The sequence below is a fragment of the Actinosynnema sp. NPDC059797 genome (assembly GCF_042732085.1).
GTDB lineage: Bacteria > Actinomycetota > Actinomycetes > Mycobacteriales > Pseudonocardiaceae > Actinosynnema.
In genome coordinates this window covers 1-56,517 of record NZ_JBHWIE010000004.1, presented here as the reverse complement: position 1 = coordinate 56,517, position 56,517 = coordinate 1, and the positions used below count along the sequence as shown (strand labels likewise).

At 72.3% G+C, this 56,517-nt stretch carries 47 protein-coding genes (1 of these 47 only partly in view); 18 read left to right on the top strand and 29 right to left on the bottom strand.

What is annotated here, in order from left to right:
• The 3 genes in view from ACFV4N_RS02590 to ACFV4N_RS02580 are tightly spaced (each overlapping or abutting the next) and all read left to right on the top strand, a layout consistent with a single transcriptional unit that may run on beyond the window.
• Positions 1-3,716 carry the 3' portion of a protein kinase domain-containing protein gene (locus ACFV4N_RS02590; protein ID WP_499670736.1) on the top strand. 79 nt of this gene lie to the left of the window's left edge, so the window shows 3,716 of its 3,795 coding nt (coding positions 80-3,795); its start codon lies beyond the left edge, outside the window; its stop codon occupies positions 3,714-3,716.
• Positions 3,713-5,344, top strand: coding sequence for a methylation-associated defense system protein MAD7 (mads7, locus tag ACFV4N_RS02585; RefSeq protein ID WP_499670735.1), 1,632 nt, complete (start codon positions 3,713-3,715; stop codon positions 5,342-5,344). The genes ACFV4N_RS02590 and mads7 overlap by 4 nt, the downstream gene beginning before the upstream one ends.
• Positions 5,344-10,398: a helicase HerA domain-containing protein gene (locus ACFV4N_RS02580; RefSeq protein WP_499670734.1), complete on the top strand. Its 5,055-nt coding sequence runs from the start codon at positions 5,344-5,346 to the stop codon at positions 10,396-10,398. The genes mads7 and ACFV4N_RS02580 overlap by 1 nt, the downstream gene beginning before the upstream one ends.
• 104 nt (positions 10,399-10,502) lie before the next feature.
• On the opposite strand, the gene ACFV4N_RS02575 is transcribed toward ACFV4N_RS02580, so the two are convergent.
• Positions 10,503-11,297: a hypothetical protein gene (locus ACFV4N_RS02575; protein ID WP_499670733.1), complete on the bottom strand. Its 795-nt coding sequence runs from the start codon at positions 11,295-11,297 to the stop codon at positions 10,503-10,505.
• 273 nt (positions 11,298-11,570) lie between these two features.
• Here ACFV4N_RS02575 and ACFV4N_RS02570 point away from each other — a divergent pair, with 273 nt between their 5' ends.
• Positions 11,571-11,765 (top strand): hypothetical protein, encoded by a 195-nt coding sequence (locus ACFV4N_RS02570; RefSeq protein WP_499670732.1) that lies wholly within the window; start codon positions 11,571-11,573, stop codon positions 11,763-11,765.
• 634 nt (positions 11,766-12,399) lie between these two features.
• On the opposite strand, the gene ACFV4N_RS02565 is transcribed toward ACFV4N_RS02570, so the two are convergent.
• Positions 12,400-14,142, bottom strand: coding sequence for a hypothetical protein (locus ACFV4N_RS02565; RefSeq protein WP_499670731.1), 1,743 nt, complete (start codon positions 14,140-14,142; stop codon positions 12,400-12,402).
• A gap of 338 nt (positions 14,143-14,480) precedes the next feature.
• Between ACFV4N_RS02565 and ACFV4N_RS02560 the strand changes: the two genes are divergently transcribed.
• Positions 14,481-15,806: a helicase-associated domain-containing protein gene (locus ACFV4N_RS02560; RefSeq protein WP_499670730.1), complete on the top strand. Its 1,326-nt coding sequence runs from the start codon at positions 14,481-14,483 to the stop codon at positions 15,804-15,806.
• Between the two features lie 186 nt (positions 15,807-15,992).
• Here the strand turns inward: ACFV4N_RS02560 and ACFV4N_RS02555 are convergent, their stop codons facing one another.
• The 5 genes from ACFV4N_RS02555 to ACFV4N_RS02535 all read right to left on the bottom strand — a co-directional run bounded on the left by ACFV4N_RS02555 (position 15,993) and on the right by ACFV4N_RS02535 (position 21,117).
• Positions 15,993-18,413 (bottom strand): ATP-binding protein, encoded by a 2,421-nt coding sequence (locus ACFV4N_RS02555; protein ID WP_499670729.1) that lies wholly within the window; start codon positions 18,411-18,413, stop codon positions 15,993-15,995.
• 8 nt (positions 18,414-18,421) lie between these two features.
• Positions 18,422-19,033 carry a DUF6879 family protein gene (locus tag ACFV4N_RS02550; RefSeq protein ID WP_499670728.1) on the bottom strand — a complete coding sequence of 204 codons (612 nt, stop codon included), beginning with the start codon at positions 19,031-19,033 and terminating at the stop codon, positions 18,422-18,424.
• On the bottom strand, positions 19,026-19,295 hold the full coding sequence (locus tag ACFV4N_RS02545) for a hypothetical protein (RefSeq protein WP_499670727.1): 270 nt from the start codon (positions 19,293-19,295) through the stop codon (positions 19,026-19,028). Before ACFV4N_RS02545 ends, ACFV4N_RS02550 begins: the two co-directional genes overlap by 8 nt.
• A gap of 316 nt (positions 19,296-19,611) precedes the next feature.
• Complete coding sequence (locus ACFV4N_RS02540; protein ID WP_499670726.1) at positions 19,612-20,301, bottom strand: helix-hairpin-helix domain-containing protein; 690 nt, start codon at positions 20,299-20,301, stop codon at positions 19,612-19,614.
• A gap of 210 nt (positions 20,302-20,511) precedes the next feature.
• Positions 20,512-21,117: a hypothetical protein gene (locus tag ACFV4N_RS02535; RefSeq protein ID WP_499670725.1), complete on the bottom strand. Its 606-nt coding sequence runs from the start codon at positions 21,115-21,117 to the stop codon at positions 20,512-20,514.
• Positions 21,118-21,256: 139 nt separating this feature from the next.
• On the opposite strand from ACFV4N_RS02535, the gene ACFV4N_RS02530 reads away from it, so the two are divergent.
• From ACFV4N_RS02530 to vanX, 3 genes are read left to right on the top strand one after another with little or no spacing between them, the layout of a single operon-like run.
• Complete coding sequence (locus ACFV4N_RS02530; RefSeq protein WP_499670724.1) at positions 21,257-22,252, top strand: D-isomer specific 2-hydroxyacid dehydrogenase family protein; 996 nt, start codon at positions 21,257-21,259, stop codon at positions 22,250-22,252.
• Positions 22,239-23,276, top strand: a complete 1,038-nt coding sequence (gene vanA / locus ACFV4N_RS02525; RefSeq protein WP_499670723.1) for a D-alanine--(R)-lactate ligase — start codon at positions 22,239-22,241, stop codon at positions 23,274-23,276. The genes ACFV4N_RS02530 and vanA overlap by 14 nt, the downstream gene beginning before the upstream one ends.
• Positions 23,273-23,899 carry a D-Ala-D-Ala dipeptidase VanX gene (gene vanX, locus ACFV4N_RS02520; RefSeq protein ID WP_499670722.1) on the top strand — a complete coding sequence of 209 codons (627 nt, stop codon included), beginning with the start codon at positions 23,273-23,275 and terminating at the stop codon, positions 23,897-23,899. Before vanA ends, vanX begins: the two co-directional genes overlap by 4 nt.
• Here the strand turns inward: vanX and ACFV4N_RS02515 are convergent.
• Positions 23,874-24,974: a sensor histidine kinase gene (locus ACFV4N_RS02515; protein ID WP_499670721.1), complete on the bottom strand. Its 1,101-nt coding sequence runs from the start codon at positions 24,972-24,974 to the stop codon at positions 23,874-23,876. The two genes, vanX and ACFV4N_RS02515, sit on opposite strands and share 26 nt — an antisense overlap.
• Complete coding sequence (locus ACFV4N_RS02510) at positions 24,967-25,647, bottom strand: response regulator transcription factor (RefSeq protein WP_499670720.1); 681 nt, start codon at positions 25,645-25,647, stop codon at positions 24,967-24,969. Before ACFV4N_RS02510 ends, ACFV4N_RS02515 begins: the two co-directional genes overlap by 8 nt.
• A gap of 86 nt (positions 25,648-25,733) precedes the next feature.
• On the opposite strand from ACFV4N_RS02510, the gene ACFV4N_RS02505 reads away from it, so the two are divergent.
• Together ACFV4N_RS02505 and ACFV4N_RS02500 are read left to right on the top strand one after the other, a co-directional pair.
• Positions 25,734-26,219, top strand: a complete 486-nt coding sequence (locus ACFV4N_RS02505) for a M15 family metallopeptidase (protein WP_499670719.1) — start codon at positions 25,734-25,736, stop codon at positions 26,217-26,219.
• Between the two features lie 110 nt (positions 26,220-26,329).
• A complete protein-coding gene (locus ACFV4N_RS02500) occupies positions 26,330-26,584 on the top strand; it encodes a WGxxGxxG family protein (RefSeq protein WP_499670718.1) in 255 nt (84 codons plus the stop codon).
• Positions 26,585-26,739: 155 nt separating this feature from the next.
• On the opposite strand, the gene ACFV4N_RS02495 is transcribed toward ACFV4N_RS02500, so the two are convergent.
• From ACFV4N_RS02495 to ACFV4N_RS02465, 7 genes are read right to left on the bottom strand one after another with little or no spacing between them, the layout of a single operon-like run.
• Positions 26,740-28,137: a toll/interleukin-1 receptor domain-containing protein gene (locus ACFV4N_RS02495; protein ID WP_499670717.1), complete on the bottom strand. Its 1,398-nt coding sequence runs from the start codon at positions 28,135-28,137 to the stop codon at positions 26,740-26,742.
• 15 nt (positions 28,138-28,152) lie between these two features.
• Positions 28,153-28,308 (bottom strand): hypothetical protein, encoded by a 156-nt coding sequence (locus tag ACFV4N_RS02490; RefSeq protein WP_499670716.1) that lies wholly within the window; start codon positions 28,306-28,308, stop codon positions 28,153-28,155.
• 13 nt (positions 28,309-28,321) lie between these two features.
• Complete coding sequence (locus ACFV4N_RS02485) at positions 28,322-28,612, bottom strand: hypothetical protein (protein WP_499670715.1); 291 nt, start codon at positions 28,610-28,612, stop codon at positions 28,322-28,324.
• 1 nt (position 28,613) lies between these two features.
• Entirely contained in the window at positions 28,614-30,866 is a 2,253-nt protein-coding gene (locus ACFV4N_RS02480; RefSeq protein ID WP_499670714.1) for a GTPase-associated protein 1-related protein, read from the bottom strand.
• Positions 30,866-32,341: a TIR domain-containing protein gene (locus ACFV4N_RS02475; protein ID WP_499670713.1), complete on the bottom strand. Its 1,476-nt coding sequence runs from the start codon at positions 32,339-32,341 to the stop codon at positions 30,866-30,868. The genes ACFV4N_RS02480 and ACFV4N_RS02475 overlap by 1 nt, the downstream gene beginning before the upstream one ends.
• Before the next feature lie 54 nt (positions 32,342-32,395).
• The gene (locus ACFV4N_RS02470; RefSeq protein ID WP_499670712.1) at positions 32,396-33,022 is read right to left on the bottom strand and encodes a response regulator transcription factor; all 627 of its coding nucleotides are present in this window, start codon (positions 33,020-33,022) and stop codon (positions 32,396-32,398) included.
• Positions 33,019-34,338: a sensor histidine kinase gene (locus ACFV4N_RS02465; protein ID WP_499670711.1), complete on the bottom strand. Its 1,320-nt coding sequence runs from the start codon at positions 34,336-34,338 to the stop codon at positions 33,019-33,021. Before ACFV4N_RS02465 ends, ACFV4N_RS02470 begins: the two co-directional genes overlap by 4 nt.
• Before the next feature lie 152 nt (positions 34,339-34,490).
• Here ACFV4N_RS02465 and ACFV4N_RS02460 point away from each other — a divergent pair, with 152 nt between their 5' ends.
• A complete protein-coding gene (locus tag ACFV4N_RS02460; protein ID WP_499670710.1) occupies positions 34,491-35,054 on the top strand; it encodes a VanZ family protein in 564 nt (187 codons plus the stop codon).
• A gap of 31 nt (positions 35,055-35,085) precedes the next feature.
• Here the strand turns inward: ACFV4N_RS02460 and ACFV4N_RS02455 are convergent, their stop codons facing one another.
• The 3 genes from ACFV4N_RS02455 to ACFV4N_RS02445 all read right to left on the bottom strand — a co-directional run bounded on the left by ACFV4N_RS02455 (position 35,086) and on the right by ACFV4N_RS02445 (position 37,498).
• Positions 35,086-36,270, bottom strand: coding sequence for an HAAS signaling domain-containing protein (locus ACFV4N_RS02455; protein WP_499670709.1), 1,185 nt, complete (start codon positions 36,268-36,270; stop codon positions 35,086-35,088).
• Positions 36,267-36,590 carry a PadR family transcriptional regulator gene (locus ACFV4N_RS02450; protein WP_499670708.1) on the bottom strand — a complete coding sequence of 108 codons (324 nt, stop codon included), beginning with the start codon at positions 36,588-36,590 and terminating at the stop codon, positions 36,267-36,269. Before ACFV4N_RS02450 ends, ACFV4N_RS02455 begins: the two co-directional genes overlap by 4 nt.
• A gap of 284 nt (positions 36,591-36,874) precedes the next feature.
• Positions 36,875-37,498: a GTP cyclohydrolase II gene (locus ACFV4N_RS02445; RefSeq protein ID WP_499670707.1), complete on the bottom strand. Its 624-nt coding sequence runs from the start codon at positions 37,496-37,498 to the stop codon at positions 36,875-36,877.
• Between the two features lie 90 nt (positions 37,499-37,588).
• On the opposite strand from ACFV4N_RS02445, the gene ACFV4N_RS02440 reads away from it, so the two are divergent.
• The 4 genes from ACFV4N_RS02440 to ACFV4N_RS02425 all read left to right on the top strand — a co-directional run bounded on the left by ACFV4N_RS02440 (position 37,589) and on the right by ACFV4N_RS02425 (position 40,865).
• A complete protein-coding gene (locus tag ACFV4N_RS02440) occupies positions 37,589-37,987 on the top strand; it encodes a 6-pyruvoyl trahydropterin synthase family protein (RefSeq protein ID WP_499670792.1) in 399 nt (132 codons plus the stop codon).
• A gap of 20 nt (positions 37,988-38,007) precedes the next feature.
• A complete protein-coding gene (locus tag ACFV4N_RS02435; protein ID WP_499670706.1) occupies positions 38,008-38,991 on the top strand; it encodes a glycosyltransferase family 4 protein in 984 nt (327 codons plus the stop codon).
• Positions 38,988-39,749, top strand: coding sequence for a class I SAM-dependent methyltransferase (locus ACFV4N_RS02430; RefSeq protein WP_499670705.1), 762 nt, complete (start codon positions 38,988-38,990; stop codon positions 39,747-39,749). The genes ACFV4N_RS02435 and ACFV4N_RS02430 overlap by 4 nt, the downstream gene beginning before the upstream one ends.
• A 180-nt stretch (positions 39,750-39,929) precedes the next feature.
• Positions 39,930-40,865, top strand: a complete 936-nt coding sequence (locus tag ACFV4N_RS02425) for a lysylphosphatidylglycerol synthase domain-containing protein (protein ID WP_499670704.1) — start codon at positions 39,930-39,932, stop codon at positions 40,863-40,865.
• Here the strand turns inward: ACFV4N_RS02425 and ACFV4N_RS02420 are convergent.
• Together ACFV4N_RS02420 and ACFV4N_RS02415 are read right to left on the bottom strand one after the other, a co-directional pair.
• Positions 40,794-41,477, bottom strand: coding sequence for a creatininase family protein (locus ACFV4N_RS02420; protein WP_499670703.1), 684 nt, complete (start codon positions 41,475-41,477; stop codon positions 40,794-40,796). The two genes, ACFV4N_RS02425 and ACFV4N_RS02420, sit on opposite strands and share 72 nt — an antisense overlap.
• Positions 41,464-42,441 carry a zinc-dependent alcohol dehydrogenase gene (locus tag ACFV4N_RS02415; protein WP_499670702.1) on the bottom strand — a complete coding sequence of 326 codons (978 nt, stop codon included), beginning with the start codon at positions 42,439-42,441 and terminating at the stop codon, positions 41,464-41,466. The genes ACFV4N_RS02420 and ACFV4N_RS02415 overlap by 14 nt, the downstream gene beginning before the upstream one ends.
• A gap of 37 nt (positions 42,442-42,478) precedes the next feature.
• On the opposite strand from ACFV4N_RS02415, the gene ACFV4N_RS02410 reads away from it, so the two are divergent.
• Positions 42,479-43,195: a CDP-alcohol phosphatidyltransferase family protein gene (locus tag ACFV4N_RS02410; protein ID WP_499670701.1), complete on the top strand. Its 717-nt coding sequence runs from the start codon at positions 42,479-42,481 to the stop codon at positions 43,193-43,195.
• Here the strand turns inward: ACFV4N_RS02410 and ACFV4N_RS02405 are convergent.
• A complete protein-coding gene (locus ACFV4N_RS02405; RefSeq protein WP_499670700.1) occupies positions 43,177-43,878 on the bottom strand; it encodes a RibD family protein in 702 nt (233 codons plus the stop codon). The genes ACFV4N_RS02410 and ACFV4N_RS02405 overlap by 19 nt on opposite strands.
• A gap of 42 nt (positions 43,879-43,920) precedes the next feature.
• On the opposite strand from ACFV4N_RS02405, the gene ACFV4N_RS02400 reads away from it, so the two are divergent.
• Positions 43,921-45,468, top strand: a complete 1,548-nt coding sequence (locus ACFV4N_RS02400) for a sulfatase-like hydrolase/transferase (RefSeq protein WP_499670699.1) — start codon at positions 43,921-43,923, stop codon at positions 45,466-45,468.
• A 90-nt stretch (positions 45,469-45,558) separates the two neighbouring features.
• Positions 45,559-46,962 carry a serine hydrolase gene (locus ACFV4N_RS02395; protein WP_499670698.1) on the top strand — a complete coding sequence of 468 codons (1,404 nt, stop codon included), beginning with the start codon at positions 45,559-45,561 and terminating at the stop codon, positions 46,960-46,962.
• A 112-nt stretch (positions 46,963-47,074) separates the two neighbouring features.
• Here the strand turns inward: ACFV4N_RS02395 and ACFV4N_RS02390 are convergent, their stop codons facing one another.
• The 7 genes from ACFV4N_RS02390 to ACFV4N_RS02360 all read right to left on the bottom strand — a co-directional run bounded on the left by ACFV4N_RS02390 (position 47,075) and on the right by ACFV4N_RS02360 (position 56,447).
• A complete protein-coding gene (locus ACFV4N_RS02390) occupies positions 47,075-47,623 on the bottom strand; it encodes a nuclear transport factor 2 family protein (RefSeq protein ID WP_499670697.1) in 549 nt (182 codons plus the stop codon).
• A gap of 104 nt (positions 47,624-47,727) precedes the next feature.
• On the bottom strand, positions 47,728-49,860 hold the full coding sequence (glgB, locus tag ACFV4N_RS02385) for a 1,4-alpha-glucan branching protein GlgB (protein WP_499670696.1): 2,133 nt from the start codon (positions 49,858-49,860) through the stop codon (positions 47,728-47,730).
• On the bottom strand, positions 49,850-51,241 hold the full coding sequence (locus tag ACFV4N_RS02380) for a maltokinase N-terminal cap-like domain-containing protein (protein ID WP_499670695.1): 1,392 nt from the start codon (positions 51,239-51,241) through the stop codon (positions 49,850-49,852). The genes glgB and ACFV4N_RS02380 overlap by 11 nt, the downstream gene beginning before the upstream one ends.
• Positions 51,238-52,914 (bottom strand): maltose alpha-D-glucosyltransferase, encoded by a 1,677-nt coding sequence (gene treS / locus ACFV4N_RS02375; RefSeq protein ID WP_499670694.1) that lies wholly within the window; start codon positions 52,912-52,914, stop codon positions 51,238-51,240. The genes ACFV4N_RS02380 and treS overlap by 4 nt, the downstream gene beginning before the upstream one ends.
• A complete protein-coding gene (locus ACFV4N_RS02370) occupies positions 52,911-54,866 on the bottom strand; it encodes a maltotransferase domain-containing protein (RefSeq protein WP_499670693.1) in 1,956 nt (651 codons plus the stop codon). The genes treS and ACFV4N_RS02370 overlap by 4 nt, the downstream gene beginning before the upstream one ends.
• A 50-nt stretch (positions 54,867-54,916) precedes the next feature.
• Entirely contained in the window at positions 54,917-55,792 is an 876-nt protein-coding gene (locus tag ACFV4N_RS02365; protein ID WP_499670692.1) for an ankyrin repeat domain-containing protein, read from the bottom strand.
• Positions 55,793-55,967: 175 nt separating this feature from the next.
• A complete protein-coding gene (locus ACFV4N_RS02360) occupies positions 55,968-56,447 on the bottom strand; it encodes a nuclear transport factor 2 family protein (protein ID WP_499670691.1) in 480 nt (159 codons plus the stop codon).
• Positions 56,448-56,517 lie beyond the last annotated feature (70 nt).

Here is a 56,517-nt window from a genome sequence, read left to right as displayed (position 1 = left end):
CCACCGGTTGGGATGTCGTCGCTGGGCGGCAGGTCCCCGCCACGAACGGCGCCGTCGATCTCGACCTCGTTGTGGTCGGGCCGCACGGCGTGTACGTGTGCGAGGAGAAGGCTTGGGGCCCGTACGTTGTCGCCGGCGAGGTCGCATGGTTCGTCAACGGGCAGCAGCGTCCCAACCCTGCCAATCAGTCCTCACACGCCGCCAGGGTGCTGGCCGGACGGCTCAAGACCAAGGTCGACGGATGGGCACAGGCGCAAAAGCAGTTGCCTCGCGGGTTACGGCCAGTGTCACCACACGTTGTCCTGTCGCACGACACGCTGACTGTCGAGGGTGCCGGTGAGCTCGGTGCGAACGTCGTGTTGCGCCTCGCCGATACGGCAGGCGTGCTTGTCGGCCTCGACTCGGCGCTCGGCCCGGCGATGGCCCCACTTCGGCAACGTCTGATGAGCTACCTGCTCGGGCTGGGTCCGCGCCCGTCCGCCGAGCACCCGCGGCAGATCTTCCAGTACCGGGTGCTCGACAAGCCGCACCGCGAGGGCCACACCCTGGTGTTCCCGGCGGTGAATTCCGCCGGGCAGCTCTTTGGCCTCTTCGCGGTGCCCGTCGATTCGGCGCCTAACCCCGACCAAGCTCGCATTCTCGCTACCCGGGAACACGACGCGCTTGCGACTCTGGCCGTGAAGGATCGCACGTGGCGCGTGCAGGACTGGTTCGACTGGGAGGGCTATCGCGTCACGCCGATCGCCGTTGCGATGGACGGCACCAGCCTCGGCAAACTCGCGGCGATGAGCCGGCCCGCCCACGACAGCCTTGGCCGGGTGCCGTCCGAAATCGGTGTGGCGGTGGTACACGACGCGTTCGAGGCGCTCGCCGCCGTGCACGCGGAGGGGATCATGCACCGGGCGCTGCAGTTGCGCAGCGTCGAGGTAACACCTGAGAACCGCGTGCGGTTCCGCGACTTCAGCCGGGCGCGGTTGCCCGAAGCGGTGACAATCGCCCCCGCGCTCGATGACGAACACCGGTCAGTGGCATTCCGCCCATCCGGTTGCACACTGGAGTTCTTCCAGCCCCGCGACGATGTCTACAGCCTAGCCCTATGTCTCGTGCAATGGCTGTACGGTGACGCGACCGACCAGCCCGACCACGATCTTGCGAGGCAGCGCGCCGTCGCCTACCCAGACGTGGGGCCGACACTCGCACGGTGTCTCGAGCCCGTGTACACCCGGCGGCTGGACGCGATCGACGCCGCCACCGCGACCGTCCGTCGCCCCGAGGCGCTCGAGCCAGCCGTGGCCATCGCCCCCGGAGCGCTGATCGGCGGCCAGTACCGGGTCCACCGCCAGCTCGGTGAGGGGTCATGGGCGGTCACCTGGCTCGCTCTCGACGAGCAAATGGACAAGTACCGAACGCTGAAGCACCTTCGGCCGGGCCGTGTGACCTACGAGCAGGCAAAGAACGAGTTCCACCACGCCGATGCGCTGCGCAGTCATCACTGCGCCCGCGTGTACCTCCTGCTTCCTCAACCCGAGCCGGGAGTGTTGGTGCAGCAGTACGTCCCCGGACAGACCTTGCACGAACTTGCGGCAGACCTGCACCGGACCGATCGGCGCCTCGAACCCGACCAGGTCAGACGGATCGCCGTCGACGTCCTGCGCGGGCTGGCGGACGCGCATCAGCAGGGCATCTACCACCGCGACGTCAGCCCGAAGAACATCGTCGTCGGGGAGGACGGACGAGCCGTACTGATCGACTTCGGGCTGGCCGTTCATAGCGACGCGGCACAGTCCGCCGTCGGCTCGCCTCCGTTCACGGCACCGGAGGTGTGGACCAAGCGGCTGTGGTCGCCGTCGGCCGACATCTACAGTGCGTCGGCGTCGGTGCTCACCGCGGTGCTGGGACGATACCCGTACGCGGGACCTGGTGTGGAGGAACGCGGGACGTTAGTGGGGCCCACCGCGGACGACGAGGCCCGCTACGGTCGCGCGCTGCTCGCGGCGCTTTACGAGGCCGTCGCATACGAACCCGGTGATCGACCTGGCGACGCGGCGGCATTCGCCGACCGAGTGCAGCGCGCCCGGGACACCGAGCAGGCACCAGGCGGCCGGGAAATCAACCCGACGGTGGCGGCTTTGCGCGGCCTCTACCGGCACAGCATCGTGGGCAACGCCGGCAATCGCGGCCTTGACGACGCGTTCGCGCAGCAGACCTATGCTCCGACACTGCTGGACACCGACCTGCTGCCGGCGATTCTGAGAGGTGAGCTGGACGTCGTCGTGCTCAGCGGCAACCCGGGTGACGGGAAGACCTCGTTCCTCGTGCAGGTCGGGGATGCGCTGGATAAGGCCGGTGCTACCGGCTCGGTGGACGCTGCAGGGTGGCGCAAGACGCTCGACGGCCACACGTTCGTCGCCGTGTACGACGCGTCGGAGTCCCACGGCGAGCTCTCCTCGGATGCACTGCTGTGTAGGGCCCTCGATCCCGGCGCGGGAGAGGACCCGGTGCGACGTACCGTTCTGCTCGCCGCCAACGACGGGCGTATCGAGCAGTTCTTCACCGATCACGAGGACCGCTACCCCGAGGTCGCGGAGCAGGTTCGGCGACAGCGTGACACGCTCGCGCCGTCTGGAGCCCGCATCGTGCTCGTCGACCTCAAGCGCCGTGCGCTCGCGCTGCCGGAAGGCTCGGGTCGCGGATTGGGCCGCACCATCCTCGCGATGCTGACGGACCCGGACAAGTGGTCGGTGTGCGAACGCTGCGTCGCCCAGGCCGTCTGCCCAATGCGGGGCAACGCCGAACTTCTGCGCACCGAGGGTGCCGGTAAAGCGGTCTCCGAGCTGCTGCTCACCAGTCACCTGCGCCGCCGGCGGCGAGCAACGGTCCGCGACGTCCGGTCCGCCTTCGGTTGGCTGATCACCGGAGACCGCTCGTGCGACGACGTACACCGCGAACACGAGCAGGGGCAGGACCCTGGGGCCGGCTCCGACCGACGTGCTCCCGATCTGGCGTTCGCCGCCGGCAGTGGGGACTACCTGGTGCAAGAGTGGTCCGAACTGGACCCGGCGGGCCTGACGGCGCCGGGGGTCGCGCGGGCGGCCCGCGCGATTCCGCGTCTGGTGCCTGATCTCACGTCCGTCGATCACGCGATGATGGCCGACCTCAAACGCCGGTTGTTCTTCGGCGAGTGGACCGCCGCCAACGCGAAGCACGAGGTGCGCAGCTACCGGTACTTGCTGGAGTACATCGAGGCGCTGAGCGATCCGGGTCAGGCGCTCCCGCACCTGCTGCGGGGCATTTCGAGGGTGTTGGCCTATGTCGGCTACGAGGATCCGCATCTCGCCCTGCGCGAGCGCACATTCGACGATCCGGCGGTGCGGGCAATCGTCGTGGTGAAGGAGTTGCGCGCCGGGGAATTCGAGCTGCGAACCGAGACCGTTCCGTCGGCCTACGTCGAGTCGTTTCCCGACCAACTCGTGCTGCGGCACGTGCCGTCCGCCGCTCGGCTGCGGGTCACACTCGACACTGCGGAGCTGCTCCTGCGTGCGAACGCGGGGGAGATCCTGGGCGACACCGCTTCAGCCTCGCTGCGCCGCGAGGTGCAGGGCTTCGGCGACCGGCTGCGACTCCAACCGGCCACCAGCGTCCGGATCGTGGACGGTTCCGGTCGTGCTGTCCGGGCGTCGGTCCAGGACGACCGGATCGTCCGGGAGGCGCGATGACCATTAACCTGCCCAAGCCGTTGAAGACCTACCAGTACCGCGATCTCACAGTGTTCTCCCTGCTCGATGTCGACACCGACCGAGTGTTGCCCCATCTGTTCGAGCTGTGCGTCAAGGGAGGCCGGTCCAGCCCGTCACTGACCAAGGCCGACGACTTCGCAGGATACCGCGACCGGCTGCTGTCCAGCGGCTTCGTCGTCGGCTTCGACGACGCGGACGACCAGGCGCTGCTCGACGGCTGGCTGCGGTCGTGTGTAGTCGAAATGGGCGTGGTCGGACGCAGCCACAGAGGGGAGCAGATGGTCGCCGTTGCCCCTCTCACCCTGGCCGCATACCGAGCGGGCCTGCCGATCCAGCGGGTCCGGCAGCGCGGTGTGGCCGACTTCGTGTACTTCCTGCTCCTCGCGGAAATGAGAAACCGGGGATCTGCTGCGGAGCGGGCCGATCTCCGTACGCTCGTCGCCACCATGGTCGGCCGTGGCCTTGCGATCGGCCCGGCACCGGAGTGGGAGCCGCAACTTGCCGACGCCGCGCAACTCGATATCAGCGCGCTTCTTGAATTCCGATTCGTCCAAGGTTTCGAAACAAAGGGAGCGCGATCGGTGGACGAGGTGTCCGCAGACAGCCCGCTCCCCGGTGTGTCAGCCGGAATCGGTGCCACTCTCCTCTCGCACATCCGGGCCTACGGCGACCGGTTGCCCACCCAGGCACTGATGTCGAGCTTCGCCGCGCTAATGGCGTTGAGCGCCTTCAGCTTCACGCTGCGGGCCGACGCGGCGGCCCGGGAGCTGTTGCGGACTGGAGTTCTGCCGCCCGACATGCGTGACGACGCACCACCCAGCGCCCTGGAGTTGTACTGCGACTTCACCGGGGACATCGGAAGCGAATCGGACAAGCTCACCCGCCGCTGCGTCGAACGCGATCTCGACCGCGTACGACTGGCATTCCGCGATCGCATGACGTTCGTCGTGGTGGAGAACGCGCTGACGCGGATGACCGCGGAGCGGGAACGCCGCACGACCCTGCGCCGACCCGAGCAGCTTGAGCAGCTCGCGTCGTTGCGCGAGCACCGCAGCGTGGAGAACTACGCCGGAGGGCGGGTTGATGACATTGTCGCCGAGCCTGGGCCCGACGCCACCGAACTCGAACGGGAGTTCCTCGGCCGGACTCAGGGCGGCAGCGACACTGAACTGGATAAGCTCCTGAACATCCTCGAATACGTCAACCTGAACAAAGCGACGACGAACGCCGTGATGTGGTTCCGCTCGGTCGGCGGGTTGGCGAAGCCCTATGGCCTGCTCGACGGCACGCTCCGCAGCCGCAGGTCGTGGCGCTACGCCCCGAGCGACGAGCTGCTCACCGCGCTGCTGCTCGCGGTGTTCGTCCGGGCAGACGGGGCAAACTACCGGCCCACGATGTCGCTGCGCGAGCTTCTCGACGCCTTGCGTGACAGGTTCGGCATCCTCATCGACCGGCCGCCCGCATTCCTCGACGGCGCGGAAGCCCGCGCCGCCGCCACGGCCAACCTCGAGGCCTTCAAGCGGCGCCTGCAGCTGCTCGGCTGCTTCGACAGCCTGTCCGACGACTTTTCCGTGCAGCGCGTCCGTCACCCTCTCGGAGACTCCTGATGCCCGACGCCTCAGCCACCGGCCTGCCCGCACAGGTCATCCACACGGTCGCCGCCCAACTCGCGAGCCGGCTCGTCGATCGACGGCCCGGCCATTGCGTGCGCATCGACAGCATCCGTCCTCAGGACGGTCACGCCCTGGTCATCGCCCTGCGCACGAAGTTGCCGGCAGAGACGGCGAACGTGTACGTGCTTGTCGATCTACCGGAGGACGCGGACGGAGCAACCTCCATTCCAGCCGAGCGCGCCGTCGAGATGCGCAACCGCAAGGAACGCCTGCTCGTGCTGCTGGTGCCGGTCGGCAACGGGTCGGCCGCGAGTTCGCTGGACAACAGCTTCGAGCGCCTCGACATCGCGGCACTGCTGCGCGACGCAGGGGAGGCCCTCGTCCGCGAAGTCGAGGACCATGAATTGCGTTCCGCCGTGACGCGGGTCGGCCGCGAGCTCGGCCGCTCCCGCCCGGTCGAGGCATGGGCCCGCTACGTCGCCGCGGTGATGGCTGACCCGAGCTGGGACACAGTCGGCATGAAGCTTTGGATGATCGGGCTCGTGCCCGATCTCGGCGGCGCCGCCTTGCTAGACCGGCTCGGCCGCAACGTTCGATGCGTCAGGGCGATCTCCCGTCCGGTGCGCGCGGTCGCCCCAGTGACCGACAGGCTTACCTCGGCCGGGCTTGAGGAAGGCGACGAGCGGGACCGGATCACCCGCTATCTCTCCAGGCCGGGAGTAGACCTATCCGACACACCTGCATGGGCATCGGCGCTCATCGGATCGCCGGAGGTCCCCACCTTCGAGCGGTGGCCGCTGGCCGTGCGGCGTACCGTCGACGTCGACCAACTGCGGGTGGACACGTTCCTCAAGGAGGACGGAACGCTGCGCCCCGGCACACAGCTGCGGCAAGGGGTTGCGGGAAGTCCGCCATATGCCGAGACCGGTCCGGACCGCCCGGCAACGGTAAAGCTGACGTGGAAGACCGAACCTCGACAGACCGATGGCATCGACCGCTGGTTGCTTGAAGTCCTCCCACCTGTAGACCTCCGCGATCTCGACACCGAGCCGTTCGCGAAGCAGTCGGTCAAGGGCGACAAGCGACAGGCCACCGTACGCTTCGAGCTTGCCGAGGAGGACCTGGCCCAGGGCGCGCTGCTGACCGTCCGCCTGACCGCTCTGGACTCCGCCGGGCAGACCGTCCTCCTTACCGACAGCAGTGAGGCCATGGACGAGAGCCAGGAATTCACGGTGCACTGGGAAGCCGAGCCGATCACGGCCGCCGGCCGCCGGGCATCCACACCATCGCTGGTCCAAGCCCGGCTCGATGCGGCACTGGACGCTCAGGACGACCTGCGATGCGACACACCGAGCTGGGACGCGAGTGGCTCGACCTTCTCGGTGCGTCTGGGCGGACGGCGCACAGCACTACTCACGCTCAGCCCCGCGCTGGTCGGGCTACAGCGGCTGCTATTCGAGGATCCAGGTCGAGCGGTCGCCTGGAAGGCGACCGGCCGGCTGGGGGAAGTCATCCACACGCGTGAAATCACGCCGATTCCCGGTGCGCTCCCGCCCGCACTCGCCGAGCGCAGGCGCCGCCTGCTCACCGGCCTCGCAAACCGCTCGCCGCGCGACATCGTCGAGACCCTCGACTGGGACCGCGAGCTGCGGGAGGACGTCGCCAGCTACTGCCAGAGCTTCCGCAGGGCGCTCGATGCGGCGGTCGACGAGCAGACCCGCATGGCGTTGTTGACCCTCGACACAGTGATGTTGAGCATTGACACGGCCGGGCACGATCCCATCGCGGCAGTGCTCACCCTGCCCCTGCACCCGATGCGCTTGTCCTGGTTCGCTGGCTACGACGAGACGTTGGGGCAATGGGCTGTGGAGCTCTCCGGAGCCGGCCGCACGAAGGCCGAGCGTCGTCGATCGGTCGACGGCACGCTCGTGCGCCGCGTGACGCCCGCCAACCTGCCATTCGTCGTCCCCGGTATCGACGACCGACTGCCGTATGTCTATACCCGAGAGGCTACGCTCGGCACCGGCATCTACCTCAACCCTCGCGAAGCCGAACCCGGCGCGGCTGTGCAGGCGGTGTTCGACGTTCTCGGCCTCGGACGCGGTGATGTCCCGTCCGACGTGCCACCGTCGGTCGTCGCCGAGCGCGTTGACGCCTACCAGCGGGTGCACCCCGGCCAGACGTCCCTCCGGGTCCTCGCGTTCAACCCGGGGTCGGGCGAGTTGCTCGCCGACGCGCTGACATCCTCGGTGCTGGGTCGGCTTGATGATGAAGACGGCGACGTCGCGCCGGCACCGCCGCGCATCGAGGTAGTCGGATACTGCCGTCGACGCTCACTGACCGACCCTCTACCCGCACTCACCGATCTACAGGGTGAGGTGGCAGCCCGGCAGGTGCAAGGCGCTCGGTCCTACTTGACGCCGCCGCTGGGCATCAGTGTGCGATCACACGACGAACTCGCGACGGAATCCTCCGCTGCGCACCTCGCCGTCGTCGCCGACCTCGCGTTGGTCGATGTCGGAGGCCAGACGGACAACCCGGACGTAGCCACATCGTTTCGTAACCTGCTCACTCCCGCGTCCAACCGGCGCGTCGCGGCCGACGGACTAGTTGCCTGGCAAACCTCACCAGCGCTCCGGCCACAAGGTCGTGTGGGCGCCGCCGACGCCGTCGACGCGCACCGTGCGTACGGAACCGCACTAGCGGCCGCGCTCGGGTTAGGTGAGGGGAGCATCGCGCTCACCGCCGCACTCGGCACCGAGGAGCTCGCCGCGCTGCGATCGGCCCACCAGCGTGCGGACTGGGTGCTCACGCTCGACCGGCACCTGGGCATCGACCTGTACACCGCACCGTCCGATGACGGACGCTCGGACCAGCCGTACATTCTCGACTACGCCCCCGACTTTCTGGAAGGGCTCGGTCCACGCCTGACTGTCACCACCTCCCACCGCAACGAAGTTCACCGCTTGCTCGCCGATGCGATGACCGAGCTGAATCTCGCCGCCGTCGACGAGTCGGTGCGGGACATCCTCGGACACCTACAGGTCGTGTCCGGACGACTGGCCCTGCGGCTCGTAGGCCGGTCCACCTTGGCGACAGAGGCCGTCAGCCTCGCCGCACTGATCGCCTCCTTGCGTTCCAAAGGGGAGCTGAGGGACACGATCGTGGTACCCGTCGACGCCCACCAAGACGTCTTCGGGGACACGGGCGGGGATGCCGGGATCAGGCGATGTGACGTGATCCTCGTCCGAGCCACGGCTCGGACGTTGCGGATGGAGTGCGTCGAGGTCAAGTCACGTCGAGCGGCCGCGCTGCCGACCGCACTGGCCGACGAGATCGTCGACCAGCTGGAATCAACCGTCGCAATGCTGAGCGACACCTTCTTCCGGACGGACCCCCCTCGCATCGACGCCGAGCTGCAGCGGGCGCGCCTGGTGGGAATCCTGCGCCACCACGCCTACCGGGCACAGGCCACGGGTTTGCTCGACTCCGGGCGTCGCGCCGACCTGGAGCGGCTCCTCGAGCGAATGGAGGACGGCGCGATCGTCCCGGAGATCAGTAAGACCGGCTACGTAGTCAGCCTCGGCGACACCGCCGGGTTGCCGCGCGAGCACCGTGGAGTCCGGATCAACATCCTCACCGCAGCCGACCTCGACTCGGCGGGACTCGCTCCGGTCGGGCCGTCGGCTCGGCAGGACTCCGGTGCCGAGCCCGAGCCGAGCAGTGCCGGACGACACTCGGACGGTGATGGTGAGCTTGCGGATAGTGGGAGCGGCACACCTCAGCCGGGGGCGGAGCCCGATCTGCGGCAGTCTTCGCTCCCGGCAACCTGGTCGACCAGCAGCGAAGGAAGTAGCGACCAGGACGCGCCGCGGTCGGCTCCGCCCGTGGCATCGACTGATCCTTTGCCAGCAGACTCCGAGCAGTGCGCGGAGGTACCATCTGGCGAGGTTCGCGAGTCCCAAGATCCCTCGCCAACGCCACGCCAAGTGTCTGAACCCAAACACCAGGAAGCCGAGCCCCCGCAAGTCGTCGACGTCCACCTCGGACGGGACGCGCATGCCGCAGACGTGCGATGGCGCATAAGCACCTCGGGCAGCCCACACATGTTCGTGTTGGGTATCCCCGGGCAGGGGAAGTCGGTCACCACCCGACGTGTCCTTAACGCCTTTGCCGAGCAAGGGTTGCCTGCCCTTGTGCTGGACTTCCACGGCGACATGGCAGCTGCTCCCGCTGGCGGTGCCGCTGTGCTCAACGCCTCGGACGGCCTGGACCTCTCCCCATTCGAACTGCGGGACGGCGACCATAGCCGCTACGCCGAGGCCGCGTGGGAGTTGTCGGAGGTCATCGGTTACGTCTGCGAGCTGGGCGAAATTCAGCAGAACGTCGTCTACGAGGCCGTCCGCGACCTCTACAGCCAGCACGGTTTCGGGACTGAGGCTGGTCCGTCGGGACTGCCAACGATGGTCGCACTGGCCGATGCCGTTGCCGCGAGGGAGCGTGGTGGGCGCGGGCGTAACGTCGCAGCCCGGCTACGGCCGTTGACGGACTTCGGGCTATTTGTGGACCGTCCAGGTGATCGGAGCTTCGCCGAACTCCTGAGGACCGGTGTAGTACTCGACGTCCACGAGCAGATGGAACAGGTTCAGCTTGCGGCGGGCGCGTTCGTCCTCCGGAAGGTGTACCGCGAGATGTTCCAGTGGGGTCAGACCACCCGGCTGCGCCTGGCAGTGGTGCTCGATGAAGCCCACCGGCTAGCCCGTGACGTCACTCTGCCAAAGATCATGAAGGAAGGGCGCAAGTACGGGGTTGCCGTGGTTGTTGCGAGCCAGGGCGTCGACGACTTCCACCGTGACGTGCTGAGCAACGCTGGCACGAAGGTTGCCTTCCGTTGCAACTTTCCGCAGAGTCGCAAGGTCGCAGGATTCCTGCGAGGACGCATGGGGCAGGACATGTCAACGGCTCTCGAGAACCTCGCCGTCGGACAGGCATATATCTCCACGCCCGAACACGCCGAGGCACGGAAGGTATTCATGTCCCGCAGCTGACACTGATCCGCTACTGAATGAGCTATTCCGGATAGCGGACCGTCGTGCTTGCGCTGCGTCTTCGGCAGTATGAGAGGGTAAAGTTTTATTATTGGCCTGAATGGCTAGGGAAGCTCGTGTTCGTCCGGGGACGGATCGCCGAACCGTTCCAGGCGAACCCGGTATAGGTTCCGCATCCGGCGGTAGTCGAACTCACCGCCCTGCGGAACGCGCTTGACCTCCAGTAGTCCTCGCCTCTCGAGGTCGTTGCGGCCGCGGGTCCAGGTGTCGGATGACAGGCCGTACAGGTCACGTTCGCCAGACGGGACGTAGGAAAACTGGGTCTTGGCACGTTGCACGTCACGGATGACCATCAGCAGCGCCAGCGAGGTGGCGGGCAGGTCGATGATCCAGCCATTCGTCCACAGTTCCAGGGGGAGGCTGATGTACCACTCGCCCGCGTCGACTGGCCGCTTGTACTCGATTCCGGGTTCGCCCGGCGCCTGAGGTGTCAGCAGGGTGATCTGTGGTGGCGCTCCCTTGCGCGGAGTCAATTTGACGAACCCTTCCTTGTCGAGCCACCGCAGCGCGTCGGCCATACGGCGGGAGGGCTGTGCTCCCGCAACAGCCAGCATCTCGGCCCAGTAGCCAGGCGTCGGCGGAGTGCGCATGTCGTACGGGTGCCGGGTGGCGGCCATGGTGATCGTCAAGAACACCTTCAGCCTGACCTCGCCGCCTCGTCCACCCTGGATCAGCCGCGCCAGGGGTGGTCCGCCTTCCTCCGCGGAACGGAGGAACGTCTTGGCAAAGGGGACCTGCTCGCGACGCTTGGATTTTTCCACTAGCCGACGCAGGAGTTCGACGCCTCGCTCGCGCTGGAGTGCGGTGGGGAGCTTCGGCGCCGCTTCGGATCGGGGCATGACCTACACCTTTGTACAGGAGAGACCCGGGGGTAACGGGGGTATCGGGGGTCACGGGGGTCGGCTGTCTTTCCTTGCCTGCACAGCCGGAGGAAGAGTACTTCACAGAGGTTGGTAGTCCCTGCTATTAACGTCGCTACCCTCCTGTGCAAGCACCAGTCACTGCTGCACAAGCACTAGACATAGCCTTTGACCTGGCGGTTTCCTTCCGGAAGTCTGGAGCTCAGTCCAAGAGAGCCTCGCCGCGAGGCGCTCCACCCGAGGAGGTAACCCGTGAGCACCCCACCGGCATCCCGAACCACCTGGCTGGCGATCGTCGTGCTGGCCGCCGTCGTCGGCGCGGCGATCATCGGCGGCCTTTTCCACGTCAGTGGCGCGTCAGCGTTGACCACCCTTATCTCGGCCGGGACCGCGTTCACCGCGATCACTGGCCTCGGCATCAAGATGATCGAGTTCCTCGCCCCGTGAGGAGCGCTACGCGGCCGCGGCCAGAGTGATCTGGTCGGCGTCGGTGTCGAACAGCTCGGCGTAGCGGCCCCAGTCGGCCCACGGTGTCAAGCTGTTGCCGGGTACCTGTGGTGGAGAAGCCACGCCGGAACGCGTCGAGGAAGAAGCCAGCGCGGAGGTTGCCGCCCGCGGTGGCTCTCAGGACATGGGGGATGGTGCGCGCGAGCGGGCCGGTCGTGCGCCTGACTGGCGGTTTCTCCTCAATCGTTCGTCGTGGGAGCATTCCGTTTAATGTCTTCGGTGTTGGGGTCAGTACCTGTCGGCGCTGTTCACACTGCCGTGTGTGGAGCAAATCTGGAGCAACTGGCAGAGCCCAATGACGTGCGACGGCTTCGAATGGCGGTGAACGGCACCGGCTGACGTGCGGGTTCTCTGTTTGCGCTGGTCAGGGGAATGGTCGGACCACGCTGGCAGAGTGAGGCTCAGCTTGTTGGCTGAACTTCGCCGCAGTTGGCATGGATGGGTGGGTGTTGGGAGTAGTTTTTGATGTGGTGCGATTTGTGCGTCTTACGTATAATGGCGGCACGCGGATTGTCTGGCTGGACCAGGTCTAGTGACTCTCCTGGACCGCGCGCCCTGATTTGCGAGGCGATGGTCAGGTGGTGGCCTCGGATCCAGTCGGTTCGGTAGAACTCGTGCTGGTGCTCTCGTTCTTCTCGTCCGCCTCAATGGAGGCGTAGCGCCGGCGTTGAAGCTCGTCGCGTTCCACGTCCGGGATGGTCATCGACTCGGCGAGCACGGCGGCGAGTGCGTCCACTTGAGTGTTGTCGATGTCGGCGTGGAAGAGCCACCGGATGTTCTCGTCGCGTGTGATTAGGTCGATCGTCGAGCGCGGGCTTTTGTCCTGCGTCGTTGTTGATCGGACGTATCGCACCTGGTCGACCGGGATGGCTTGGTGGATCTCGGCTTGCTCGAGGAACGCGTTCGTCTTGGCTGTGATGATACGACGGTCCGTGACGGCGATCAGGGTCTTCGCCGCGGACTTGTCCATCGCTGCCGCCAGCATGTCCTTCGCCCCGCCGAAGATCGCGGAAATGGGGTCGAGGGTGTCGGGCTGGTCGGAGAAGGCGAGGACGCGTAGGGTTTCGCCGTCCTCGAAGTGCCATCGCAGAATGCGGAGGTACGGTTGTGGATCCAGTGATTCGGGTGCGCAGGTGACGTCCGGTACCTCGAGCGGGGGAATCGGTGGGTGGAGGGTGTCGGCTAGAGGCTCGATCGCCTCCAGGAGCCGGGCGGAGGCTTTGCGTGCTGCCTTTACGTCTTTCCGGATCCCTGGCAGCGGCCACGCGTCGGGGCTGCGGAGCTCGGCGGTGATCCGCAGTTCCCGCGTCAGCGCGTCGACAATGTTGGTCGTCTCGGCGAGGGTGGAGTCGAACTCCGCTCGGGTGTCGCGTGCGATGACCTCGGCGTACTGCGCCTCGGCGGCGTCTTCGCGTCCAGCGGCTCTCGCCCTCGCGGCGCGGAGCGCGTGGTACCCGGTCCATGCCTTGAGGGCGGACAGGAGGGCGTAGACGTCGAAGGCGATCGCCTCGGCGTTCGTCTGCAGGTACTCGCGGTGGCTGCCGGTGTCGGTCCGACCGATCTGCCTGACGTGGTCGCGGACGTTCGTCTGATAGAGCTCGAGCTGTTTCTGCAGCAGCGGTCCGCTGCCCGCGACGTCCTCCCACAAGGACGTCGGGACCGACTCGATCTCTCGCGCCTGGTCGACCGCGCGGTCGACGGCGGCGACGAGCCCTGTCAGTTCGGCCCACTGGTCCTTGCGGATGGTGGTGAGGACCTGATTCGTCGCCGCGAGGTTGGTCTTGACGAGGCTCGAGACCTCGCTCAGCATCATCTGAAGGGCGATCATGGCCAGTGCCGGCCCGATCGAGGCCGCGATCGGCGCCTTGCTCACCGCGTGCACGGGGTAGAAGCGGGCCTGGTGCACGATGCGGCCGGAACTCATCACCGCTCCGAGGTTCCCGCCGTCCTTGGCGGCGAGCGTCGCGCCGCTGTTCAGCAGGGCTTGTGCCGTGCTGCCGATTCTGTAGAGCCCTTGCACGCCGGCGAACGCCTTGCCGAGGTTGCCGGCCACGGTCGCCGCGTTCCCGATCGAGGCGAGGATGGCCGAGATCTGCTTGCGGTCGGCGGCCGGCACGATGCCGAAGTCGATCAGGTCGGGCTTCAGCTCCGGCGGAACCTCACCGGCGACGACACCCACCCCTGGGAGCACCTCCACCAGGACGGTGGACGTCGTCGCGTCGGTGTCCGAGTCGTCCGCAGCGGGTGAGTCGGTGGTGTCGCGCCGGCCGTTCTCCTCGGGCTCGGCGGTCCCCATCGGGTCCGAAGGGTCCTGCATGCGATCTCCTCCCGCAGGCGCGCAACGGCCGGACCTCGTCCGCGTTGGCTGCCGGAGTCTACGGCTCGATGCCTTGCGGGAAGCCCGAATTCCGGGGGTTGGCCCCAGGCCGGCTGGTGCCGGGCACGGGTGCACCCGGCGGCTGGGAGCGCCGTACGAGGACGTCGCCGGTGGCGGCGGCCGGACGTGGGGGTGATCAGCGCCGCCGGGTCTGCGGTTCCCGCGGGTGTGGCGAGGTACCACGCGCCGCGTGCTCGTGGGAGTTCCGCCACCGAGTGTGGGAACCTCGTGCCGTGGGCCGATGCCTGCCGTCGCCGGGTGAGGAGGAGGTGAACCTGGTGGACCCTTTGCCGGAGCAGGTGCGGTGTACCGAGGAGGAAGCCCTCGCCAACCTGCGCGCCGTGCTCGAACTGTGCGCGGCGGGGGAGGTGAGGCGCAGCGACAAGACCGGTCGGCCGTCCGCTGCGACCGTGCGCACCGTCGGCGCACACCTGGTGCGCGGTGACTTCTACCCCGAGGAGCCCATCGCGGCGTTCGCGTGGCCGCTGCTGCTCCAGGCCGGTGGCCTCGCCTCGCTCGACGGCACCCGCCTCCGGTTGACCCCGAAGGGGCGGGCGGCGCTCGGGAAGCCGTCTGCCGAGGCCGTTCAGAGCCTGTGGCGGCGCTGGCTGACCCATGCGGTGATCGACGAGTTCAGCCGGGTCGAGCAGATCAAGGGTCAGCAAGCCCGCAACGTGCTCACCGCGGCCCGGAAACGGCGACAGGCGGTCGCCGCGGCGCTGGCCGGCTGCCCGCCGGACAAGTGGGTCGACGTGGACTCCCTGTTCACCGCCATGCGGCGCGGCAACATGAGTCCCACCATCGCCCGCACGGAGACGGCGCTGTGGAAGCTCTACCTGGTCGACCCGGAGTACGGCAGCCTCGGCTACGAGGGTCACCACGACTGGGAACTGCTCGAAGGTCGCTACACGCTGGCCGTGCTGTTCGAGTACGCGGGCACCCTCGGCCTGGTCGACCTCGACTACGTCGACCCGCGTGGTGCGCGTGACGACTACGTCGACAACTGGGGTGGTGACGACCTGGACGCGCTGAGCCGCTACGACGGGCTCATGGCGATCAGGCTCACCCCGCTGGGCGCCTACTCCCTCGGTCTGACCGAGGCGTACCGACCGCCTGCGCCCGGGGCCGCCGGGACCCGGCCGCTGAAGGTGCTGCCCAACCTCGACGTCGTCGCCACGGGCGACCTCGGCGCCGCGGACCGGCTCGTCCTGTCCGCCCACGCGGAGCAGACCGCCGACCGCGTCTGGACGGTGTCGGCGGCCGGCCTGCTCAGGGCGCTCGACAACGGTCGCGACCTCGGCGAGTTCGTCGACTTCCTCGCCGAGCGGACCGGGCACGACCTGCCCGACGCGGTGCGCACGCTGGTCGCGGACGTCGAGCGGCGGAGCTCGCGGCTGACCGATCTCGGCCACGTCCGCGTCATCGAGTGCGCCGATCCCGCGCTCGCCGCGTTGATCACCCGTGACCGCGCGGTTCGCGCGCTGTGCCGCCCGATAGGCGACCGCCACCTCGCCGTCCGGGTGGACCAGGAGCCGAAGTTCCGCAAGGCCCTGCTCAAGCTGGGGTATGTCGTCCCGGCCGGAGTCCGCGGAGGTGGGCTCTGACAGGGTCGGGCGTGCGCGAAGTGGTCGCGGCGCTGCCGGGACCGCTGGACGACCGGACCGCGCGGCGCGGGCCGAGCTGGGGGAGTGGGCGGCCCGGCACCCCGTGGTGGCCGCTCAACCGGCGTTGCTGCTGAGCGCGGTCTCCTCGCGGATCGGGACCCGGATCGTGCAGGGGGACATCACCGGTCACGCACCGTTGCGGGGGTGGTCAGGCAGGGGCGTGTTGTCGGCGGGAGGCCGGCGCAGGGCTTCGACCTCGGCGTGCAGGCGGCGCGCCGCCGGGTCGTCGTAGGCCGTGAGGAGGGCGGCTGCCTCGTTCAGGTGGGTCGCCGCGGCCTGCTGTTCGCCGCCGGCGAGCAGGGCCACCGCCAGGTTGTGCAGTGCGACGGCCAGTGCCCACCTTTCGTCGAACCGCCGGAACACGTCCGCCGCGTAGCGGTGGAACTCGGTGGCGTCCTCGTGTCGGCCCAGCGCCTGGTACGCCTCGCCGGTCGCGTCGAGGGCAGAGGCCTCCCGGACGCGGTCATCCAGCTGCCGTTGGAGCGACGCGGCGCGCTGGTAGGGCACCAGGGCCTCGGCGGGAGCGCCGAGCGCGACCAGCACCCGGCCCTCCTCCAGCGACCAGAACGCCTCCCAGGCCGGGTTGCGGCGGTCGCGGGCGATGGTCAGCGCGTCTTGGATGAACTCGCGGGCTCGCGCGGCGTCGCCGAGGAGTCGGTGGGCGTGGCTCAGGCCGCGCAGCGCGTCGCCTTCACCGCCGGCGATGGACAGGCTGCGGTACCCGTCCAGCGCTTCGATCAGCAGCGGGACGGCTTCGGTCGGTCGGTCGAGGTCGACGAGGGCGTTGGCGGTGTTGTTGGCGGAGACGGCGAGCCAGTACGGGTCGGCCAGTTCGGCCGCGATCTCACCGGTGCGTTGGAAGAACCCGAGTGCCGCTCTTGGTCGGTGGTCGCGCAGGAGCGCCAGGCCGAGCGCGTTGGTCGAGACCGCTTCGCCCCGGAGGTCGCCGACCTCCCGCCTGACCGCGAGCGCCTGCTCCTGGAGTTCGACGCCGCGCCGCCGGTCGCCCCGCTGGGCGTGCGCCTTGCCCAGGCTCTCCAGCGTCGCGGCCTCGCGGTGGCGGTCACCGAGTCGGCGGGCCGCCGCCAGGGCGGCCGTCCCGGTGGCGATCCAGTCGTCGAAGTGGTTGTAGCGCGCGTAGATCTCGCGCAGGACGTCCGCCAGGAGCCACACCACGTCGTCGACTTCCCGCGGTTCCAGGGAGCGGACGAGGGAGGCGAGGTTCCGGCGTTCGCGCTCGTACCAGAGGACGGCCTGCTGGTGGTCGGTGAACGGCGGGACGGACAGCGGGGCCGGCAGCGGGGGCAGGGCGCGGTCGGCTGCCTCGGGGACCAGGGCGCGGACCGCGGTGGCGGCGGTGTGGAGGTACCAGACCGCCAGGCGGTCGAGCGCTTCGTCGGTCGACCCGGGCGGCTCCTCCGCCTGCGCCTGGTTGTTCGCGTAGAGCCGGAGCAGGTCGTGGAACTCGTACCGGTCGGGCGCGGTCGGTTCGAGCAGGTGCGCTCCGGCCAGGTCGTCCAAGAGGCGGCGGGCGGTCGCGACGGTGCCGCCGAGCAGCGCCGCGACCGCGTGAGGGTCGAAGTCGTCGCCGGGGTAGAGGCCGAGCAGCCGGAACAGGCGGCTCGCGGGTTCCGACAGCGCTCGGTACGACCACGCGAACACCGTCCGCACGGCGTCGGAGTCGTCGTCCGACGCGAGCGCGTCCCACAGGCTCGATTCGTCGCGCAGCTCGTCGACCAGGTCGCGCAGCGGCGTCCGGGGTCTGCCTGCGGCCCGCTCCGCCGCGATCCGCAGGGCCAGCGGCAGGCGGGCGCACAGCCTGGCCAGTTCGACCAGGTCCTCTTCGTCGTCGTGGGGGCGGTGCTCGGCGAGGAGGTCGCGCAGCAGCGAGGTTGCCTCGTCGAGCGGGAGGATGTCCAGGCGCAGCCGGTGCGCTCCGTCCCTGGACACCAGGCCCGCCAGCTTGCTGCGGCTCGTGACCAGCACCAGGCAACCGGCCGTGCCGGGCAGCAGCGGGCGGACCTGCCCCGGGGTCGCGGCGTTGTCCAGCAGGATCAGGAAGCGCTTGCCCGCCAGGAAGGACCGGAACAGCGCGGAACGCGCGTCCAGGTCCGCGGGCACGACGTTGCCGGGCACGCCGAGGGCGCGCAGGAAGCGGTCCAGCGCCTCCTCGGGGCCGACCGGCGGTCCCGCGTCGTAGCCGCGCAGGTTGACGTAGAGCTGGCCGTCCGGGAAGTCGCCGGCCACCTGGTGCGACCAGCGCACCGCCAGTGACGTCTTGCCCACGCCCGCGGTGCCGGTCACGACGCACACCACGACGCGGTTCGCGGCCTCGTTCGACAGTTGCGTGAGCAGGTCGAGCACCTCGGAGCGGTTGACGAATCCCCGGACGTCGGCGGGCAGTTGGCGCGGCACCGGCGTGGGAGGTCGTCCCGCGCGGTGGAAGTGGACGCCCCCGCTCACGTCGCGGGCCAGCACCACGTCGTCCGCGGAACCGCTCAGCTCGTTGCGGGACTCGTCGCCGGCGCGTGCGGCGTGATCGTCCACGGTGCGGTTCAGCCGGCTGACGGCAGCCGCCGGGCCACCTCTCGGCGGAAGAACGCGCCGAGTTCCTCGCCGTGGTCGTACAGGTCGGCGACCAGCGCCTTCCAGTGCTCGACCTCGTCGGGGACGACGCACTTCACGGCTCCCGCCAGCGCGCCCTGCTCGTCGTAGAGGACCTGGTAGGCGATCTGCCGCCCCAGCAGGAACAGTTCGGGCAGCACCGCCCCGCCGTTCTCGAACGGCGCGACCTGCTCGGGACCGACCACCCGGATCTTCCCGCCCACCTGGTGCCGGACGTGGAGGGAGCTCAACTCCCAGAGCAGGTAGGAACTGATCGGCTGCTCCACCACCCGCACCCGCCGGACCTCCATGCCGCTGTCGGCGATCCTGCGCTCGTAGTCTGCGACCTTGGCGCGGCGCTCCTCCAGCAGGTGCAGGGACCTGGTCCAGTCGTTGCGGCGGGACGCTTCCCAGCTCTCGTTGTCGGCCTCGACGAACTCCTGCCGGCGCTCCAGCTTCCAGTTCACGCCGCCGTTGTCGTGCCAGAACTCGCGGCCGAAGTCCTCGAGGTACTCGTCCGGGGTCAGCCTGGTGCCGGGGAACACCGTGGTCAGCTCACTCATCGGGGATGTCCGCCTTCGCGGCGCGGAGCATGATGCCCGGGATCACGACGAGCCTCTCGTCCTCGCCGATGTGCACGCCATCGGGGAGCCGTGCGGCGTAATCGGTGGTGAGGTCGCGGCCGATGACCGCCACGTCGCCGTTGGTCAACTCCCAGACGTCCGGGCAGGTGGGGTCGTCATTGGTGACGCCTAATTGCGCCGGGGACTTTCCCAGGCGTTTTTTGAACTGGGCTACGGGATCGGCTTCCCAGGCGCGGCTCATGCCATCCCCTCGCGCTCGACTGGTCCCCGGAAAAGGCTAGGCGGTGTCACCGGGTCCGGACAACCTCGGTCACCCCATTAGGAGAGGGTAGTGATCATCGAGGATATCCAGTCCGCAAAATTGCGGTTACGTGCGCGTTTGGTTGTTATTCCACTACTGTGCGACAGTCGTAAGTGTTCGCGCAAGGGGTGAGTGCGTGGGCAGTTTTGCGGACGGGGCCGCCCTCCGTGTCAGTCTATTCATCTGTTCAGGGGACGCCCATTGGTGAAATCGGTTGACCGCACCGCTGTCTCGTTCGCCGCGGTGCCTCGCGGGTTCAGGAGTAGACGACCGCCCGTTCGCGGATCAGGTCCCATGCGCTGACGTCCAGTTCGGCGAAGACGAGCAGCTCGTCGACCGACTGGAAGGGGAGCGGGTGCTGGTGACGGGCGCGTTCGATCTGCTCGGCGGCGCGGTCGTCGAGTCCGCAGCACTGCGCGATGACCGACGGTGGGGCGGTGTTGATGTCGACTAGGCCGCCGTCGTCGTACTGCCGTGGCAGGTCCGGTCGGCCGATGCGGAGGTCCCGCGCGAGTGCGGGGTCGCGTGCGACGAGCGCGCGGGCCTCCTCTCGCCTGGTCCGCAGGGCCAGTGCCGCGGTGACGGCGGGGTCGGCGGCCCAGGGTTGCGGTGGCTGCGAGGGCGGTCGGACGGGGTGGGGGAGGCCGTAGACGTCGCGCCGGATGCCGCTGAGCTGGATGCAGGCGGCGACCATGATCGCGATGGCGCCGAGGGCGCCGATCGTGCTGCGCGCGTCCGCGGGCGATGCCGCGGACTCGCCCTGCGAGGACGGCATGATGAGTACCAGCGCGATGGAGGCCGCGGCGTAGAGCGCGGTCGATCGCCAGAGCGCCGGCTTCCGCAGGTGGTGGGCGGCGTGGGCGAAGGGCACGGCGGCGAGGATGCCGGCGCTCGCGATCACCGCGACGAAGTACCACCTGCCGCGCGCGAGTCGGGAGAGGTTCATGGTGGACCTTTCGGTGTGGACGAGGTCCCTGCCCATGGCATATCGCCGAAAGCGTCCCCGGGGTTTCACCGGGTGTGCGGTTATTCGTGTGACCGTCGGTGAGCGAATTGGCACTTTCTGTCGGCCGGTGCGGAAGGTCGCGGGTTCGCGGTGGTCTTCGCGGCCTTTTCAGGGGTTGCGGCGCCCGGTCGCGCCGGGAGTGGTGTTCGTTCAGGTCTCCACGCGTTTGCCGAACCTGCCGAGGTCCAGGCCCCACGGTTCGCTGTCGGCCGGGTCATTCGCCCTGCCGGTGTGGTGGTAGGCGTACCAGTCGTCCTCGATGGGGGTCAGCACGAGGCCTTCGTCGTCCCAGTGGTCGCCGGGATCGCGGCCCGGGCACCACACCAGTCCTGCCGCGACCGCGGTGGCGGGGTCGCGCGTCCCCATCGTCGTGCACCCGTTCCACCTGCTCAGGGATTCGAACGAGAACGGGCCGGCCGACCACGGCGGGGACGTCGGGGCTGCCGCGGCCAGGCGTTCCAGGGCCGGTCGGTGCAGGGTGAACGCCAGTCGGCCGATCGTGTCGCCCGACGCCACCGCCCAGTTGGCCGCGAAGACGGCCGGCACCACGAGCAGTGGCCACGGGGATCGCGGGGGTGGCTGCCTCGCGACGTGCCGTGCGCTCGCCGCCCAGGCCACGCCCACCGCGAACCAGGCGACGAACGCGGCAGACAGCGTCAAGTAGTAGCCACCGGGCGCGCTCACCCCCGCGAACAGCAGGTACGCCGGCAGCACCGCCGCGACCACCGGCCACCACACCAGGCCCCGCTTCGACATCGCCGCCCCCTCGGTCGTAGCTGAGGACGCACGGCGGGGACGGTGGTTGTCGAGAGGGTGCTACTGGTCGGTAACTTATTGTCGGCGTATCGGGAATCGCATACGGGCCGGCAACGTCGCATCGCCTTGACTCGTCGGCATGGCCCACGGTGAAACGGCACGAACGGCCACGGGGATCACGGTTTACGGGTGCGGCCCGGACGAGGCCGTCCTGTTCCGCGAGGTGGCGCCTCGGTTCGGCGTCACGCCGACCATCACGGCGGAAGCGCTGTCCGAAGCCAACGTCGGCCTGGCGGCGGGGAACCGGTGCGTCAGCGTCGGGCACCGGAACCGGATCGCGAATGCCACGCTGGCCGCGCTCCGGCGAGTCGGTGTCCGGTACCTCTCCACGCGCAGCGTCGGGTACGACCACGTGGACGTGGAGTACGCGAAGGGCACCGGCCTCGTGGTCGGGAACACCGCTTATTCGCCCGACAGCGTGGCCGACTACGCGGTGATGCTCATGTTGATGGCCGTGCGGAACGTGAAATCCGTCCTCCGCCGCGCGGACGCCCACGACTACCGGTTGCCCGACGTGCCCGGCAGGGAACTGCGCGACCTGACCGTCGGGGTGATCGGGACGGGTCGCATCGGCGCCGCGGTCATCGACCGGTTGTGGGGGTTCGGCTGTCAGGCGTTGGCCTACGACGTGCGGCCCAGGACCTCCGCCGACTACGTGCCCCTCGACGAGTTGTTGCAGCTGAGCGACATCGTCACGTTGCACGTGCCGCTCGACGCGAGCACCCGCCACCTGCTCGACCGGCGCCGCATCGGGCGGCTGAAGCGCGGCGCGGTCGTGGTCAACACCGGGCGCGGCGCGCTGGTCGACACCGAGGCCCTCGTCGCGGCACTGGAGAGCGGTGCGCTGGGCGGTGCGGCCTTGGACGTCGTCGAAGGGGAAGAGGGGATATTTTACGCCGATTGCCGGGAGAAGCCCGTCGCGAGCGCGTCGTTGCTGCGGCTCCAACAACTGCCGAACGCGCTCGTCAGCCCGCACACGGCCTATTACACGGACCGCGCCCTGCGCGACACCGTGGAGAACTCCATCGTCAACTGCCTGAAATTCGAGAGCGGGAACGAGCATGTCCAGGGTTAAGGTCGGGATCCTTTTCGGGGGCTGTTCCGAGGAACACCACGTCTCCGTCAAGTCCGCGCGGGAGATCGCGAGGAACCTCGACGTCGGGAAGTACGAGCCTTTCTACATCGGCATCACCGCGAGCGGCGCCTGGAGGCTGTGCGACGGCCCCGGCCCGGGGTGGGAGGGCAGCGGTCGCCCGGCCGTGCTGTCGCCGGACCGGGACGTGCGCGGGCTGCTGGTCCTGGAGCGGGGCCGGTACGAGGCGGTCGGCCTGGACGTGGTGCTGCCCGTCCTGCACGGCACGCTCGGCGAGGACGGGGCGGTGCAAGGCTTGTTGGAACTCTCCGGCATCCCTTACGCCGGCTGCGACGTCCAGACCTCCGCCCTGTGCATGGACAAGTCCCTCGCCTACCTCGTCGCCCGGAGCGAGGGGATCGCGACGCCGGACTTCCGGATCGTCGCGGCCGACGAGGAGCCCGACGCCGACGGGCTCGCCTTCCCCGTCTTCGTGAAGCCGGCCCGGTCGGGGTCGTCCTTCGGCGTCGGCAAGGTGTCCCGCCCGGAGGAGCTGCCGGACGCGGTGCGGGCCGCGCGGCGGTACGACTCGAAGGTCCTGGTGGAGGAGGCCGTCGTCGGCAGCGAGGTCGGGTGCGCCGTCCTCGGGAACGGGCCGGACCTGGTCGTGGGCGAGGTGGACCGGATCGCGCTCTCCCACGGGTTCTTCCGGATCCACCAGGAGGACGAGCCCGAGAGCGGCTCCGAGAACTCGACGCCGGTCGTGCCCGCCGACATCCCGGCGGAGGCGCGCGCGCTCGTCCGGGAGACGGCGAAGGCCGTGTACCGCGCCCTCGGGTGCCGGGGGCTGTCGCGGGTGGACCTGTTCCTGAAGGAGGACGGGACGGTGGTCCTCAACGAGGTCAACACCCTGCCCGGCATGACCTCGTACAGCCGTTACCCCAGGATGATGGCCGCCGCGGGCCTGACCCTCGCGGACGTGGTCGACCGGGTCGTGTCCTCGGCGCTGGCGGGAGGGTCGCGGTGAGGGAGGGCTTCGCCTTCGTCGACGAGCTCGTGCCCGGCGTCCGCTGGGACGCCAAGTACGCCACCTGGGACAACTTCACCGGCACACCCGTGGACGGGTACCTGGTGAACCGGATCGTCGGCACGACCGCGTTGTGCGCGGCCCTGGCGGAGGCGCGCGACGAGGCCGCGTCCCTCGGCTTCGGCCTGCTCCTGTGGGACGGGTACCGCCCGCGGCGCGCCGTGGAGCACTTCCTGCGCTGGGCGGCGCGGCCGGAGGACGGCCGCACGAAGCGGCGGCACTACCCGAACATCGACCGGGCCGGCATGTTCGAGGCGGGGTACGTGGCCGCGAGGTCGGGGCACAGCCGGGGCAGCACCGTCGACCTGACCCTCTACGACCTGGCCACCGGCGAACTCGTCCCCATGGGCGGCGGCCACGACCTGATGGACCCCGTCTCGCACCACGGGGCGCGGGGGATCACGGCGGTCGAGGCGGAGAACCGCCGGTACCTCCGCTCCGTCATGGAGGACTGCGGTTTCGCCCCGTACGACCACGAGTGGTGGCACTACACGCTGGAGGACGAGCCCTACCCGGACACGTACTTCGACTTCCCCGTCACGTGGCCGGCAGCCGCACCGTGACGCGGAGGCCCCCGTCGGCCCGCGGGGTGAGGGCGAGGGTCCCGCCGTGCGCCCGGGCGATGCTCTTGACGATCGCCAGGCCCAGGCCCACGCCCGCGTGGTCGCCGCGCACGCGTTCGGTGCCGCGCTGGAACGGCTCGACGAGCGTGGACACCAGCCGGGGGGAGAGCTTCGGGCCGGTGTTCTCGACGGTGAGCACCGCGGTCCCGGGACCGGCGTCGGTGGCGACCCGCACGGCTCCTCCCTCGGGCAGGTTGTGGACGATCGCGTTGTGCACCAGGTTCGTGGTCAGCTGCAGCAGGAGCGCGTACGAGCCGGTGGTGGCGGCCGGGTCGCCGGAGGTCTCGACGGTGACGCCGTGCTTCTCCGCGAGCGGGAGGAGCGTCTCACCCGCCTCCTCCGCCACCAGGGACAGGTCGACGTGGTCCCGGGTGAAGGACCGCTGGTTGGCGCGGCTGAGCAGGAGCAGCGCCTCGGTGAGGTCGATCGCCCGGGTGTTGACCAGGTGGAGGCGTTCGACGAGCTCCCCGGCGTCGCGGTCGGGGTCCTCGCGGGCCACGTCGAGCAGGGTCCGCGTGATGGCCAGGGGCGTGCGCAGCTCGTGGGAGGCGTTGGCCGCGAACCGCCGCTGCTCGGCGTCGTGCGCCTCGAGCCGCGCGAGCATGGCGTCGAAGGCGTCGGCGAGCTCGCGGAACTCGTCCTGGCGGCCTTCCAGCTGGATCCGGTGGGAGAGCGACCCGTTCGCGGCCAGGCGGGTCGCGTTGGTGATGCGCGTCAGGGGCGCGAGCACGCTGCCGGCGAGGACCCACCCGCCCAGCAGGCTGAACCCCAGCAGGAACACCAGCACCGCGGCCGCCTTCGGGACGAAGGCCCGCACCAGGTCGGCGCGGTCGGGCACGATCATCGGGCCGGGCTCCGACGGCGACCGCGGCGGCCCCGTGTAGATCGTCTCGGGCACGTAGCGCAGCAGGAACGCCCACACGACCGCGAGCAGCAGGACACCCGCCACCATGAGGAGCCCCGCGTAGCTGAGGGTGAGCTTGGCGCGGACGCTCAGCCCGGGTTCCCTAGCCACGCCCGCCCCGGTCGTCGGTCTCGATGCGGTAGCCGACGCCCGGGACGGTGGCGATGACCCGGGGTTCGCCGAGCCGCTTGCGCAGGGCCGAGACCGTGATGCGCACGGCGTTGGTGAACGGGTCGGCGTTCTCGTCCCACGCCCGCTCCAGCAGCTCCTCGGCGCTGACCACCCCGCCCTCGGCGGCGACGAGGACCTCGAGCACGGCGAACTGCTTCCTGGTCAGCGCGACGTAGCGGCCGTCGCGGTAGACCTCGCGGCGGAACGGGTCCAGCCGCAGACCCGCGATCTCCCGCACGGGCGGCCTGTTGTGCGCGCGCCTGCGGTCCAGCGCCCGGAGCCTGAGCACGAGCTCCCGCAGCGCGAACGGCTTGGTGAGGTAGTCGTCGGCGCCCAGCTCGAACCCGGTGGCCTTGTCGTCGAGGCGGTCGGCGGCGGTGAGCATGAGGATCGGGGTGCCGCTGCCGGAGGCGACGATGCGCCGGGCGACCTCGTCACCGGAGGGCCCGGGGATGTCGCGGTCCAGGACGGCGATGTCGTAGGCGTTGACGGCGAGCAGTTCCAGGGCGGTGTCGCCGTCACCGGCGAGGTCGGCGGCGATCGCCTCCAGGCGCAGCCCGTCGCGGATCGCCTCCGCCAGGTACGGCTCGTCCTCGACGACCAGCACACGCATGTCCCGATGCTACGAGCCGGGGCATATTGCCGGCATATCGAAAACCGCATACGCGTCGGCAACGCCGCGCCGCCTTGACTCGCGGCATGCCTTACAGCGAATCGGCCGTCCGGCGCGCCCTCGGCGCGGAACGGGGCGCCGTCCCCCGGCCCGTGACGGTCTTCGACGAGGTCCCGGCCGTGGTCAACCTCGATCCCGCCCTGCTCGGCGCCCTGCGCCGGGCCGCCGCCGACGCCGCGGGCGACGGGGTCGAGTTCCTCGTCAACGGCGGTTGGCGGTCCCCGGAATACCAGGAGGAGCTGTTCCGCGAGGCGGTCGTGAAATACGGTTCGGAAAAGGCGGCCGCGCGCTGGGTGGCCACCGCGGGCACTTCGGCGCACGTGTCGGGAAAAGCGGTCGACATCGGTCCGCCCGCGGCCAGGGCGTGGTTGTCGGAGAACGGCGCCCGGTACGGGTTGTGCCAGATCTACCGCAACGAGCCCTGGCACTACGAGCTGCGCCCCGAAGCCGTCCGCGGCGGCTGCCCGCCCCTGTACGCCGACCCCTCGCACGACCCGAGGACGCGGCGGTGACCGGAGCGGCGGGATGAGACCCGAAAGTGTGATCCGAACCGGACGGCGCATGGCGGGTCCTCCGGGCGGTACCCGTGGCGTCTTGGACAACCCGGCTCGAAGGAGACGACGTGGACACCGTGAAACGCCTCGTGGCGGTCCTCGTTCTCGGCACGGCCCTCGTCGGGGCGCCGGCGGCGTCGGCATCCGCCGACGATGCCGCGGCACGCGCCACGACCGCCGTGACGGCCCAGGACGACAACAACGACGACGACGGCAGCAGCGGCAACTGGGGCCTGCTGGGCCTCCTCGGCCTGCTGGGCCTGGCGGGCCTGGCGGGGCGCAAGAGGCCCCACGTCACCGATCGCAACGTCGCGGGGCGGTGACGCGAGCGGGACGGGGAGCCCACCGTGCGCTTCGGCAACACCCGGGTCGAGTTCCTGGGCGGACGCGGGGGGTGCCTGACCATGCTGGTGGTCTCGGTGGTGCTGTCGGTCCTGCTCACCGTGCTGCTGAACCTGGTGCTGTGACGCCGGTCCGCTCACGGTCCCCTGTGGACCAGTGAGCCGAGGTCGGTGTGGGTGCCCGGTGGCGGCGGGCAGGGGAAGACCAGCGGGCCGGCGGCGGCCTGCCACCCGGTCAGCTCGTCGACCAGGCCCCGGTCCTGGCGGCGGGCGATCACCCGGCTCAGGGCCATCGCGGCCGCCGCCACCGCCACCGCGAGCAGGACGAGGACCGCAGCGGCCACGCGCAGACGGGTGGCGGCCCCGGGCGGGCCGTCGTGGAGGGCGACGGCGGTGACCGCGAAGGCGGTGACGGCCAGGACGAGGGTGGTGGCCGGGACGACGGTCGAGCACCGGCCCGTCCCGACCCACTCGCGCCACGGGCTGTCGCGGCGGGCCAGGAGGAACAGCCTCACCTCGGCCAGGTCCAGGTAGACCTGCCTCGCCTGGTCCCGGTGCAGCCTGGTGGGCACGCCCGTGCGGTGGGGGTCGGTGTCGAGGTGCTCCAGCAGGCGCACCATCGCGCGGCGGATCTCGTGCGGTTCCAGGGACGGCGGCGGCGGCCACTCGCGGTCCACGTCGAGCTTGCGGCGGACCAGCCGCTCGATGGAGTAGGCAGCGCAGACCACCACCACCGAGATGACCGCGAACGTCCACCTTTGGTCGTTCGCCAGGACGTGGACCGCGACGTTGAGCACCGCCACGCCGCCCAGGCCCGCGACCAGCCACGTCTTGCCCAGGTACTGGCCGTACGGCAGGACCCCGACGCGCCTCTCCAGGCCGGTGGTCCACCCCAGGGCCAGCAGCTGGAGCGACGTGACGACCGCCAGGCCGACCAGGAGCAGGAGGGCGATCACGGCGGACGACGCGAACGCGAGCCAGTCGCCCGCCGCCAGGGCGAGCACCGTCGGCGGCACGAGGCCCAGGAACACCAGCCACGCCAGGGTCATCCACGAGGTGGGCGCCCGGGGCGGGGCGTAGGGCCGGTCCGGTTGGGGCGGCGCCACCCACTGCTCCAACCGGCGCACCAGGCGCTCCAGGTCGTCGGGGAGGTCGGAGGCCCGCAGGCGGGCCGTCTGGCGCGTCGCCAGCTCGCCGATGCGCTCCGGCAGCTCCTCCCGGGACGGCGGCCGGGCGTCGTCGACCAGGACCGGCACCACGGCCTTGCCCTCGGCCAGCGCGAACGCGATCTCGTCCAGCACCCAGTCCGGGTCGCGGGTGCCGAACTCGCCGACCCAGCCGTCGTGGACGACGACCACCAGGACGTCGCACTCGCGCAGGCGGTCCCGCAGCTCGTCCGGGTACCGGGTGCCGCCCCGGAGGTGGTGGTCGACGAACACCCGGCCCGGACCGAAGTGGGTGGTCAGGCGGTGCGCCAGCGCGCTGACCGCGACCGCGTGGGGCCCGTGCCGGTAGTTGACGAATACGTTGCTCACACCGCTCCCCGCCTCTTACGCCGCGAACAGCCACAGCAGCGGCGCCGCCGGGTCGTCGTCGACGACGTCGCCGCGCTCCGCCACCTCGACCGCGTCCTGGTAGCTCACGGCGAAGTAGGACACCTCGCCGAAGTGGTTGTCCAGCGACGCCATCAGGTCCCGCCGGCCCATCGCGGCGAGCCAGTCACCGGCCGCACTGCGCGGCCAGGTCGTTCCTCCCGTTCGCCAGCAGCACCGGGCCCGCGTAGTGGCTGTGGAACGCCGGGTCCGGCCCGTCCTCCGACTCGGGCGGCGGCTCGATGCCCAGGTGCGCGACCGGGCCCCGCGGCGCGAACCCGGCGACGGCGGCGGTGACGTACTCGACCAGGGCGAAGAAGAACGCGACGCAGGCGACCACCACCAGGATCGCGCCCATCGCCGGCGGTCCCACCCCGCACAGCAGGACCAGCAGGAACAACACGCCTAACGGGTGCACGTCACACCTCGCCGCGCCGGCGGAACAGCGAGAGCAGGCCGCGCCGCTCGTGCATCGTCCGCCAGTGCTGCCACCACCTCGCCCAGCCACCCTTCGGCGGCGGCACGTCGGTCCCGTGGGCGGTCACCTGGAGCGCGCCGCCCACCTGGTCCAGGAACCTGCCCCGGCGCCGGCGCAGGGCGTCGGGCAGGGTCTCCCGGACCAGCAGGTCGTGGGTGTGCGGCCGGTCCAGCCCTCGCCAGGCGACGACCGCCGCGGCGACCCGGTGCGGCGGCGCGTCGGCCAGGTCGGCGCGCACCGCCTCCCGGTAGGCGGGCAGGAACACCCGCGAGTGCTCGTCGAGCGCCCGGGCCAGCAGGTCGCGGTGCAGCGCGGGGTCGGCCCGGAGCACGAACGACGCCGCCGCGCCCACCAGTCGGGCGCCGACCGCCTCGGGCAGGGACCCGGCGGCGGCGAGGGCGGACAGGAGCACCCGCTCGCTGCCCCGGCCCGGCACCGAGCGGCGGAGGTCGGAGATCTTCCTGGCCGCGTCGAGCGAGGCGTGGTCGTGCCGCCCCAGCAGGGCCGCCAGGGGGGAGCGCAGCAGCTCGTCGGCCAGCCTGCCGTCCTTCGCGGTCGACTCGTCCGCGCCCGCCCGGTCGAGCGCCCGCGCCACGATCCGCGCGGTCAGGCCGCTGTCCACGAGGACCTGCGGGCGCACCTGCCTGACCAGCCGGACCGCGTCCTCGACCGACGGGTCCCCCGGCCACAGGACGGGCCCGAACAGCCGCCAGTCGACGTGCATCGCGCGCGTGCCGTCGAACATCACCCCCACCGGGTCCAGTTCGCCGTTCCGGGCGAGCACCAGGTCGGCGAGCAGCCGGATCCGGTCGGTGCCCCGGCCTGCCAGCAGGCGCGCCACCTCAGGCGGCGTCGTGGTCGCCAGCCGGGCGATCTCGCGCGGGTTGGCGAGCCTGCGCTCCAGCACCCGGATCAGCGCGTCGACCAGCGCGCGGTGCCCCGCCAGCCTGGTCAGCGCGGGGTGCGGCGACGAGGCGGCCAGCGCGGGGACCACGACGTGCTCCGCGACGTCCTCCAGGTCGGCCGCCGACAGCTCCGGCAGCCACAGCTGCCCGCCGCTGCTCAGCGCGGCGATGAAGTAGGCGCCGAACAGCTCCGCGGGCACCGCCTCGCGCCGGTCGCGGGCCGCGCGCAGCACCTCCGACCACCCGGTCACGTCCACCGGCCCGCCGCCGTCGCGCACCTGGTCCGAGAGCCGCGCCCAGGCCGCCGCAGGCAGGCGCCCGGTCAACCGCTCCACGGCCGTCCGCGCGGCGGCGAGCAGCAGCTCCTGGTCCGCCGGGTCGCGCACCGGCAGGTCGAACACCAGCTCCAGCAGCACCGCGAAGACCTCCAGGTCCGCCGCTGCCAGGGCGGGGCGCGCCTCGCCCGCCAGGCGCAGCGCGGTGGGCACCTCGCCGCGCTCCCACAGCTGGGCGGCGGCCGACGCGTACCGCGTCCCGTGCGGATCCGGCGGCGGTTCCGAGGTCAGGTCGATGGCGGTGAAGTCGCCGTAGGCGGGCAGCGGCACGTCCGGCGTCGTGCAGCTGACCAGCGCGGTCGACTCCTCAGGCCGGGCCGTGTAGGTGGTGAACGAGACCGCCAGGCCCAGCGGGTGCGGCAGGGACCGGCAGGTCGCGGCCACCCACAGCGCCGCGGTCCGGTCGTCCGGCACCACCAGCACCAGCCTGCCCCGCCCGGCCACCAGCGCCCGCTGCGTCGCGCCGAGCACGCGCTCCAACCCGGCGGTGCGGCCGGCCGCGAACCGCAGGGTGTTCTCCGGGCCCGCCTCGTCCCCGGGCACGAGCGAGGCCAACTCCGGCAGCTCGCCGCTCGTCACGCTGCCTGCCACGCCGCCGCTCACCCAGGCGGGGCTGCGCCACAGGTCGATCGGCAGCAGCCCTTCCAGCTCGCGCTCGACGTCGTCGAACAGCAGGGCGTGGGCGAAGTGGTCGCCCGTCCGGTCGGCAGCGCCCGCGTACCGGCTGTGGACCACCACCCCGGCGCGCCCGACCGGCAGGAAGCCGAAGTTGACCGGGAACCCGTTCGGGGCCGCGACGCCCGGCAGGCCGAGCAAGGCCGGGCCGGGTTCGTACGCGCCGGCCCGGATCGCCAGCTCCACCAGTCGTGGTGGCGTGCCGGGGGTCATCGCGCCGACCCGGACGCCCCGCGGACCGTCCCCGTTCGAGGCGCAGTGCAGTTGCCGGACCGCCATCACTCCTCCTCGCCACCGGGGCGCCGACCGGCGGTCCCCCCGGGTCGGTCGCCGTTCGGTCGTGGGACGCCCGAGTCCGCGACCTCCCGGCGCAGCGCGGCCACCTCGCCCGGCACGGCATCCGCCATCCGGGCCCGCCGCCAGCGCTGCGACCGGTAGGCCGCCTCCGCCGTCGCCCAGCACAGCGCCGCCGCCGCGACCGGGCCCGCCGCCGCCCAGACCGGCGCCGACCAGTGCGTCCCGCCGTTCAGCCGGTAGAGCACCGCCGCCGCGACGGCCGCGCCCGAGGTGGCGCCGAAGAACAGCGCGTGGGCCAGGACCGGCGCGGGCGGTGCGGACCGCAGCCACGTGGCGCGGTCGCGGTCGGCCAGCTCCCGCAGCCGGGCGGCGGTGACCTCGACCTGGTCCAGCGCGTAGTGGGCCTGGTCGCGCCGGAGCCGGTTCAGGGCGGGGCCGTGCGCCTCCAAGTGCCGCCGCACGTCGTGCAGCGCGCCGCGGACGCTCGTGGGGTCGACCTCCAGCCCGGGGCGGGGCCACTCCCGGTCGGCGCGGAACCGGCGCAGCCACGGCACGCCGACACCGAGCACGACCACCACGACCACCGCCACCAGCAGCATCCGCAGCTGCGGCGCCAGGACCGGCACGGACAGCAGGACGAACACGGCCAGCGCGGCGAACACCAGGCTGGTGATCACGTCGACCTTCACGTCGCGCGGCAGCAGCGCGGACTCGTGGTCCAGGCCGTCGAGGAAACCCCGCGCCAGGTAGGCGAGCCAGGTGATCAGGACCGGCACGACCAGCAGCACCACCCCGGCGATGGCCAGCGCGGCCAGCCACGTGGCCCGCGCGACCGCGTCCGGCACGAGGGCGGTGGTCGCCGCGACCGGGGTCAGCGCGCCCAGCAGCCACGCCAGGGCCGGGCCCAGGGGACCGCGCGGTGCGGGGACGCGCGGCTCCACGCGCTCGGGCAGCGCCACGGGCGACAGGTGCGCCTCGACCTCCTGCACGAACAACCGCAGGTCCCGCTCCCAGTGCCCGAAGTCGAGGCGGCGGACCTGCTTGAACGCGAACGGCCTGATGTCCGCGGGCAGCGCGTCCGGGTCCGGCAGGGTCGCCTGGTCGAGCACCAGCGGCAGGACGTGCTTGCCCTCCACCAGCGCGGTCCTGATCTCCTGGTGGACCCAGTCGAGACCGCCGGCGCGGTCGGCCAGGTCGCGCGCCCAGCCCCGGTGCACCACGGCGACCAGCAGCGCGCTGTCCCGGAGGCGGTCGCGCAGCACGTCGGGGTAGTGCTCGCCCGCGTGGATGCCGGTGTCGAGGAAGACGCGGTCCCGGCCGAAGTGGTGGCGCAGCCGCTCGGCGACGGCCTCGACCACCTGCGCGTGCGGCAGCCGGTCGAACCCGTCGCCCACCCGGCGGTTCTGCCGGTAGTTGACGAAGATCAGCTCGCCGGGCGGGCGGGTCGCTTCGGTCATGCCCCGCATTGTCGTGGGCGGGGGAAGCCCGCCACAGCCCCGGAAGGCGGCGGCTCACCGCTCCAGCAGCCCCGATTCCCAGGCCCAGGCGGCGATCTCGACCCGGTTGCGGGCGTGCAGCTTCGCCTGCACGCTCGCCAGGTGCGTCTTGACCGTGCCGACGGTGACGTGCAGGGCGTGCGCCACCTCGGCGTTCGTGCGGCCGCGCGCCACCAGCAGCACCACGTCCAGCTCGCGCGGCGACAGGGGCACCTCGCGGGGCGCGGGGCGGTGGCCCGCCAGCTCGCGCAGCATCCGCACGGTGATCGCCGGGCTCACCAGGGCCTCGCCCGAGGCGGCCGCCCGGATCGCCTCGACCAGCAGGGTCGCGCCGGAGGTCTTGAGCACGAAACCGCACGCCCCGTCGCGCAGGGCGTCGCGCACGTGCTCGTCGTCGTCGAAGGTGGTGACCACGACGACCTTCGGGCCGTGGATCTGCCGCAGCGCCGCCAGGCCGTCCAGGCGGGGCATGCGGATGTCCATCAGCACCACGTCCGGGGCCAGGTCCCGCGCCAGCGCCACGGCCTCCACGCCGTCGACCGCCTCGCCGACCACCTCGATGTCCGGCTGCGCGGACAGGATCATGCGGAAGCCGGTGCGGACCATGGCCTGGTCGTCGGCGAGCAGCACGGTGATCGTCATCGTGCCGCCGTCCCCGGCGCCGCGGTGCCGGGTGCTGCGGTGCCGGGCGTCGCGGTCTCGGGTGCTGTGGTGCCGGGTGCCGCTGTCTCCGGTGCCGCTGTCCCGGGCGCCGCGCTCTCCGCTGCTGCGGCGCCGGGCGTCGCGGTCTCGGGTGCTGTGTCCCCGCGTGCCGCTGTCCCGGGCGCCGCCGTCCCGACCGGCAGGCGCGCCTCGACCGTCCAGCCGCGCCGGGTCGGGCCGGCGGACAGGTCGCCGCCCGCGGCGGTGACGCGTTCGCGCAGGCCCCGCAGGCCGAACCCGGTCCGGTGGTCCGGCGCCGGGCGGCCGTCGTCGGTGACGCGGACCTCCAGGTGGGCGCCGGCGCGGCGGACCGCGACGTCGACGGCGGTCGCGCCGTGGGCGTGCCTGCGCGCGTTGGTCAGCGCCTCCATCACCACGCGGTAGGCCGCGGTGGAGGACAGCGGGGCGACGTCGGTGAACGGGCCCCGCAGGTCGAGGGCGCCGGGCAGGCCCGAGGTGCGGCGGAAGCGCTCCACGAGCGTCGGGACCTCGGCGACCCCGGGGGCTTCGTCGGCCCCGTCGGTGTCGTTGTCGGGGGCGCGCAGCAGGCCGACCACGCGGCGCATGGCGTCGACCGCCTCGGTCCCGGCGCGCTCGATCTCCCGGAGCGCGGGGAGCACGAGGTCGGGGCGGGTGCCGGCGACCGCCGCGGCGCCCTGCGCCTGGACGACCATGCCGGTGACGTGGTGGGCGACGAAGTCGTGCAGGTCGCGGGCGAACTCGGCGCGCTGTGCGGCCCGGGCCCGCTCCGCCTGCCGGGTGCGGGCGGCGGCGGTCAGGCGCGCCGCCAGGCCGGCGGTCACGACCACCGCCACGCCCAGCGACAGCACGAGCACGCCGACGATCGGCCGCAGGTCGCCGAGATCGCCGCGCAGGGGCTGGACCAGCACCGACGCCGTGAGGGTCGGCACCGCGAACACCGTCCCGCGCGGTTCGCCGCGCCACGCCAGCAGGCCGAGGACGCCGAGCATGGCGGCGGTCGCGGAGAGCGTGAAGGGCAGCTCGACCGTCCGGTCGTCCCGGGTGACCCACCACGTGACCACCGCGCCGAGCGCCTGCGCGGCGGCGATCCAGGCCACCCAGCGCGAGCCGGGCCACGCGGCGCACAGCGCGACCGCCGACGTCGCCACCGCCCACGTCAGGCGGGTCCAGTCGGGGCCGGTGAACTCGCCCAGCCACAGGTCGACCAGGCCGAGGCCGGCGAGCGCGCACGCGGCGACAAGCCAGGCGAACGCCGCTCGGGGGGAGAACCGCACGCCGCCCAGGGTAGGCACCGGGCCGCCGTCACCGGATCCCTCGGGAGGGGGTCTGCCGAAAGGAGGAGGCGGACGCGGAAGACCCGTCCCCGGAGAGAGGTGCCGGAGGCATCCGGCACCGCACGCTGATGTCGAGTCCAAGGAGGTCGGCCATGTGGGATGACGTGGGTTACGCGGGTGTCGGGATCGAGTCGTGGCACGTCCTCGTGCCCGTGCTCGCGGTGTGGTTCGCGGTGCTGCTGGTGCGCGCCGCGCGCGGCAGACCGGGGTGGACCGGGCCGCACCTGGTGACGAGGGCGGTGGTCGCGCTGTACGTCGCGGGCGTCGCGCACTTCACGCTGTTCCCGATCGACGTGCAGCGCGGCCCGTACGCGAACGGGGCGCCGTGGTGGTCGCAGGTCAACCCGGTGCCGCTGCTGACCGCCGACGCGCCGTCGTTCGCGCTCAACGTGGTGATGCTGGTGCCGTTCGGCGTGCTGCTGCCGCTGGTGGCCGCGCGGGCCGTGAGCGCGGGGCGGGCGGCGGTGGCGTCGCTGGCGTTCAGCGGGGCGATCGAGGTGGCGCAGCTGCTGGTCTACGTCGTCGCGGGCAGCGGGCGCAGCGTCGACGTCAACGACCTCCTCGCGAACACCCTGGGCGGCGTGCTCGGGTACCTGCTGGTCAGATCGCTGCCCGCGCTGCACCGCACCGCGCTGCCCGGTTCGTCGCTCGCCTGAGCTCCGGGCAGCGCGGCACGCCGCCGGGTGGTCAGGTCGTGGGCGTCGCGCTCACCGTCGCCGGGGCGGACCCGGTGGTCGACGGGGACGTCGGGTCCGCGGGCGTCGAGGCCGGGGCCGACGGCGGGGTCGGCGTCGCGCTCGGGGCCGACGGGATGGTCGACAGCGACGGCGGGGGAGCGGTCGTCGCCGAGGAGGGGTTCGGGATGATGGCCGCGAACGGCACGCCGGAGACCTCCCTGCACCCTCGGTCGTCGTGCTCGACGCGGGGGCGCGGGTACTGGTTGTCGTCGCGCCGGCTGTAGCAGCCGTACCACGGCGACTCGATCGGCCGGCCGTCCTCGTCGTAGAGGTACACGTCGGTCAGCGGCTTGCCGTCCTTGTCGAACACGTAGATGTTCGTCGGGGCCGACGGCACCGGGGCGTCGTAGACCGACACCGGGACGGACCGGTGGCCCAGCCCACCGATCAGCGAGCCGAGGATGAACAGCAGCGAGCCGAGGGCGAAGCCGGTCGCGGGCAGGCTGATCCACAGCCAGCGCCGGTCGACCCGCGCCTTGGGGCCGGCCACCAGCGACAGCGCGCCGAGCGCCAGGGCGATCAGCAGGGTGCTGTCGATCCGGTACACCAGCGCGCCCGCCGCCACGACGAGCAGCGCCCGGACCACCCACCACGCCGGTTGCAGGGCGCGCAGGGAGACCAGGACGCGGCCCGCCTCGGACTCCTCGGCGCGGCGGAGCGCGTCGCGCAGCACCCTGGTTTCCGGCAGCGCCTCGACCTGCGCCAGGAGCCCGCGCTGCCAGAACACCAGCCCGGTCGCGACGAGGCCGAGGAAGCCGATGAGCACTATCGGCGGCTCGTCCTCGCCGCCCTGGACGGAGAAGCCGAACGCGATGGCGGTGAAGGCGACCAGGGTCCAGAACGCGAACCGCGCCAGGAACGTCGCCCGGATCCGGATGGCGGTCGTCGCCTGCTCGACCGCGCGGGGCGGGTAGCCGGCGGCGGCGCGCAGCTCCCGCGCGTACACCTCGGGCGTGCCCAGCCGCTCGGTCAGGGCGGTGGCGGACAGCTCCTCGCCCATCTCCGCGGCCACCTCGGCGACGTGCGCCTCGGCGTCGTCCATGATCTCGCCCACCTCGGCGGCGGGCAGGTCGGACAGCTCCGCGCGCATCCGGGCGACGTAGTCGCGCACCTCGGCGCTGGTCTGCGTGTTCATGCCGAATCCCCCAACAGGTCGTCGAGCGTCCGAGCGAACGACTTCCAGGTCTGGCCCGACTCGCGCAGGCGCACCCGGCCCGGCTCGTTGAGGCTGTAGTACTTGCGGTGCGGGCCCTCTTCGCTGGGCACGACGTAGGACGTGAGCAGGCCGGCGTTGTAGAGCCGGCGCAGGGTGCCGTAGACCGACGCGTCGCCGACGCCGTCCAGGCCACCCTGGCGGAGTCTGCGGAGCACGTCGTACCCGTAGCCGTCCTCCTTGCGCAACACCGCGAGGACGGCCAGGTCCAGCACCCCCTTGAGCAGTTGACTGGTGTCCATCAGCCCTCCCCGGGTGGTGTGCCGTGAACACTACTACGGAATGCGCAGTAGCGTGTGATCGGGGGTAGCACGATCCGGTCACGGTGGGCTGGAGGGGCAGCGGAGCGGCGGGGAGGCGGGGAGGCGGGGAGGCGGGAGAGGTGGGAGAGGTGGGGCGGCAGGGGAGAGGGGATGGGGGGCGAGGCTGCAACGCAGGGCGCGGTGGGGCAGGGCGCGGTGGGGCAGGGCGCGGTGGGGCAGGGCGCGGTGGGGCCGGGCGCGGTGGGGCCGGGCGCGGTGGGGCCTCAGCCCGTCTCGAACACGGCCACCTGGGGCAGGTCGTGGCCGAGGCGGTCTCGTTTGGCCGTCAGGTAGCCGATGTTGTGGGGGTTCGGCGGCATCAGCAGCGGGACGCGGGAGGCGACTCGGACGCCGTGCGCTTCCAGGGCCTCGACCTTGTCCGGGTTGTTGGACATCAGCCGGACCGAGTGGATGCCCAGGTGGCGCAGGATGACCGCCGCCGGCGCGTAGTCGCGGACGTCGACCGGCAGGCCGAGGCTGGTGGCCGAGTCTAGGGTGTCGAGGCCCTGCTCGTCCTGGAGCACGTGGGTGCGCACCTTGGAGACCAGGCCGATGCCCCGCCCCTCGTGGCCGCGCAGGTAGACGAGGACGCCGCTGCCCTCGGCGACGATCCGGTCCAGGGCGGCGTCGAGCTGGTCGCCGCACTCGCAGCGCATGGCGCGGAAGATGTCGCCGGTCATGCACTCGGAGTGCACCCGCACCAGGGCGTCCTCGGCCTGCGGTCCTCCGTGGACGAGGGCCAGGTGCTCGTGGCCGGCGATCCGGAACGCCACCGCGCGGAACGTGCCGCGCCGCGTCACCAGCTCGGATTCGGCCACGTCCTCGTCGTCGAACAGTCGCTCGCGCATCCGGCTCCTTCACTCCCCGAAACCGGCCGATCGTCACTACGCTCGGTCGGCACACTGGCACCGTAACCCGCTCGCGCAGTGGAGGTCACCCTGTTCAGCATCACCGTACGTGATCACGTCATGGTCGCCCACAGCTTCCGCGGCGAGGTGTTCGGTCCGGCACAACGCCTGCACGGGGCAACGTTCGTGGTGGACGCGAGGTTCAAGAGGACCGATCTCGATCCGGACAACATCGTCGTCGACATCGGACTGGCGACGCGGCGGCTGCGCGCCGTGCTGGACGAGCTGAACTACCGCAACCTGGACGACGAACCGGCGTTCGCGGGGGTCAACACCTCCACGGAATTCCTGGCCAGGCACATCGCCGACCGGCTGGCGGAGGACGTGCGGGCGGGTGAGCTGGGCGAGCACGCGCGCGGGCTGGCCGGGATCGAGGTGACCCTGCACGAGTCGCACGTGGCGTGGGCGTCCTACGAACGGGCGCTGTGACCATCCGTTCCGGAGAGGGCTTGACCGGCGGGATCCCGCCCGGAACGGTCCACTTCGTCCTTCCGGAACCCGCCGCGCCCAGTGGTGGCAACGAGTTCGACCGCCGCGTCGCCGGTCTGCTCGGGCTGCGGGAGGTTCGCGTCGGCGGTCGGTGGCCGCTCGACGGGGACCTCCGGGCCCTCGGGCGGGCGCTGGCCTCCGTGCCGGACGGGCACGTGGCGCTGCTGGACGGCCTGGTGGCGTGCTCCGCGCCCGAGGTGGTCCGCCGGCACGCCGGGCGGGTGGGGGTCGTCGTGCTGGTGCACCTGCCGCTGGCCGACGAGGTGGGGTTGCCCGACCGGGTCGCGGCGGAGCTGGACTCGCGGGAGCGGGAGTGCCTGCGCGTGGCGGACGCGGTCGTGGCCACCGGCCCGGCCGCCGCCGCGCGGATCGCCGACCACCACGGGTTGCGCGGGGTCCGCGTCGTCGTGCCGGGCGTCGACCCCGCGCCGCTCGCCGTCGGGACGGACGGAGCCTCGCGGCTGCTGTGCGTGGCGTCGCTGACCCCGCGCAAGGGCCACGACGTGCTGCTCGCCGCCCTGCGCGGTGTCGACGCGCCGTGGACCTGCGCGTTCGTCGGGCCCGGCGAACCGCCGGCCGGCCTGGACGACCGGGTGGAGGTGACCGGTCCGCTCACCGGCGCTGCGCTCGCCGACCAGTACGCGCGGGCGGACCTGTTCGTGCTCGCCTCCCGCGCCGAGACCTACGGCATGGTCGTCACCGAGGCGTTGGCGCGCGGCCTGCCGGTGATCGCCAGCGCGGTGCCGGACGCGCTCGGCGGTGGCGGGCTGTTGCTGCCGCCCGGCGACGTGGACGCGTTCACGCGCGCGTTGCGGCACTGGTTCGCGGACGGGGAGTGGCGCGGAGAACTGCGCGCGGCCGCGCGGGCGAGGCGGGGTCAACTGTCCACATGGGACACATCGGCGCGGGATCTCGCCGCGGTGCTGGCCGGTCTGCGCCCATGAGCGACTTCTCCCCGGCCTGGCTGCGCCTGCGCGAGCCCGCCGACGCGGACGCCCGCGCGGCCGACCTGGTCGACCGGCTGAAGATCCATCTGAACCGGCCGCCCCTCGTGGTGCGTGATCTCGGGTGTGGGACGGGATCACTGGGGCGGTGGCTCACCGGGCGGCTGCCCGGACCGCAGCACTGGGTGCTGCACGACCGCGACCCCCGGTTGCTCGACCTGGCGCGGGCGACCGTGACCGGGCCGGGCGTGACCGTCGAGGCGCGAGAGGGCGACCTCACCGCGCTGACCGCCGCCGACCTGGCGGGCACGTCGCTGGTCACCGCGTCGGCGCTGCTCGACCTGCTGACGGCCGAGCAGGTGCGGGGGCTGGCGGCGGCGTGCGCCGGGCGGCCGGTGCTGTTCACGCTGTCCGTGGTGGGCCGCGTGGAGTTCGCGGCGGCCGAGCCGTTGGACGCGGAGTTCCAGGATGCCTTCAACGCGCACCAGCGGCGGGACGGGCTGCTCGGGCCGGACGCGGTCGGCGTGGCGCGGGAGGTGTTCGCGGAGCTGGGCGCGGCGGTCGCCACGAGTCCCAGCCCGTGGCGGCTGGGGCCGGAGCGCCGCGGGTTGGCGCTGGAGTGGTTGCGCGGCTGGGTGGGCGCGGCAGTGGAGCAGCGACCGGACCTGGCCCGCGAGGCGCCCGACTACCTGCGGCGCAAGGCCGCCGACCCGCGCGTGGTGGTGCACCACGAAGACCTGCTGGCGATCCCGGGGTGAGGCGAGGCCAGGGCTGGGAGGGGAAAGGCGGGTGGCCATGGCCGGGGTGGGTGGCCATGGCCGGGCTGGGCTGAGGGGAGGCGGGTGGCGGTGGCCGGCGCCGGGGTGAGGGGTGCGGTGGCGGCCGGTGCTGGAGCGGAGCGGGTGGTGCCGGTGCGAGGGCGGGTGGTGAGTGCCGGGATGAGGCGCGCGGCCGTGGTGGGTGCCGGGGCGAGGTGGGCGGCCGTGTGCGGGGCCGTGCGGGCGGTGGTGACGGGTGTTGGTGGTGATCGGGTCCGGCGGGCGTGGCCGTGGTTGCGGTTGCTGCTCGCGGTTGCCGTGCTCGTCGTGCTCGGCTGGAGACTGGGCGCCGGCGCGTTCGTGGACGGGCTGCGCTCGGTCGACCTGTGGTCCGCCGCCGCCGCGCTCGGGATCGGTGCGGTGACCACGGTGTGCTGCGCCTGGCGGTGGTGCGTGGTGGCCCGTCGCCTCGGGGCGGGGTTGCGGCTGCGGGTCGCGGTGTCCGACTACTACCGGGGGCTGCTGCTCAACGCCGTGCTGCCCGCCGGGGTCCTGGGCGACCTGCACCGGGCGGTCGGGCACGGGCGGCGGGTGGGCGACGTCGGGCGCGGGGTGCGGGCGGTGCTGGTCGAGCGGGTCGCGGGGCAGGCGGTGCTGGCCGTCGCCGGGGTCGCGGTCCTCGTGCCGCACGGCGCGCCGGTGGCGGTGGTGCTCGTGGCGGTGGCGTCGTGCCGGTCGCGGGACGTGCGGTGGGTGGTGCTGTCGTCGGCGGTGGCGCTGGCGGGGCACGTCGCCCTGTTCGCGGTCGCGGCCGGTGCGGCGGGTGTCCGGGTCCCGCTCGACGACCTGGCCCCGGTGGCGGTGCTCGCGTTGCTGGTGATGGCCTTGCCGCTCAACGTCGGCGGGTTCGGACCGCGTGAGGCGTTCCTCGCGGTGGCGTTCGGCGACGCCGGGCTCGGCGCGGCGCAGGGCGTGACGACCGGGGTGGTGTACGGGGTGCTGGCGCTGGTCGCGAGCCTGCCGGGCGTGGTGCCGCTGGTCCGCTCACAGCACCGCGAGGCAGGGGCCGAACGCCTCGACCAGCGCGGCGAGCACGACCTCGCCCTTGCGCGCTGACGCGAGCGAGGGCCGACCCACCACACCGGAGTCCGTGTACGGCGCGAGGCCCAGCGCCAGCAGGTGCCTCCGGTCGTCGGCGAGGTGGTCGGCCGACTCCCAGCCGGGGCGGACCAGCTCGGGGTGGGTGTGCAGCAGGATCGACGTCTCCAGCTCGCCCGCGTGCATGTCGCTGTGCGACGACGTCGCGATCCCGGCGCGCGCCCGCGCCTCGGCCCAGTCGCCGGAGTTCGGGAACAGCGCCATCCCCTCGCCTTCCTGGACCACGTTGGACAGCACGTAGTTGCCGCCGTGCGCGTTGACCAGCACCAGGTTCGGCACGCCGGACCGGCGCAGCGAGTCGGCGACGTCCGTGACGACGGCGTGCAGCGTGCGCGCCGAGACGCTGACCGTGCCGGGCCACGCCGCGTGCTCGTGCGAGCAGGAGATCGCGATCGGCGGCAGCAGCCGGACGGGGTGCGCGGCGGCGACGGCGCGGGCGACCTCCCACGCGATGATCGTGTCGGTGGCCAGCGGCAGGTGCGGGCCGTGCTGCTCGTGGCTGCCGATCGGGAGCACGGCGGCGGTGGCCGCGCGGTCCCGGGCGTCCGTGGTCGTGTCAGGCGGGAACATCAGCGGCACCGTAGTCCACCCGGTGGCACAGGGCGGGCAGCTCGCCGCTCGCCAGCGCCGGCAGCACGTCGGGCAGCTCGTCGAAGCGGCTCGACCCGGTGACGAGCGCGTCGAACACGGGGTCCGCCAGCAGGTCCAGCGCCAGGGCCAGCCGCTCGGCGTGCGTGCGGTCCGGGCGGGCCACCGCGCCGACCTGGCTGCCGACGACGCGCAGCCGCCGCGAGTGGAAGGCCCCGCCCAGCGGCACGGCGGGCCGCCGGTCGCCGTACCAGCTCAGCTCGACCACCCGGCCGCCGGGCGCGAGCAGCTCCAGCGACCGCGCCAGGCCCTCCTCCGTGGCGCTGGCGTGCACGACCAGGTCGCACGAGCCCAGCGCGTCCCCGGGCAGCGCGAAGTCCGCGCCCAGCGCCGCGGCCAGCGAGGCCCGCGCCGGGTCGGTGTCCACGAGCTGGAGCCGCACGCCGGGGAACCGGGCCAGCAGGGCGGCCGCGCTGCCGCCGACCATGCCGCCGCCGACCACCGCGATCCGGTCGCCGACCAGCGGCGCCGCGTCCCACAGGGCGTTGACCGCCGTCTCCACCGTGCCCGCCAGCACGGCCCGCGCCGCGGGCACCGCGTCCGGCACGGGCGTCACCGCGTCGGCGGGCACCACGTAGTGCGTCTGGTGCGGGTACAGGCAGAACACCGTGCGCCCCGACAGCGGCCCCCGCTCGACGACGCCGACGTTGAGGTAGCCGTACTTGACCGGCCACGGGAACGCGCCCTCCTGGAACGGGGCCCGCATCACCTCGTGCTGGCCCTCCGGCACGCCGCCGCGCAGCACCAGCGCCTCGGTGCCCCGGCTGATCCCCGAGTGCAGGGTGCGCACCAGCACGTCGCCGGGTCCGGGCTCGGGCAGCGGCGCCTCCCTGACCTCGCACTTCCCGGCCGAGGTGAACCACAGTGCCCTTGCCGTGCGTGTCATCCGACAGGACCTCCGAAACGGTGCCACGAGGGGCGTGATGACCACACTTCAGCACAGCGCGGCGCCGAGCGTGCGCGAACCCGCGGTCTGGGCGGCGGCCCAGGTCCTGCTGCTCCAGCTGCTGGAGGCGGCGGTGGGCCTCGGGCCGCTCGGCTGGTTCGCGGGCGCGGCCTACGCGGTGGCGAACCTGGCGCTGCTCGGCGGCGCGGTCGAGCGGGCCGGGCGCCGGCTGGGTCCCGCGGACCGGGTCACGTCGGCGCGCGGGCTGCTCGTGGGCGGCGTGCTGGCGCTCGTGGCGGGCCGCTCGGGGGAGACGGCGCTGCTGGTCGGGCTGGCCGCGGTGGCGCTGGCGCTGGACTTCGTCGACGGGCGGGTCGCCCGGCGCACCGGCACCGCGTCACCGCTGGGCGCGCGGTTCGACATGGAGGTCGACGCGTTCCTGATCCTGGTGCTGAGCGCGCACGTGGCGTGGCAGCTCGGGCCGTGGGTGCTGGTGATCGGCTTGATGCGGTACGCGTTCGTGGCGGCGTCGTGGGGCCTGCCCTGGCTGCGCGGCGACCTGCCGCCGAGCCACGCGCGCAAGGTGGTGGCCGCGGTGCAGGGCGTGGTGCTGGTGGTCGCGGCGTCGGGGCTCGTGCCGTTCGCCGGCGCGCTGGTCGGGTCGGCCCTGGCGGCGCTGGGGTGGTCGTTCGGGCGCGACGTCGCGTTCCTCCGGGCCGCCGGGCGGTCGGCGGCTCAGCGTTTCGGGAAGTAGCGGAGCACGGCGACGTCGCCGAGCCTGGACACGTCTTCGAGGTGGAATCGGTGGGCTGGTCCGCCGGGGAACGCGGTGGGGTTGACGAAGCGCGGCGCGTCGGCCTGGCCGATCAGCAGGGGCGCGACGGCGACGCGGACCTCGTCGGCGAGGCCGGCGGCGAGGAACGCGGTGTGCACGCGGGTGCCGCCCTCGACCATGAGGCGCCGCACGCCGCGGGCGCCGAGGTCGTCGAGGAGCGCGCCGAAGTCGAGGTCCGCGCCGGAACCGGGGTCCGCGCCGGAGCCGGGGTCCGCGCCGAGCGGGACGACCTCGACACCGGGCAGGCCGGCCACGGCGCCGGCGGCGGGACCCGCGGTGTAGACGAGCTTCCCGCCGCCGCAGTGCCAGAACGCGCGCCCGGGGTCGAGGTCGCCGCCCCGGGTGACGGTGACCTTGAGGGGGTGCTCGGGTCGCCCGGCGGCGACGCGCGCGGCCCGGCGCCCGGTGTCGTGGACGAGCAGGCGGGGGTTGTCGCGGCGGAGGGTGCCCGCGCCGACCAGGATGGCGTCGGACTCGGCGCGGATCCGGTCGACGTGGTCGAAGTCCTCGGCGTTGGACAGCGGGAACCTGGCCTCGTCCCGGTCGTCGATGTGGCCGTCCACGCTGACCGCGACGCTGAGCAGGACGTGGGGTCGGGTCACCGCCACACCGTAACCCGGAAGAGAACCCGGAAGAGTGACGTCGTGGCGCGGGTGCGGACCGCGCTCTCGGCGCTGCCGGTGCTGTTCGCCCTGCTGCTGCCCGCCGAGTTCGACGACCTGGCGCCGGCGGCGTTCCTGCGGGTGCCGGTGGAGGCGCTGGTGGCCGTGGTGGTGCTGCTCGCGCTGCCCGCGCGCCGGCGGCGGTCGGTCGCGGCGGTCGGCGGCGCGCTGCTCGGCCTGCTGCTGGTGCTGAAGGCCCTGGACCTCGGGTTCGACTCGGTGCTGTACCGGCCGTTCGACCTGGTGCTGGACTGGCCGCTGCTCACGCCCGCGGTGGACTACGTCGCGGTGACGGCCGGTCGGGCGGCGGCGGTCGGCGCGGTGGCGCTGGTGGTGGCGCTGGCGGTCACGGTGCCGGTGCTGCTGGCGCGGTCGGCGGTGCGGCTGGCCGGCGCGGTGGGCGCGCGCCGGACCGCGTCGGTGCGCGTGGTGGCGGTGGCGGCGGTGTGCGCGGTGGTCCTGCCGGTGGCCGCGCACGGCACGTCCGACCTGGTGGTGGACCACGCGCGGGCGGTGCGGGACGGGCTGGGCGACCGGTCGGCGTTCGCGGCGGAGTCGGCGGTGGACGCGTTCGGTGACGTGCCGGGCGACCGGCTGCTGTCCGGGTTGCGCGGCAAGGACGTCCTGGTGGTGTTCGTGGAGAGCTACGGGCGCGACGCGGTCGGGGACGCGGGGGTCGCCGCGGCGCTGGCGGACGGCACGCGGCGGCTGGCCGGGCGCGGTTACGCCTCCCGCAGCGCCTTCCTGACCTCGCCCACGGCCGGCGGCGGGAGCTGGCTGGCCCAGGCCACGCTGCTGTCCGGGCTGTGGGTGGACAACCAGCAGCGCTACCGCACGCTGGTGGCCAGTGACCGGTTGACCCTCGGCGGCGCGTTCCGGCGCGCCGGCTGGCGGTCGGTGGGCGTGATGCCGGGCATCACGCAGGCGTGGCCGGAAGGGCTGTTCTTCGACTACGACCGGGTCTACGCCGCCGCCGACCTCGGGTACCGGGGACCGCGGTTCGGCTACGCGACCATGCCGGACCAGTACGTGCTGGCCGAGCTGGAGCGCGCGGAGCGGGGCGCGCGGGACGAGCCGGTGATGGCGGCGGTGACGCTGCTGTCGAGCCACGCGCCGTGGACGCCGCTGCCGCGGGCGGTGCCGTGGGAGGCGGTGGGCGACGGCGCGGTGTTCGGGGAGATGGTGTCGGGCGCGGTGCCGCCGGAGAGCATCTTCGGCCGGGACCCGGTGGAGGTGCGCGCGGACTACGGTCGCTCCGTCGAGTACTCGATCGACACGATCGTGTCGTACCTGGAGACCTACGGCGACGACGACCTCGTGGTGGTGCTGCTGGGCGACCACCAGCCCGCGCAGGTGGTCACCGGCGAGGGCGCGGGCCGGGACGTGCCGGTCACCGTCGTCAGCCGGGGCCGGGCGGTCCTCGCCCGCACCGACCCGTGGGGCTGGACCGGGGGCCTGGCGCCGGCGGACGACGCGCCGGTGCGCCCCATGAGCGACTTCCGCGACCTGTTCCTGGGCGCTTTCAGCTGATCCCGTGGCTTTCCCACCGGCCGTGCGACCAATCCGTCACCGATCCTCTACGGTCGGTGCCGCAGGCAGATCGACTTGGGGGTAGACGCCATGAGGAACACCAGACGCGCGGCGACCGCGGTGACCGCCGCCGCGGTCCTGCTCGGCTCCGCGACCGCGCCGGCCACGGCCGAGGCCGACCACGTCGGCGCCCGCCTGGCGGAGCAGCTCCGCCAGGCCGTGGTGGCGCAGGATTTCAAGGACGTGCTGGACCTGACGCCGCCGGAGCTGTTCGCCGCGTCCCGGGCGGGCGCGCCGGAGAAGTACGACTCGGTGCCCGCCGGCCGTGCGGCGAGGTTGGGCGCCGCCGAGGCCCGGCCGCTGCACCAGACGCCGAACCTGGACATCGCGGTCATCCGGCTGGACTGGTCCGGCAGGCCCACCGCGGTGGCCGACGTGCTGCTCAGCCCGCAGTACCCGCAGGGCGTGACCGTGCCGGTGGACGCGCGGGAGCTGGCCACGGACCAGGTCCGCTACCGCTGGTGGGACGACACGGAGTGGGACGTCAACGGCGGGCGCGGCACGCGTGACGTGCTGCCCGGCCGGGAGGGCGCGCCGATCGACTTCTCCTCGCCCTACCCGGCGTCGGTGCTGAAGCTGATGGTGGGCTTCGGCGTCCTGCGGCTGGCCGACGCCGGCCGCGTCGACCTCGACGGGACCTACGCCTACCAGCCGACCGCGCCCAACGCGGCGTGCGGTGGCGCGCGGAGCAAGACCGTCCGGGTGTTCTTCGACGAGATGATCACCAAGTCGCAGAACGAGTCGACCTGCGCGCTGATCAAGCTGATCCACGACCTGGGCGCGTGGGACGAGGTCAACCGGACCTTCGCCGACCTGGGCATGCCGACCCTGATGGTGACCGGCACCAACCCGGCCAACGGCGGCCGGTGGATCGGCTCGAACATGAGCGCCCTGGACACCGCCAAGCTGCTGCTGCTGGTCAACGGCGGCCCCGGCACGCTGTGGACGACGGACTCGGGCCGCGCGGTCACCCGGCACGAGCTGAGCGCGTCCTCGCGCGAGTTCTTCCGGAGGACGCTCGCCGACCAGGGCCACAACGAGATGCTGTCCACCACCAACTGGTGCGGCCGCGACTACCCGGCCCAGGGCATCCCGCAGGTCACGCCGCCGCGGTGGGTCCAGCCGGACGGCACGGTGCGCGTCGGCGACGCCGTGTACGACCGGGACGTGCGCCCATGCGACGCGGTCGCCGAGGTCACCTACGCCCACAAGAACGGCTGGGTCGACACCACCGGCAGCGACGCGGGCATCGTGAAGGCCCTGCGCGGCCAGGTCAAGCGCGACTACATCGTGGTCGTGTTCTCCAACGTGGGCACGGACTACGTCGACGCCCACCGGCCCGCCGACCCGCCCGGCGTGTTCCCCGTGCTCTACACGGAGAAGTACGCCAAGCTCGGCAAGGCCGTCGACCAGATCATGAAGAACCTGCGCTGACGTCCCGCCGCGGGCGCCCGGGTCCGCGCCGACCCGGGCGCCCCGCGCGGTGACCCACCCGGCCTCGCGGGCGCGACCGCGCCGCCGCGCCCGCGCGACCCGGTGGTCCCGGTCACCGGCGGTCGAGCCGGTTCGGGATGCGGGCCAGCCGGTAGACCTTCCAGAAGTACTGGTCGGCCGCGTGCTGGTCCTGCGCGAAGTTGATGGCCTCCACGATGCGCCGCGCCCGGATCCGGAACGCGAGCGCCCACGTGATGTCCAGGCCCTCGGGCTTGGTGCTCCAGCCGCGGTGCAGGTCGATGACCCAGTCGCCGTCCGGGGCCAGGGCGAGGGGCTCGGCGCGGAAGCCCGCCCGGCCCAGCTCGGCGAAGAACGCGAGCACCTCCTCGACGCCGGTCTTGGTGCCCGCCAGCGGGTGGTGGCCGGGGATGGTCCACCGGATGTCGTTGGCGAAGAACCTGCGGAGCTGGTTGAGGTCGCCCGACGCGTAAGCCGCGTAGTAGTCCTTGATCAGCTTGACGTTCGGGTGCTCGTCCCGGTCCGGGGAGGCGGCGGCGCTGCCCGCGCCGAGCAGCGAGCCCGCCGCCACGCCCACCGCGGTCATCCCGACGCCGCGCAGCACATCGGCCCGGGACACGCCTGCGGGGTTTTCCGTCGTCATGCTCACTCCTGGTTGAGGGGTCGCGGATCCGTTGGGGGGTGCGGGATCCGTCGGCACCTCGAACCTAAGATCGCCGAGCGTGACCAGTCCAATACTTGCGGCGATTACACATCCGCATGAGTATCGGGCACGAGATACAAAACGCCCATCGGCGGCAGCGTGAGGGCCGCCGAGGCGGGATGGCCGTGGTACGGCGTCCATTCCGCGAAGACCGTGCCGAGGTTGCCCACCCCTGACCCTCCGTAATCGACACCGTCGGTGTTGAGGACCTCGCGCCAGGCGCCCGCGCCCGGCAGCCCGACCCGGTAGTCCCGCCGCGGCTCGTCGGCGAAGTTCACCGCGCACGCCACCACGTCGCCCTCGCCGCGGCGCAGGAACGCGAGCACCAGGTCGTCACCGTGCACCCATTCGAAACCGCCCGGCGAGGTGTCCCGCTCGTGCAGCGCGGGCGTGTCCCGGTAGGTCGCGTTGAGGTCGGCGACGAGCCGCCGCACCCCCGCGTGGACGGGGGAGTCCAGCAGGTGCCAGTCCAGGCCGAACTCCGACCACTCGTCGCGCTGCCCGAACTCGCCGCCCATGAACAGCAGCTGCTTGCCCGGGTGCGCCCACATCAGCGCCAGCAGGGACCGCAGCGACGCCGCCTTCGACCGGTCGTCGCCGGGCATCCGCCGCCACAGCGAGCCCTTGCCGTGCACCACCTCGTCGTGCGACAGCGGCAGCACGAAGTTCTCGCTCCACGCGTAGCTCAGCGAGAACGCCACCTCGCCCTGCCGGGCCGCCCGCAGCTCCGGGTCCAGGCCGAAGAACCGCAGGTCGTCGTGCATCCAGCCCATGTTCCACTTGAACCCGAAGCCGAGCCCGCCGTGGTCGGTGCGCCGGGTCACGCCGGGCCAGGTGGTGGACTCCTCGGCGATCACCACCGCGCCGGGGTGGTGCTTGTAGACGGTCGCGTTCAGCTCCTGGAGGAACCGCACCGCCTCCAGGTTCTCGCGTCCACCGTGGACGTTCGGCTCCCACCCGCCGGGCGGCCGCGAGTAGTCCAGGTACAGCATCGACGCCACCGCGTCCACGCGCAGCCCGTCGACGTGGAACTCCTCGAACCAGTACAGGGCGTTGGCCACCAGGAAGTTGCGCACCTGCGGCCGGCCGAAGTCGAACACCAGCGTGCCCCAGTCGGGGTGCTCGCCGCGCCGCGGGTCCGGGTGCTCGTACAGCGGGGTGCCGTCGAAGCGGGCCAGCGCCCAGTCGTCGCGCGGGAAGTGGGCGGGCACCCAGTCCACGATCACGCCGATGCCGCGCTGGTGCAGGGTGTCGACGAAGTGCCGGAAGTCGTCCGGTGAGCCGAACCGCGAGGTGGGGGCGTAGTACGAGGTGACCTGGTAGCCCCACGACCCGCCGAACGGGTGCTCCGCCACCGGCAGCAGCTCGACGTGCGTGAACCCCAGTTCGGTCACGTAGTCGGCCAGCTCCACCGCCAGCTCGCGGTAGCCCAGCCCCGGCTTCCACGACCCGAGGTGCACCTCGTACACCGACATCGGGGCGCGCGACCAGTCGGTGGCCTCCCGCGCCGCCAGCCACGCCGCGTCGCCCCACTCGTGGGCGGGCGAGTGCACCACCGAGGCGGGCGGCCGGGCCGCGAACGCCATCGGGTCGGCCTTGTCGCGCCACGCGCCGTCCGCGCCCAGCACCCGGAACCGGTACTCCGCGCCCGCGGCCACGCCCGGCACGAACAGCTCCCACACGCCGCCCCCGAGCCGCCGCATCGGCAGGTCGAGCACCCGCACTCCGCGCGCGTTCGGCGCCCACACCGCGAACGCCGTGCCCGCCACGCCGCCCAGCTCGCGGGGGTGCGCGCCGAGCACGTCCCACAGCCGCTCGTGGCGGCCCTCGCCGATCAGGTGCAGGTCCAGCTCGCCCACGGTCGGCAGCCACCGGTACGGGTCGTCCACCAGCTCGACCCGGTCGCCGCGCACCACCTCGAACCGGTAGTCCGCCAACCGCACCGGCACCACGCCGGAGAACAGCCCGTCCCGCAGCTCCACCAGCTCGAACCGCTCCTCGCCGGTCACCACGGCCACCGCCGCCGCGCCCGGCTGCCAGGCCCGCACCACCGCGCCCGCGGGCCGGGGGTGCGCGCCCAGCACCAGGTGCGGGTTGGTGTGGGTGCCGGCCAGCAGCCGGTCCACCGCGCCGGGGTCGGGCGCGCCCACGTCCACCAGGGACAGCTCAACGGTCATCGCGGTCCTCCTCCCCGAGCAGCCGCCGCACCGCGCGCAGCGGGATGTCGACCCAGTCGGGCCGGTTGCGGGTCTCGTACACCGCCTCGTAGACGGCCTTCTCCAGCTCGAACGCGGTCAGCAGCCGACCGGTCGGGTCGAACCCCGCCGCCTCGGCGTACCCGGCGGTGAACGCCTCCCGGTTGTGCGCGGTCCACCGCCGGGCCCGCCGGCGCAGCTCCGGCGTGGGGTGGAACAGCCGGAGCTGGTGCTGCGCGGCGTAGTCCAGGGACCGGAGCATCCCGGCGACGTCGCGCAGCGGCGACCGGGGCGCGGTGCGCTCGGCGATCGGCGCGGCCGGCTCGCCCTCGAAGTCGATCAGCAGCCAGGTGGCGGGGGTGCGCAGCACCTGCCCGAGGTGCAGGTCGCCGTGCACCCGCTGGACCGGCACCCGGTCGCGCAGCGCCCCGACCTCGGCGAACGCCGCCCGCAGCCGGTCGGCGTGCGGCGCCAGCGCGGGCACGGTGGCCAGGGCCGGCGCCACGTGGGCGAGCATGTCGTCGGCCACCTCGCGCGGGTCCGCCGTGCCGGCGCCCAGCTCGCGGGCCAGGTCCGCGTGCACGGCGGCCACCGCGCCGCCCAGCCGGCGCGCCTCGGCGGCGAAGTCGGCGCCCGCCGCGTCCGGGTCCGCGTCGGCGTCGGCGAACAGGTCCCGCACGCTGGTCATGGCCATCGCCCAGCCCTCGGCGGCGTTGGCCGCGAACGCCTGGAGCATGCCGAACGTGGCGGGCTCGCCGCCCACCTCGCCCTCGATCGAGCCGAGCAGCGGCGCGATGTGCCGCGACCGGGCCCGCCGCAGCGCGCGGTGCGCCTCCAGGTCCGGGTTCAGGCCGGCCGCGACCCGCCGGTACAGCTTGAGGATGTACCGGTCGCCGTACACGATCGAGGTGTTGGACTGCTCGGCCCCGATCGGCCGCCCCACCAGGCCGCGCTTGCTCGACCCGGCGAAGCTCGGCTCGGACCGGAACGCGACGCCGCCCCGCGCGGCGCGCTGCCCGATCAGCCGCAGCAGCAGCGAGTTCAGCTCGGCGTCGCCGGTCGCGTCGTACACCACGCACCCGTCGAACCCGGCCAGCACGGCGGGCGCGAGCCGGTCCGGCAGCGCGGTGCGCACCCCGATCGGCACCTGGTACCGCTCGGCGTCTCCGCCGTCGCCGAACCGGACCGCCACCACGGCCAGCAGGCCCAGCGGACCGCCGGACGCGCGCTGGTCGACCAGCTCGGTCAGCCCCTCGACGTCCACGCCCGCGACCGGGCGGCCCTTCCCGCCGAACCAGCGCTGCCACGGCAGCCAGGCGGCCAGGGCGCGCTCCAGCCGCGGCCGCAGCTCGGTCGTGCTCATCGGTGGTCTCCCATGCGGTGGATGGCGAACCAGTAGAAACCGTGACCGGGCAGGGTGAGCCGGTACGGGTCGGCCTCGATCGGCGCGAACACCACGCCGCCGGTCAGCTCCACGGGCAGGCTGCCCGCGAACTCGGCCAGGTCGAACTCGGCCTGCTGCGGGAACCGCGACAGGTTGTTCACGCACAGCACCAGGTCGTCGCCGTGCGACCGCAGGTACGCGAGCACGCTCGGGTTCGCGCAGGTCAGCTCGCTGAACGCGCCGAGCCCGAACGCCGGGTGGGCGCGCCGCACGGCGAGCATCCGCCGCGTCCAGTGCAGCAGCGACGACGTGGTGCTCAGCTGCGCCTCGACGTTCACGCCCTGGTAGCCGTACACCGCGTCGGCGATGGTCGGCAGGTACAGCCGCCCCGGGTCGGCGTGGGAGAACCCGGCGTTGCGGTCCGGGGTCCACTGCATCGGCGTGCGGACGCCGTCGCGGTCGCCGAGCCAGATGTTGTCGCCCATGCCGATCTCGTCGCCGTAGTACAGCACCGGCGAACCCGGCAGCGACAGCAGCAGCGCGGTGAACAGCTCCTGCTGGTTGCGGTCGTTCTCCAGCAGCGGCGCGAGCCTGCGCCGGATGCCGATGTTCGCCTTCATGCGCGGGTCTTTCGCGTACTCCGCGTACATGTAGTCGCGTTCCTCGTCGGTGACCATCTCGAGCGTCAGCTCGTCGTGGTTGCGCAGGAAGATGCCCCACTGCGCGCCCGACGGGATCTCCGGCGTCTGCGCCAGGATCTCCGAGATCGGGATGCGGGACTCGCGCCGAACCGCCATGAAGATGCGCGGCATGAGCGGGAAGTGGAACGCCATGTGGCACTCGTCGCCGCCCACCTCCGGGTCGCCGAAGTACGCCACCACGTCGGCGGGCCACTGGTTCGCCTCGGCCAGCAGCACCCGGCCCGGGTACTCGTCGTCCACCACCTTGCGGCACAGCCTCAGGAACTCGTGCGTGCGCGGCAGGTTCTCGCCGTTCGTGCCCTCCTCCTCGAACAGGTAGGGCACGGCGTCGAGGCGGAAACCGTCGATGCCCAGGTCCAACCAGAACCGCAGGACGTCGAGCATCGCCTCCTGCACGGCCGGGTTCTCGTAGTTCAGGTCCGGCTGGTGGCTGAAGAACCGGTGCCAGTAGAACTGCCCCCGCACCGGGTCGTAGGTCCAGTTCGACGTCTCCGTGTCGACGAAGATGATCCGGGCGTCGGAGTACTTCCGGTCGTCGTCGTTCCAGACGTAGAAGTCGCCGTAAGGTCCCTCGGGGTCCGTGCGCGACGCCTGGAACCACGGGTGCGCGTCGCTGGTGTGGTTCATGACCAGGTCGGTGATCACCCGGATGCCCCGGCTGTGCGCCTCGTCCAGCAGGTGCACGAAGTCCTCGACCGTGCCGAACTCCGGCAGCACCGCCCGGAAGTCGGAGATGTCGTACCCGCCGTCGCGCAACGGCGAGGCGTAGAACGGCGGCAGCCACAGGCAGTCCACCCCCAGCCACTGGAGGTAGTCCAGCTTGGCGGCGAGACCCCGCAGGTCGCCCGTGCCGTCGTCGTCGGCGTCGTTGAAGGCGCGGACCAGCACCTCGTAGAACACCGCCCGCTTGTACCAGTCGTGGTCCACCGGCAGCGGCTGAGCCTTTTTCACGCTTCCCCCACGGACACGATGTGCGCGACCGCGAGCTTCGGGTCGAGCTTGACGTAGTTGGCGGCGCCCCAGTCGAACGCCTCCCCGGTCACCTCGTCGCGACCGCGGAACCGGGCGCCCTCGGGCAGGCCGAGCGCGGCCAGGTCGAGCGTGACGGTGCCCTCCTGCGGCACGTCCGGGTCGAGGGTGACCACGCAGACCACCGCGCGGCCGGTGGCCGGGTCGGTCTTCGAGTAGGCGACCAGCCGGTCGTTGTCGGTGGCGTGGAACCGCAGCGTGCGGAGCTGCCGCAGCGCCGGGTGCGCGCGCCGGATCTCGTTGAGCCTGGTCAGCCACGGCGCGAGGGTGTCGCCGGAGTAGTCGCGCGGCCGCAGCTCGTACTTCTCCGAGTCCAGGTACTCCTCGCTGCCCGGCTTGACCGGCTCGTGCTCGAACAGCTCGTAGCCCGAGTACACGCCCCACGACGGCGACAGGGTCGCCGCCAGCGCCGCGCGCAGCGCGAACATGCCCGGACCGCCCACCTGCAACGACTCGTGCAGGATGTCCGGGGTGTTCACGAACAGGTTCGGCGTGCCCTCGTCGGCGTGCTCGACCAGGCCGCGGCCGAACTCCTCCAGCTCCTCCTTGGCCGTGCGCCAGGTGAAGTAGGTGTAGTGCTGGGTGAAGCCGATCCGGGACAGGCCGTGCAGGCGCGCCGGCCGCGTGAACGACTCGGACAGGAACAGCACGTCCGGGTCGGTCTTCTTGACCTCCCAGATCAGCCAGTGCCAGAAGTCCGGCGGCTTGGTGTGCGGGTTGTCCACCCGGAAGATCCGCACCCCCTGCGCGATCCAGTGCCGCACCACCCGCAGCACCTCGCGGTACAGGCCCTCCGGCTCGTTGTCGAAGTTGAGCGGGTAGATGTCCTCGTAGCGCTTGGGCGGGTTCTCCGCGTACGCGATCGAGCCGTCCGGGCGGCTGGTGAACCACTCCGGGTGCTCGGCCACCCACGGGTGGTCGGGCGCGCACTGGAGCGCCAGGTCCAGCGCCACCTCCAGGCCGTGGTCGTTCGCCCGCGACACGAAGCGCCGGAAGTCCTCCAGCGTGCCCAGCGCCGGGTGCACCGCGTCGTGACCGCCGTCCTTCGAGCCGATGGCCCACGGCGAGCCCACGTCACCGGGCGCGGCGGTGGTGCTGTTGTTGCGGCCCTTGCGGTTCACCTCGCCGATCGGGTGGATCGGCGGCAGGTACAGCACGTCGAACCCCATGTCCGCGACGCGCTTCAGCTCCGCCTCGGCGGTGGCGAACGTGCCGTGCACCGGGTTGCCGTCGGCGTCCACCCCGCCCGTGGAGCGGGGGAACAGCTCGTACCAGGCGGAGAACCGGGCTCGGGGCCGGTCCACCCACACGTGGTGCGGCGCGCCCCTGGTGACCAGCTCCCGCACCGGCCACCGGCGCATGACCTCCTCCACCGCGTCCGACAGCGCCGGCTCCACCCGCCGCGCCAGCCCGTACTCCCGCTCCCGCAGGGTCGCGGCGGCCAGGCGCAGCAGCGGCCGCTCGGCGCGGCGGCGCAGGCGGCGGGCGGCGCGGTCCAGCAACCGCGCCCCCGCCTCCAGGTCGTTGGCCAGGAGCTCGGCGTCCTGCCCGGCGGCCAGCTTCGCCGCCACGGCCCGCCGCCACGTCGTCCACGGGTCGCTCCACGCGTCGACCCGGAACGTCCACCGGCCCTCGCGGTCCGGCACCACCGTGGCGTGCCACCGGTCCAGGCCCGCCTCCGCCGGCGTCATCCGGACCTCGCCGCGCGCACCGCCCGGACCGCGCCACACCACCGTCGCGGCGACCGCGTCGTGGCCCTCCCGCCACACCGTGGCGACCACCGGCACGTGCTCCCCGACCACGGCCTTGGCCGGGTGGCGACCCGAGCTGACCTCGGGGGTGACGTCGTCGACCACCAACCGCCCGCTGCTCACTTCAGCCCTCCCCTCGCTCCTGCCCGTCCCGCTCCGACCCGGTCGCCCGCTCAGCCGAACAGCGCACGCGCGGCCTCCGGCGCGAGCAGCTCGCGCGCCAGGTCCAGCGGGGTGCGGCCGAGGTGGTCGACCAGGTCCGCGCGGGCGCCCGAGGCGAGCAGGACCCTGGCCGCCTCGGTGTTGCCGTGCCGGACCGCGATGTGCAGCGGCGTCTGACCGGTGGTGGCGACCGGCGCGTCGACGATCGACCCCGCGCGCAGCAGCGCGTTGACGACCTCGGCGCTGCCCTGCTCGGCGGCCTTGTGCAGCGCGGTCTGGCCGGAGCGCTCGGTGACCAGCACGTCCGCGCCGCCGCCGAGCAGCGTGCGGACCGTCGTGTCGTCACCGCGGGCGGCGGCCGCCTGGAGCGCGGTCAGGCCGGTGCGCGCGTCGTGGTGGTCCGGGTCGCCGCCGAAGGACAGCAGGTCGCGCACCTCGTCCACGTCACCCGCGACCGCGGCGGCGTGCAGGCGCTCCTCGCGGTCCGCGTTGAAGGCGTTGACCTCGGTGTTCGGGTCGAAGTACACCTTCCAGTGGGTGATCTTGCCCTGCTCGTTGAGGACCACCTTGTGCATGTCCTCGATCTCGAACAACACCTTCGTGCGGGTGTGCCGCCCCTTCGTGTAGACGACCGCGCACGCGGTGTTGCCGTCCACGAACAGGCCGCGCAGGCCGTAGTCCAGCACCTCGGTGGTCTCGGCGCGGACCCGGAACGCCTCGGCCACCTCGTTCAGGCCGACGTGCGTGCCGAGGTACGGGATCACCGCGTTCCACTGGTCCTGCGGCAGCTCCAGCACGATCGACGGCGAGAGCCCCGCCGTGATCGCCTCCATGTCGCCGCGGCCGATGGCGCCGTACCAGTCGTCCACGATCTTCCGGGTGTCCATGCGGATTTCCTTTCAGCGGTGGGGGAATCCCCTGCGCTTCCAGGCTGGCAGCGATCCACACAGGACACGAGGAACCGGGTGCGACTGCGGCAACATGACCAACTGCCGCCCCGACCTGACCAAAAAGCGAAAGGCCCGCCGCATTCGTGAGCGGCGGGCCTCCCGTCTCGGGCAGCTAGCTGTAGCGGCCGATCACGTCCTGGATCAGGCCGTCGCGCACCAGGTACTCGTAGTAGAAGACCTCCTTGCCGCCGTGGCCCGTGTCGTAGTCGTAGTCGACGCGGTAGCGGTCGCCGTTCCAGCTCGTGGCGGTGACCGTGTACCGGCCGCCCGCCTCGATGACCTCGGGCCCGAGGAAGCGGTCCATGATGTCCTGCCGCGACGGGTAGATGCGGCCCACGCTGTCGAAGCGCGCGTCCTCCGCGAACACCGCGGCGACGCCCGCCGCGTCACCCGCGTTGGCCGCCTCCAGGAACCGCTCCGCCAGCTCGGGCGCCGCGGCGCGGTCGGCCTCGGACAAGGGGGCCGCCTCGGTGCCCGCGGCGCTGCCGGCGGTGCTGCCCGCGGTGGTCTGCGGCGTCGTCGCCGCCTCCTGGCCGCCGCACGCGGACACCGCCGCCAGGACTAACGCGGCCAAGCCGATTCGTCGGTGCATGATGGGTTTCCCTCACTAGTTCGGAAAATTCAAGGAATACCCCCTCGGCCCGGAGGTCTGGGGGGACCTC

What these genes read in the sequence shown, in the direction of transcription:
- ACFV4N_RS02565 (WP_499670731.1), bottom strand. Translation starts at nt 14,142, where the DNA reads ATGCAGGACCCTTCGGACCCGATGGGGACCGCCGAGCCCGAGGAGAAC.
- ACFV4N_RS02410 (WP_499670701.1), top strand. Translation starts at nt 42,479, where the DNA reads ATGACCACACTTCAGCACAGCGCGGCGCCGAGCGTGCGCGAACCCGCG.
- ACFV4N_RS02550 (WP_499670728.1), bottom strand. Translation starts at nt 19,033, where the DNA reads ATGAGTGAGCTGACCACGGTGTTCCCCGGCACCAGGCTGACCCCGGAC.
- ACFV4N_RS02530 (WP_499670724.1), top strand. Translation starts at nt 21,257, where the DNA reads ATGGCCCACGGTGAAACGGCACGAACGGCCACGGGGATCACGGTTTAC.
- glgB (WP_499670696.1), bottom strand. Translation starts at nt 49,860, where the DNA reads ATGACCGTTGAGCTGTCCCTGGTGGACGTGGGCGCGCCCGACCCCGGC.
- ACFV4N_RS02395 (WP_499670698.1), top strand. Translation starts at nt 45,559, where the DNA reads ATGAGGAACACCAGACGCGCGGCGACCGCGGTGACCGCCGCCGCGGTC.
- ACFV4N_RS02475 (WP_499670713.1), bottom strand. Translation starts at nt 32,341, where the DNA reads ATGACCGAAGCGACCCGCCCGCCCGGCGAGCTGATCTTCGTCAACTAC.
- ACFV4N_RS02365 (WP_499670692.1), bottom strand. Translation starts at nt 55,792, where the DNA reads ATGGACACCCGGAAGATCGTGGACGACTGGTACGGCGCCATCGGCCGC.
- ACFV4N_RS02390 (WP_499670697.1), bottom strand. Translation starts at nt 47,623, where the DNA reads ATGACGACGGAAAACCCCGCAGGCGTGTCCCGGGCCGATGTGCTGCGC.
- ACFV4N_RS02415 (WP_499670702.1), bottom strand. Translation starts at nt 42,441, where the DNA reads ATGACACGCACGGCAAGGGCACTGTGGTTCACCTCGGCCGGGAAGTGC.
- ACFV4N_RS02580 (WP_499670734.1), top strand. Translation starts at nt 5,344, where the DNA reads ATGCCCGACGCCTCAGCCACCGGCCTGCCCGCACAGGTCATCCACACG.
- ACFV4N_RS02470 (WP_499670712.1), bottom strand. Translation starts at nt 33,022, where the DNA reads ATGACGATCACCGTGCTGCTCGCCGACGACCAGGCCATGGTCCGCACC.
- ACFV4N_RS02490 (WP_499670716.1), bottom strand. Translation starts at nt 28,308, where the DNA reads ATGGGCCGGCGGGACCTGATGGCGTCGCTGGACAACCACTTCGGCGAG.
- ACFV4N_RS02380 (WP_499670695.1), bottom strand. Translation starts at nt 51,241, where the DNA reads ATGAGCACGACCGAGCTGCGGCCGCGGCTGGAGCGCGCCCTGGCCGCC.
- ACFV4N_RS02535 (WP_499670725.1), bottom strand. Translation starts at nt 21,117, where the DNA reads ATGTCGAAGCGGGGCCTGGTGTGGTGGCCGGTGGTCGCGGCGGTGCTG.
- ACFV4N_RS02510 (WP_499670720.1), bottom strand. Translation starts at nt 25,647, where the DNA reads ATGCGTGTGCTGGTCGTCGAGGACGAGCCGTACCTGGCGGAGGCGATC.
- ACFV4N_RS02545 (WP_499670727.1), bottom strand. Translation starts at nt 19,295, where the DNA reads ATGAGCCGCGCCTGGGAAGCCGATCCCGTAGCCCAGTTCAAAAAACGC.
- ACFV4N_RS02575 (WP_499670733.1), bottom strand. Translation starts at nt 11,297, where the DNA reads ATGCCCCGATCCGAAGCGGCGCCGAAGCTCCCCACCGCACTCCAGCGC.
- mads7 (WP_499670735.1), top strand. Translation starts at nt 3,713, where the DNA reads ATGACCATTAACCTGCCCAAGCCGTTGAAGACCTACCAGTACCGCGAT.
- vanA (WP_499670723.1), top strand. Translation starts at nt 22,239, where the DNA reads ATGTCCAGGGTTAAGGTCGGGATCCTTTTCGGGGGCTGTTCCGAGGAA.
- ACFV4N_RS02420 (WP_499670703.1), bottom strand. Translation starts at nt 41,477, where the DNA reads ATGTTCCCGCCTGACACGACCACGGACGCCCGGGACCGCGCGGCCACC.
- ACFV4N_RS02540 (WP_499670726.1), bottom strand. Translation starts at nt 20,301, where the DNA reads ATGAACCTCTCCCGACTCGCGCGCGGCAGGTGGTACTTCGTCGCGGTG.
- ACFV4N_RS02460 (WP_499670710.1), top strand. Translation starts at nt 34,491, where the DNA reads ATGTGGGATGACGTGGGTTACGCGGGTGTCGGGATCGAGTCGTGGCAC.
- ACFV4N_RS02445 (WP_499670707.1), bottom strand. Translation starts at nt 37,498, where the DNA reads ATGCGCGAGCGACTGTTCGACGACGAGGACGTGGCCGAATCCGAGCTG.
- ACFV4N_RS02480 (WP_499670714.1), bottom strand. Translation starts at nt 30,866, where the DNA reads ATGGCGGTCCGGCAACTGCACTGCGCCTCGAACGGGGACGGTCCGCGG.
- ACFV4N_RS02360 (WP_499670691.1), bottom strand. Translation starts at nt 56,447, where the DNA reads ATGCACCGACGAATCGGCTTGGCCGCGTTAGTCCTGGCGGCGGTGTCC.
- ACFV4N_RS02455 (WP_499670709.1), bottom strand. Translation starts at nt 36,270, where the DNA reads ATGAACACGCAGACCAGCGCCGAGGTGCGCGACTACGTCGCCCGGATG.
- ACFV4N_RS02505 (WP_499670719.1), top strand. Translation starts at nt 25,734, where the DNA reads ATGCCTTACAGCGAATCGGCCGTCCGGCGCGCCCTCGGCGCGGAACGG.
- ACFV4N_RS02450 (WP_499670708.1), bottom strand. Translation starts at nt 36,590, where the DNA reads ATGGACACCAGTCAACTGCTCAAGGGGGTGCTGGACCTGGCCGTCCTC.
- ACFV4N_RS02430 (WP_499670705.1), top strand. Translation starts at nt 38,988, where the DNA reads ATGAGCGACTTCTCCCCGGCCTGGCTGCGCCTGCGCGAGCCCGCCGAC.
- ACFV4N_RS02425 (WP_499670704.1), top strand. Translation starts at nt 39,930, where the DNA reads ATGAGGCGCGCGGCCGTGGTGGGTGCCGGGGCGAGGTGGGCGGCCGTG.